40 protein-coding genes, 2 tRNA genes and 6 pseudogenes (2 of these 48 running past the window's edge) are annotated in these 57,671 nt (G+C 72.7%); 17 read left to right on the top strand and 31 right to left on the bottom strand.

Annotated features, from left to right (window positions below):
* From UK82_RS32635 to UK82_RS09595, 4 genes are all read right to left on the bottom strand, one after another.
* Positions 1-147: the start of a hypothetical protein gene (locus UK82_RS32635; RefSeq protein ID WP_128423347.1), read on the bottom strand. Its footprint begins 315 nt before the window's first position; the window shows 147 of its 462 coding nt (coding positions 1-147); the start codon lies at positions 145-147; the stop codon falls past the left edge of the window.
* Positions 148-707: 560 nt separating this feature from the next.
* Positions 708-1,220, bottom strand: a complete 513-nt coding sequence (locus UK82_RS09605; protein ID WP_236705718.1) for a 2'-5' RNA ligase family protein — start codon at positions 1,218-1,220, stop codon at positions 708-710.
* Positions 1,221-1,394: 174 nt separating this feature from the next.
* The gene (locus UK82_RS36830) at positions 1,395-1,859 is read right to left on the bottom strand and encodes a helix-turn-helix transcriptional regulator (protein WP_236705717.1); all 465 of its coding nucleotides are present in this window, start codon (positions 1,857-1,859) and stop codon (positions 1,395-1,397) included.
* 274 nt (positions 1,860-2,133) lie between these two features.
* Positions 2,134-2,206, bottom strand: a tRNA-Lys gene (locus UK82_RS09595).
* Positions 2,207-2,812: 606 nt separating this feature from the next.
* Between UK82_RS09595 and UK82_RS09585 the strand changes: the two genes are divergently transcribed.
* Together UK82_RS09585 and UK82_RS09580 are read left to right on the top strand one after the other, a co-directional pair.
* Positions 2,813-6,823, top strand: a complete 4,011-nt coding sequence (locus UK82_RS09585; RefSeq protein WP_277912957.1) for an ABC transporter ATP-binding protein — start codon at positions 2,813-2,815, stop codon at positions 6,821-6,823.
* A 115-nt stretch (positions 6,824-6,938) separates the two neighbouring features.
* A complete protein-coding gene (locus tag UK82_RS09580) occupies positions 6,939-7,256 on the top strand; it encodes a hypothetical protein (protein ID WP_044886733.1) in 318 nt (105 codons plus the stop codon).
* 431 nt (positions 7,257-7,687) lie between these two features.
* Here UK82_RS09580 and UK82_RS09575 read toward each other — a convergent pair whose 3' ends face one another.
* From UK82_RS09575 to UK82_RS09565, 4 genes and pseudogenes are all read right to left on the bottom strand, one after another.
* Positions 7,688-8,506: a hypothetical protein gene (locus UK82_RS09575; RefSeq protein ID WP_082122087.1), complete on the bottom strand. Its 819-nt coding sequence runs from the start codon at positions 8,504-8,506 to the stop codon at positions 7,688-7,690.
* Between the two features lie 311 nt (positions 8,507-8,817).
* Positions 8,818-10,713 carry a phospholipase D family protein gene (locus UK82_RS09570; RefSeq protein WP_396230505.1) on the bottom strand — a complete coding sequence of 632 codons (1,896 nt, stop codon included), beginning with the start codon at positions 10,711-10,713 and terminating at the stop codon, positions 8,818-8,820.
* Positions 10,714-10,834: 121 nt separating this feature from the next.
* A pseudogene (locus UK82_RS36820) lies at positions 10,835-10,970 on the bottom strand (HNH endonuclease); the annotation flags it as partial.
* Position 10,971: 1 nt separating this feature from the next.
* On the bottom strand, positions 10,972-12,730 hold a 1,759-nt coding region (locus UK82_RS09565; RefSeq protein WP_236705715.1), incomplete at its 3' end, for a TerD family protein.
* Between the two features lie 177 nt (positions 12,731-12,907).
* Here UK82_RS09565 and UK82_RS09560 point away from each other — a divergent pair.
* Positions 12,908-13,600: pseudogene (locus UK82_RS09560) on the top strand (polysaccharide deacetylase family protein); the annotation flags it as partial.
* 104 nt (positions 13,601-13,704) lie between these two features.
* Here the strand turns inward: UK82_RS09560 and UK82_RS09555 are convergent.
* Both UK82_RS09555 and UK82_RS09550 read right to left on the bottom strand, forming a co-directional pair.
* The gene (locus UK82_RS09555; RefSeq protein ID WP_044886730.1) at positions 13,705-14,511 is read right to left on the bottom strand and encodes an isocitrate lyase/phosphoenolpyruvate mutase family protein; all 807 of its coding nucleotides are present in this window, start codon (positions 14,509-14,511) and stop codon (positions 13,705-13,707) included.
* A 152-nt stretch (positions 14,512-14,663) separates the two neighbouring features.
* Positions 14,664-16,235 carry an aldehyde dehydrogenase family protein gene (locus tag UK82_RS09550; RefSeq protein WP_055406933.1) on the bottom strand — a complete coding sequence of 524 codons (1,572 nt, stop codon included), beginning with the start codon at positions 16,233-16,235 and terminating at the stop codon, positions 14,664-14,666.
* Between the two features lie 469 nt (positions 16,236-16,704).
* Between UK82_RS09550 and UK82_RS36815 the strand changes: the two are divergent.
* Positions 16,705-17,057, top strand: a pseudogene (locus UK82_RS36815) (response regulator transcription factor); the annotation flags it as partial.
* Between the two features lies 1 nt (position 17,058).
* Positions 17,059-17,414, top strand: a 356-nt coding sequence (locus tag UK82_RS36810) for a response regulator transcription factor (RefSeq protein ID WP_236705714.1), incomplete at its 5' end; no start/stop codon positions are given.
* 60 nt (positions 17,415-17,474) lie between these two features.
* On the opposite strand, the gene UK82_RS09540 is transcribed toward UK82_RS36810, so the two are convergent.
* From UK82_RS09540 to lon, 5 genes and pseudogenes are all read right to left on the bottom strand, one after another.
* Positions 17,475-17,550, bottom strand: a tRNA-His gene (locus UK82_RS09540).
* 158 nt (positions 17,551-17,708) lie between these two features.
* A pseudogene (gene orn / locus UK82_RS09535) lies at positions 17,709-18,380 on the bottom strand (oligoribonuclease); the annotation flags it as partial.
* Position 18,381: 1 nt separating this feature from the next.
* Positions 18,382-18,461: pseudogene (locus UK82_RS36805) on the bottom strand (oligoribonuclease); the annotation flags it as partial.
* A 43-nt stretch (positions 18,462-18,504) separates the two neighbouring features.
* Positions 18,505-18,972, bottom strand: coding sequence for a hypothetical protein (locus tag UK82_RS09530; protein WP_044886728.1), 468 nt, complete (start codon positions 18,970-18,972; stop codon positions 18,505-18,507).
* Positions 18,973-19,462: 490 nt separating this feature from the next.
* Complete coding sequence (gene lon / locus UK82_RS09525) at positions 19,463-22,072, bottom strand: endopeptidase La (protein WP_044886727.1); 2,610 nt, start codon at positions 22,070-22,072, stop codon at positions 19,463-19,465.
* A 226-nt stretch (positions 22,073-22,298) separates the two neighbouring features.
* Here lon and UK82_RS09520 point away from each other — a divergent pair, with 226 nt between their 5' ends.
* The 5 genes from UK82_RS09520 to UK82_RS09500 all read left to right on the top strand — a co-directional run bounded on the left by UK82_RS09520 (position 22,299) and on the right by UK82_RS09500 (position 26,547).
* The gene (locus tag UK82_RS09520; RefSeq protein WP_044886726.1) at positions 22,299-23,267 is read left to right on the top strand and encodes a pirin family protein; all 969 of its coding nucleotides are present in this window, start codon (positions 22,299-22,301) and stop codon (positions 23,265-23,267) included.
* Positions 23,268-23,598: 331 nt separating this feature from the next.
* Complete coding sequence (locus UK82_RS09515) at positions 23,599-24,273, top strand: Crp/Fnr family transcriptional regulator (protein WP_044886725.1); 675 nt, start codon at positions 23,599-23,601, stop codon at positions 24,271-24,273.
* Between the two features lie 71 nt (positions 24,274-24,344).
* The gene (locus UK82_RS09510; RefSeq protein ID WP_044886724.1) at positions 24,345-25,082 is read left to right on the top strand and encodes a hypothetical protein; all 738 of its coding nucleotides are present in this window, start codon (positions 24,345-24,347) and stop codon (positions 25,080-25,082) included.
* Between the two features lie 96 nt (positions 25,083-25,178).
* Positions 25,179-26,111: a HipA family kinase gene (locus UK82_RS09505; RefSeq protein WP_044886723.1), complete on the top strand. Its 933-nt coding sequence runs from the start codon at positions 25,179-25,181 to the stop codon at positions 26,109-26,111.
* Entirely contained in the window at positions 26,104-26,547 is a 444-nt protein-coding gene (locus UK82_RS09500) for a DUF3037 domain-containing protein (RefSeq protein WP_044886722.1), read from the top strand. The genes UK82_RS09505 and UK82_RS09500 overlap by 8 nt, the downstream gene beginning before the upstream one ends.
* A 243-nt stretch (positions 26,548-26,790) precedes the next feature.
* Here UK82_RS09500 and UK82_RS09495 read toward each other — a convergent pair whose 3' ends face one another.
* The 8 genes and pseudogenes from UK82_RS09495 to UK82_RS09465 all read right to left on the bottom strand — a co-directional run bounded on the left by UK82_RS09495 (position 26,791) and on the right by UK82_RS09465 (position 41,581).
* Positions 26,791-28,089, bottom strand: coding sequence for a glycoside hydrolase family 26 protein (locus UK82_RS09495; protein ID WP_236705713.1), 1,299 nt, complete (start codon positions 28,087-28,089; stop codon positions 26,791-26,793).
* Positions 28,090-28,610: 521 nt separating this feature from the next.
* Entirely contained in the window at positions 28,611-29,756 is a 1,146-nt protein-coding gene (locus tag UK82_RS09490; RefSeq protein WP_044886720.1) for a HoxN/HupN/NixA family nickel/cobalt transporter, read from the bottom strand.
* A 166-nt stretch (positions 29,757-29,922) separates the two neighbouring features.
* Entirely contained in the window at positions 29,923-34,773 is a 4,851-nt protein-coding gene (locus UK82_RS09485; RefSeq protein ID WP_055406914.1) for an alpha-(1->3)-arabinofuranosyltransferase family protein, read from the bottom strand.
* A gap of 25 nt (positions 34,774-34,798) precedes the next feature.
* Positions 34,799-36,157 (bottom strand): glycosyltransferase family 4 protein, encoded by a 1,359-nt coding sequence (locus UK82_RS09480; protein ID WP_044886718.1) that lies wholly within the window; start codon positions 36,155-36,157, stop codon positions 34,799-34,801.
* The gene (locus tag UK82_RS09475; protein WP_396230504.1) at positions 36,154-37,899 is read right to left on the bottom strand and encodes a hypothetical protein; all 1,746 of its coding nucleotides are present in this window, start codon (positions 37,897-37,899) and stop codon (positions 36,154-36,156) included. The genes UK82_RS09480 and UK82_RS09475 overlap by 4 nt, the downstream gene beginning before the upstream one ends.
* A gap of 121 nt (positions 37,900-38,020) precedes the next feature.
* A pseudogene (locus UK82_RS36800) lies at positions 38,021-38,246 on the bottom strand (GDP-mannose 4,6-dehydratase); the annotation flags it as partial.
* A gap of 1 nt (position 38,247) precedes the next feature.
* Positions 38,248-39,022, bottom strand: a 775-nt coding sequence (locus UK82_RS09470; RefSeq protein ID WP_236705712.1) for a GDP-mannose 4,6-dehydratase, incomplete at its 3' end; no start/stop codon positions are given.
* A gap of 63 nt (positions 39,023-39,085) precedes the next feature.
* Complete coding sequence (locus UK82_RS09465; RefSeq protein ID WP_236705711.1) at positions 39,086-41,581, bottom strand: acyltransferase family protein; 2,496 nt, start codon at positions 41,579-41,581, stop codon at positions 39,086-39,088.
* Between the two features lie 158 nt (positions 41,582-41,739).
* On the opposite strand from UK82_RS09465, the gene UK82_RS09460 reads away from it, so the two are divergent.
* From UK82_RS09460 to rpsA, 3 genes are all read left to right on the top strand, one after another.
* On the top strand, positions 41,740-43,335 hold the full coding sequence (locus UK82_RS09460) for an ArnT family glycosyltransferase (protein WP_396230502.1): 1,596 nt from the start codon (positions 41,740-41,742) through the stop codon (positions 43,333-43,335).
* 114 nt (positions 43,336-43,449) lie between these two features.
* Entirely contained in the window at positions 43,450-45,222 is a 1,773-nt protein-coding gene (locus UK82_RS09455; protein ID WP_055406913.1) for an acyltransferase, read from the top strand.
* A gap of 645 nt (positions 45,223-45,867) precedes the next feature.
* On the top strand, positions 45,868-47,352 hold the full coding sequence (gene rpsA / locus UK82_RS09450) for a 30S ribosomal protein S1 (RefSeq protein WP_044886834.1): 1,485 nt from the start codon (positions 45,868-45,870) through the stop codon (positions 47,350-47,352).
* Positions 47,353-47,425: 73 nt separating this feature from the next.
* Here rpsA and UK82_RS09445 read toward each other — a convergent pair whose 3' ends face one another.
* Positions 47,426-47,608, bottom strand: a complete 183-nt coding sequence (locus tag UK82_RS09445; protein WP_009739962.1) for a Trm112 family protein — start codon at positions 47,606-47,608, stop codon at positions 47,426-47,428.
* Between the two features lie 209 nt (positions 47,609-47,817).
* Between UK82_RS09445 and UK82_RS09440 the strand changes: the two genes are divergently transcribed.
* Complete coding sequence (locus UK82_RS09440; RefSeq protein ID WP_044886835.1) at positions 47,818-48,354, top strand: glutathione peroxidase; 537 nt, start codon at positions 47,818-47,820, stop codon at positions 48,352-48,354.
* 105 nt (positions 48,355-48,459) lie between these two features.
* On the opposite strand, the gene UK82_RS09435 is transcribed toward UK82_RS09440, so the two are convergent.
* The 4 genes from UK82_RS09435 to UK82_RS09420 all read right to left on the bottom strand — a co-directional run bounded on the left by UK82_RS09435 (position 48,460) and on the right by UK82_RS09420 (position 51,500).
* A complete protein-coding gene (locus UK82_RS09435) occupies positions 48,460-48,705 on the bottom strand; it encodes a hypothetical protein (RefSeq protein WP_044886836.1) in 246 nt (81 codons plus the stop codon).
* Between the two features lie 54 nt (positions 48,706-48,759).
* Positions 48,760-49,647, bottom strand: coding sequence for a transglutaminase family protein (locus UK82_RS09430; protein WP_055406912.1), 888 nt, complete (start codon positions 49,645-49,647; stop codon positions 48,760-48,762).
* Positions 49,648-49,712: 65 nt separating this feature from the next.
* Positions 49,713-50,357: a DUF5994 family protein gene (locus UK82_RS09425; protein WP_063870479.1), complete on the bottom strand. Its 645-nt coding sequence runs from the start codon at positions 50,355-50,357 to the stop codon at positions 49,713-49,715.
* A 141-nt stretch (positions 50,358-50,498) separates the two neighbouring features.
* Complete coding sequence (locus UK82_RS09420; protein WP_055406911.1) at positions 50,499-51,500, bottom strand: NAD-dependent epimerase/dehydratase family protein; 1,002 nt, start codon at positions 51,498-51,500, stop codon at positions 50,499-50,501.
* Between the two features lie 254 nt (positions 51,501-51,754).
* On the opposite strand from UK82_RS09420, the gene UK82_RS09415 reads away from it, so the two are divergent.
* A complete protein-coding gene (locus tag UK82_RS09415; protein ID WP_055406928.1) occupies positions 51,755-52,681 on the top strand; it encodes a GlxA family transcriptional regulator in 927 nt (308 codons plus the stop codon).
* 56 nt (positions 52,682-52,737) lie between these two features.
* On the opposite strand, the gene UK82_RS09410 is transcribed toward UK82_RS09415, so the two are convergent.
* Positions 52,738-53,070: an anthrone oxygenase family protein gene (locus tag UK82_RS09410; RefSeq protein ID WP_313949799.1), complete on the bottom strand. Its 333-nt coding sequence runs from the start codon at positions 53,068-53,070 to the stop codon at positions 52,738-52,740.
* Positions 53,071-53,407: 337 nt separating this feature from the next.
* On the opposite strand from UK82_RS09410, the gene UK82_RS09405 reads away from it, so the two are divergent.
* Together UK82_RS09405 and lysS are read left to right on the top strand one after the other, a co-directional pair.
* Positions 53,408-54,337, top strand: coding sequence for an AraC family transcriptional regulator (locus UK82_RS09405; RefSeq protein WP_055406909.1), 930 nt, complete (start codon positions 53,408-53,410; stop codon positions 54,335-54,337).
* Between the two features lie 100 nt (positions 54,338-54,437).
* A complete protein-coding gene (gene lysS, locus UK82_RS09400; RefSeq protein WP_044886840.1) occupies positions 54,438-56,276 on the top strand; it encodes a lysine--tRNA ligase in 1,839 nt (612 codons plus the stop codon).
* A gap of 178 nt (positions 56,277-56,454) precedes the next feature.
* Here the strand turns inward: lysS and UK82_RS09395 are convergent, their stop codons facing one another.
* Entirely contained in the window at positions 56,455-57,456 is a 1,002-nt protein-coding gene (locus tag UK82_RS09395) for a glycoside hydrolase family 26 protein (RefSeq protein ID WP_044886841.1), read from the bottom strand.
* Positions 57,453-57,671, bottom strand: the 3' end of a protein-coding gene (locus UK82_RS09390) for a hypothetical protein (protein WP_236705710.1). The gene runs 1,089 nt beyond the window's last position; the window shows 219 of its 1,308 coding nt (coding positions 1,090-1,308); the start codon falls outside the window, past its right edge; the stop codon is at positions 57,453-57,455. Before UK82_RS09390 ends, UK82_RS09395 begins: the two co-directional genes overlap by 4 nt.

Below are 57,671 nucleotides of genomic sequence, written 5' to 3'. Positions count from 1 at the left end.
TAATGCGTAAGCATAAGCTAGCATCGCGTCGCGATAATTTCGATCATTGGCGTTCAACTGGACATAGCAGTTACGCCGTTGATCCATATTTCGCCGTTCCTTGGCGGCCTCTTGCTCTGCAAGGCGTTGGCGCTCGTTATGCTCCAACTCTTGAAGTCTGACGCGCTGCGACAACTGCTGGCTAAATATTGAAGATGCCAGAGTGCCGCACACTCCGACAACTGCGACAATGAGGGAAGCGTTCTCACTAGAAATTTTCCACCTCGCATAAGAAATGAGGGGTAATCTTGGTCGTGTTATCGTTTCCTGTCTCCCGTGATCTCGCTTGGTAGGTGTGCGGGTCGATTCGCTCGGAGCATGGCACTGTGATGCGGTCTCCCGGCCAGATGTGCTAGCGCGTACTTCTCGTCCTCAGCCGCTAACCGGATATGTGTGGCGGATGGGCGCGGCGCCCTGCCTCGCTTTCGGCTGCTCTCCCAATCTGTTAGCCAGTAACGCTCTTCGAATATCTCCGGATCGTCTCGGCAGTGCGGGCTGCGACGCGCCCGGCGAGCACGGCCGTCTACGGCCGCGCGCAGGCGGTCGCGCGGCGCGGCCCGCACCGTGTCTTGATCCTAAACAAGGGATTCGGCAGCGTGCGATGGTTTTTCGACATGCTGCCGCCGGGTGTGCATGCCGGTCGGCGTGCTTCTGGCCCTCATCGTGGTTCAGGTGGTGAGGTTGATGTGGTGGCGGATGTCCCAGCGGTAGGCGTGGCCGTCTCGGCGGAGTTCGAGGAGGTCGACGCTGGCTACGGGGAGGCTGATCGGTGGGCGCTGCCGTAGGGAGGTGAGGCGGCCGATGACTTCGGTGGCCGGTGGGGTGGCGTTGCAGTAGGTGACGCTGATGTGGGGCTTGAACCGGGCCGGCTCGTCGGACACCCGGTCCGGGCCGAGCGCGGTGCCGATGGCGGTGCGTAGTCGTTCCCGGAGTTCGGCAACGGGTGCCCAGGGGGCGGCGCGCAGGAACGTCCCGCCGGGATAGGCGGCGATCGGGCCGACAGCCAGGGTGAACGGTTCGATGTCGGCGCACTGCTCGTCCGCGGCCTTCCTGAGGGCGGCGACCTGGTCGGGGGGCATCTCGTCGGCGAACGCGACTCCCTGCACGGTCATGTGCAGGCCGTCGACGGGCACGGGGTCGAGGTAGTCCAGGTCGGCAAGCTCGCGTTGAAACCCGGCCACATGGTCGGTGAGGGCCTGGTCGTGGAAGACGAGATATCAGGTCAGGTAGTGCCGGTCGGGTCGCCATCCGGGGCGCCACCACCAGTGGTCGGCCATCCGCTCGGTGCGGCGGAAGGTTTCCCAATTGTCGGCGTCGGCCTGCTGCTCGGGGGGTGAGTGGCACGGCCCAACAGGCTATGCCGTGGGCATCCGCCACGCCTTGACTGCGTCCGCGACGTTCGCGATCTCCGGCACCGTGCGCCAGGGGGCGGCGGTGGTCAGGAAATTTTTGGCCCGGCGGCCGACGACCTCGGCGCTCGCTTCCAACTGTTCCAAGGAGGCGTCATCGACGTTGGACGCGGCGAAGAGCTGCATCCGCCGGGTGACCTCGTCCAGCTCCTCATCGATCGCCCACGCGGCGACCCCGACCGCGGCGAGGACCGTCCGCCGGTCCGGCCCAGCGTCGGCGGCTACTACCGCGACGGCTGATCCCGGAGCGCCTTCGGCCGGCTGGTCCGCGGGGGATGGGGCGGCGGCGAGGCCGAGGCGCTCGCGGGGGATGTCGAGTCCTTCGGCGAACTTCTCGTAGGTCTCGATGCTGGAGACCTGGCGCTTGCCGTTGAGGATGAGACTGATCGTCGGCTGCGGCACCCCAGTCATGGTCGCGATCTGGGGTTGAGACGCGCCGGTTCACCGCTTGTAGATCGCCAGCACGGTCCGCATGTCGCGGTCGGCGAGGGCGGCGGCCATGTCGGGCCGGTGCCGCAGTCCGTTGGCGCAGTGGGCAGCGGGAAGCGAGGCCGGATGTTGAAAACAGCAGTAACCAGCCGGAAGGCGCCGAGGATGAATGATGCTTGCCCGCGGCTGCCGGGCTGGCTGCTTGGGCCACAACGGCAGACCGGCTGGAGCGGCTGAAATGCCTGGTGGGAGCGGGTGCGCCGTCAGGGACTTGAACCCCGAACCCGCGGATTAAGAGTCCGCTGCTCTGCCAATTGAGCTAACGGCGCGTTGCCTTCGCGTTCCCCTGCGGTTGCCGCGTCGACATGGAGAACTCTACCAGGCGTCGCGGGGGTGTGGTCGGGGGGGGTCGGACCTGCGGGCCGAGGCGCTCGGGCGGAGGGCGGCGACGGCCCCGGTGGGGGCGGGGTGGACGGGCGGATCCGGGGCAGGGTGTGGTCCGGGCCCGGAGCGGTCCGGGCATCAACCGGGTTCCAGGGATGTTTCGCTGATAGACATAGCTGACCGCGACCGGGTGCCGTGCGGCGTACGGTCGGGCAGGGCTGGAGGTTGACGTCGATGCGTTCCGTGGCGTCCCCGTGCCGCCCGCGGCCCGCGCGTCCGATGCTGGCGCCCGCGCCCCGCCCGCGCACGGCCGGATCCGTCGGAACCTGCTGACCTGGAGGTCCACCGCGAGCCCCGAACCATCCTCAGCCGAGACGCCTCGCCTCGCCGGTGGGCCGTCTCGCTCCGCGCATCCCGCTGCCGATCCGCCTCAACCGGGCGGATCGGAGCTTCCGCACCAGGGCCGCCGCCCCGCCGCAACGACGGACCCGCCGCCGACAGCCGAGACCCCGGCGGCGAGCGAGATCGCGCCGGCGAGCGAGAGCCCTGCGGTGAGAGACAGCACGGCGACGAGCCGTGGCCCGGCGGCGGGCGAGAGGCCGGCCCGAGCGGACGCACCGCAGCGTGACCAGCCGGATCGCTGGCTGCGGCGGCTCGGGCGGCAGGTCATGGTCTACCGCCGCAACGTCATCCTCGCGTTCGGCGCGGCGCTGCTCGGCACGCTCGTCACCGCCGCCGTCCCGCTGGTCGAGCGGCAGGTCATCGACAACGTCGTCGTCACCCACCGGCACTCGCTGACGCCGTACCTGGTCGTCCTGCTCGCCGCCGGTGTGGCCATTTTCGCCACCGCGTTCGTGCGGCGGTACGTGGGCGGCCGGCTGTCGCTCGACGTCCAGTACGATCTGCGTGACGAGGTTTTCAGCACCATCGAGCGGCTCGACGGGGCCCGGCAGGACCAGGTCCAGACCGGTCAGGTGGTCAGCCGGGCGATCTCGGACGTCGGCGCCATCCAGGGACTGCTGTCGTACCTGCCGATGGTCGCCGGCAACCTGGTGCTGTTCGTCGCCTCCCTGGTCGCGATGGCGTGGCTGTCGCCGCTGCTGACCCTCATCGCCCTCGCCATGGGGCCGGCGCTGTTCCTGCTCGGCTTCCGGGCGCGCAGGACCGTCTTCCCCGCCACCTGGGCGGCCCAGCAGCAGGCCGGCGAGGTCGCGGGGGCCGTCGAGGAGGCGGTCGCGGGCGTCCGGGTGGTGAAGGGCTTCGGGCAGGAGGACCGGGAGCTCGACCGGCTCGCCGGGCATGCCCGGACGCTGTTCGCGCTGCGGATGCGGGCCGTGAGGATCACCAGCCGGTTCGGTGCGGCGATGCAGGCCGTGCCCGCGCTCGGGCAGGTCGCCGTGCTGGCGCTCGGCGGCTGGCTGGCGCTGACCGACCGGATCACCCTCGGTACCTTCCTCGCCTTCAGCACCTACCTCGGGGCACTCATCGGCCCGACCCGCACGCTGGCCGGCCTGCTCACCGTCGGCCAGCAGGCCAAGGCCAGCACGGTGCGCATCTTCGAGATCATCGACTCCCACCCGGCGATCACCGACGCGCCGGACGCCACCGTCCTCGACACCGCCCGCGGGCTGATCGAGCTGGACGGGGTGACCTTCGGCTACCAGCCGTCGCGGCCGGTGCTGCGCGACATCAGCCTGCGCATCTCCCCGGGCGAGACGGTGGCCCTCGTCGGCACCTCCGGCTCCGGCAAGTCGACGATCTCCCAGCTCCTGCCCCGCTTCTACGACCCGCAGGCCGGCACGGTCCGCCTCGACGGCCACGACGTCCGCACGCTGACGCTGGCCTCGCTGCGCGCCCAGATCGGGGTGGTGTTCGAGGACAGCTTCCTGTTCTCCGACACGGTTCGGTCGAACATCTCCTACGGCCGGCCGGACGCCACCGACGACCAGATCGTCGCCGCGGCGCAGGCGGCGCAGGCCGACGGCTTCATCCGCGACCTGCCGAACGGCTACGACACCGTCGTCGGCGAGCAGGGCCTGACCCTCTCCGGCGGGCAGCGCCAGCGGGTCGCGCTCGCCCGCGCCCTGCTGTCCGACCCGCGGGTGCTGCTGCTCGACGACGCCACCTCCGCGATCGACGCCCGCATCGAGGCCGCGATCCACGCCACGCTGCGCGAGGTCATGCGCGGACGGACCACCCTGCTCATCGCGCATCGCCGCTCCACCCTGCACCTCGCCGACCGGATCGCGGTACTCGACGCCGGCCGGATCGTCGACGTCGGCACCGAGGACGAGCTGGCCGCCCGCAGCCCGCTGTTCCGCCGCCTGCTCGCCGGCCCCGGCGACACCCTCGCCGAGGACGCCGAGGAAGACCAGGAAGAGCAGCTCGTCCAGCCGCCCGGCTTGGTGGTGACGGAAGACACCGGCAGGCCGCCGTCCGGCCGGGCGTTCGGCGCGGCGCCGTCGGGCTCGGGCTTCGGGGCGGCGCCGTCGGGGCGTGGGTTCGGCTCCGTTCCGGGGGGACGCGGGTTCGGCGGGGGACGATCGGGACGGGTGCTCAGCGGGGGCGGGGCGTTCGGGGACGTGCCGGCGACGCCGGAGCTGCTCGCCAGGGTCGACGCCCTGCCGCCGGCCCGCGACGACCCGCGGGTCGACCAGGCCGCCGCCGCGGCGCCCGACCCGGACTTCACGCTGCGCCGGCTGCTGTCCTGGGTGCGCGTCCCGCTCGTGGTGGGGCTGCTGCTGGTCGCCCTCGACGCCGTCGCCGGCCTCACCGTGCCGGCGCTGGTGCGCCACGCGGTCGACGCGGGCGTGAGCGCGCAGGCGCGCGGTGTTCTGTTCGCCACCGCGGGCGTCGCGCTCGCCGTCACCCTCGCCGACTGGCTCGTCCAGATCTGGCAGACCCGGGTCACCGGCCGAATGGGCGAGCGGCTGCTCTACGTGCTGCGGGTCAAGACGTTCGCGCAGTTGCAGCGACTCGGGCTCGACTACTACGAGCGCGAACTGGCCGGGCGGATCATGACCCGGATGACGACCGACGTCGACGCCCTGTCGACGTTCCTGCAGACCGGCCTGGTCACCGCGATCGTCAGCCTGCTGTCCTTCTTCGGCGTGCTGATCGCGCTGCTGCTGCTCGACGCCCAGCTCGCCCTCGTGGTCATCGCCGTGCTGCCGGTGCTGATCGCGGTGACGGTGGTGTTCCGGCGCCGCTCGTCGGCCGCCTACACCGAGTCCCGGGAGCGGGTCAGCGCCGTCAACGCCTCCCTGCAGGAGAACCTGACGGGGCTGCGCGTCGCGCAGGCGTTCGGACGGGAGCGGGTCAACCAGGAGCGGTTCCGCGGGCTCGCCGACTCCTACCGACGTTCGCGGATGCGGGCACAACGGATGATCGCCCTGTACTTCCCCTTCGTGGAGTTCCTCTCCCGGATCGCGGGCGCCCTCGTGCTGGGCATCGGCGCGCATCTCGCCGTGCACGGATCGCTTTCGGCGGGTGCGTTGCTCGCCTTTCTGCTGTACGTCAACCTGTTCTTCTCACCGGTGCAGCAGCTTTCCCAGGTGTTCGACGGCTACCAGCAGGCGATGGTCGGCCTGCGCCGGCTGTCCGACCTGCTGCGCACCCCGACGTCGACGCCGCCGGCCGAGCACCCCCGCCCGGTCGGCCGCCTGTCCGGCGAGGTGGTGCTGGACGACGTCCACTTCGCCTACACCATCGCCGGTGGCGCGGCGGGCACCGGGGGCGCTGGTGGCGCGGCGGGTGCGGCCGGTGCGGCCGGCACGCAGCGCCCGGCGGGGAACGCCGTCGACGGGGTGAGCCTGCGCATCGCCCCCGGCGAGACCGTCGCGTTCGTCGGTGAGACGGGCGCGGGCAAGTCCACCGTGGTCAAGCTCATCGCCCGGTACTACGACGTCACCGGCGGGGCGATCCGGATCGACGGCGTCGACCTGCGTGAGTTCGACCTGTCGGCCTACCGCCGCCGGCTCGGTGTCGTCCCGCAGGAGCCGTTCGTGTTCTCCGGCACGATCCGCGACGCCATCGCCTACGCCCGGCCCGACGCCGCCGACGACGAGGTGCGGGCCGCGGCCCGCGCGGTCGGCGCCGACACTTTCATCGACACCCTGCCCGACGGCTACGACCATCCCGTCGGCGAGCGGGGGCGTGGACTGTCCGCCGGGCAGCGCCAGCTCCTGGCGCTCGCCCGCGCCGAGCTCGCCGACCCCGACATCCTGCTGTTCGACGAGGCGACCGCCGCCCTGGACCTCGCCACCGAGGCGGCGGTCACCGCCGCCGCCGAGGCGGTCACCACCCGGCGGACCACGATCGTCATCGCCCACCGGCTCACCACCGCCGCCCGCGCCGACCGGGTGGTGGTGATGGCCGACGGCCGCGTCGCCGAGCAGGGGACGCACGCCGAGCTCCTCCACGCCGGCGGCCCCTACGCCCGCCTGTGGGCGGCCTTCACCGCCGACGCCGCACCGCCCGACGCCGGGCCGTCGGGGGCTGGCCGCCAGATCGGCGAGGCGCCGACGGAGTCCGGAATGGCGGACCATTCCGTAATGTCATGATTCGATCCCCCGCCGGTGGGGATGTTCTCTGCAGGGATGGACGAATGTCCGCCGGTTACCCTGCCGGTCCCGCCGATGCGGCCGGGACGGCGACGTCCATCGGAGGAGGGGACTCATGACCACGTACGGTCTGGTCGTTGACGTCGCATGGCCGGAGCTGCCCCGCGGGATCGCGGGCCCGGACGAGCTCGCCGATCAGCTCGACGCCAGCCTGGGGGACCGGGCGGGGATCACCTCCGTCGACCAGCATGGTCTCGCCGTGCGGGTCTACCACCCGCAGGAGGTCGAGGCGCTCGCCGCCGACCTGGCCGACAGGCTGTCCGTCATCGGCATGTCCGACCGCACCTACCTGTCGTGGCGCGACGACCTGGGCGTGCACCGACGCTCGGTGACCGGGCGGCGGATGGCCACGACCGGCCGCCGGGTCGCCTGAGCCGCTGGATGCCCTGAGCTGCTGGACGCCCTGAGCCGTCAGCGGTCAGCGGCCAAGGGGGTTGGCTGGCAGGGATCGCCTTGCGGTTCTGCGCCCCTACCGGCCGCCACGCCCTTCGTATCTTTCTGTAATGAGTTGTGCACGGAATCGTGCCGAGGTGTAATGCCGGTTTCTGGCCGAAAAACCGTACCGAAGCCTCGGCACGATCTGGCCGCAATCTGGCCGGGAATCCTGCTGGGGACAGGCGGTAGTGGCTGGAGTCATGGGGTTGCCGGTCAGAGTCGACATTTGACTACTCGGCATCACGAGGCGGGTGGGAATCGCTCGGTGAGGCGTCCTGACCTGGTCGATTCCGTGCCCGCGCGGGGGCGCTGGCCAGCGGCCGCTGACGGACCGGCGTGGCTGACGGACCGGCGTGGCTGACGGACCGGCTAGGACCGCGATGGGTGCCCGCCTGGCGCGCCGGCCACCCGCTGCTCGTCGTCGCCGGTGCCGCTGCTGCCGCTGCCACCGGTGCCGGCGGGCCGGTCGAGGGTCGCACGGGCGATCGCGGTGCCGTAGCGGACCGCGCCGGGGGAGGGCACCGGGCAGGCGGTCATCGGCGGCTGGACCAACGGGCAGAAGTGGGTGCCGTCCGGGCTGCGTACCGTGACCATCCCGCCGGGGCCGCAGGTCTCCCCGGCGATGCACGGCAGCGTCGTGGTGAAGCGTCCGCCGGCGGTGATCGCCCGGCCGGCGGGGGCGACGCGGGTGTGCTGGTGGGTCGCGGCGATCTGCCGCCACACCCGGTCCAGCGGGGTGAGCCCGGCGGCGTCGACCGGCTGGTCGCGCCGGGGCGGGGCGTCGACGAGGACGACCTCGGCGCCCCGGCCGGTCAGCAGCTCGACCGCCCGGGTGACGTCCTCCCGGTAGGCGGTCACCAGGTCACGTCCCTGCATGCACGCCGTGCCCTGGTTACCGGAGAAGGCCAGCGCGGCCACGGTCGGCCGCCAGCGTCGGGCCTGGTCGTGGATGTCGGTCAGCCAGTCGCAGGCGGCGGTGCCACCCCAGGTGCGCACCAGGACCTGGCTGTGACCGTCGGCGCGCACCGTCCGGCTGAACGACGCACCCGCCTCCCAGGCCAACGAGTCGCCCCACATCGCCACCCGCGGGTGGTCGTGCGAGGTGCGGTTGACGGCCACCGCTCCCGTCACGAGCACGACCGCGACCACGAACAACCAGCCGATCGGGCCCAGCCGTCCGATCCGCACGCTGCGCCCTTCCTCGACGCGCCCCACCCGCGGCGCTCTCCCGGCATCGCTCGCCCGCCCGACGCTCGCCCGCCCGACGCCCGCCCGCCCGACGCCCGCCGGCCCGACGTCCGTCCGCCCCGATGCCAACCAGCCCCGGGCGGCAGGCGCACAACCCATGCCGGGCGGGCATCGACCGGCATCCCTCCATGGTGCCTACCGGTCGGTGCGGTCGAGGTGCTACCCGCACATCTACCGACCCGTTGGGTGTGCTCTGGGTGGCACGTGGGTGGCGTGGGCTGCGGTCGGGCCCCGGGAGGCGCCGGTGGCCGTCACCACTCGCCTGCGGCGCGCAACCGGTGCGGCCGGCCGTCGGGGTCGTAGATCGAGTGGTAGAGCGGAGCTGACCAGGCCCGGCGCAACCGGCTCAGCCGGGCCGGGCGGTGCGGACGGACCCGCCCCGGCGGCCGATCCCCGACCCGCCCGCCGGCATGCCAGGCGGCCAGGTCCTCGGCGCGGGCACGGAACGCCGCGAAGCCGGTCTCCGGGTCGAGCAGCTCGTCGTCCGGGCCCGCCCAGTCGAGGTGCTCGCGCCACAGCCGCAGCCGCAGGTCCCGGGCGAACACCCGGGCGCCGTCGCCCAGACCGGCCGGGTCGCGCGGCTCGCGCGGGTCCAGCGTGTCATCGATCGTCGCGACGGCCAGCTCGCTGTCGTGCGTCCACGACCGGCGGTTGAGGTTGTCCGACCCCACCGAGGCCCACACGTCGTCGACCGTCACCGCCTTGGCATGCACGTACACGGGGGTGCCGGCGTGGTTCTCGACGTCGTACACCCCGACCCGGTCGCCGCCCGCCGCCCGGCACAGCTCCAGCGCCTGCTCCCGGCCGACCAGGTTCGGCGGCAGCGAGAACCGCCCGCCCTGGGTGGGATGGCGCGGCACCACGATGATCAGATGAAGCTCCGGGGAGCGGCGCAGCGCGTCGGCGAACAGCCGGGCGACCTCGGCGGACCACATGTACTGGTCCTCCAGGTAGATCAGCCGGCGGGCGCGGCGGAGCACCTTCTGGTAGGCGCGGGCGATCGAGCGTTCGCCCGCGCGGGCGAACGGGTACGCCGGGCGCAGCTTGCGGGGGTAGGTCCGCAGGATCTGGACGTTGTGCGGGCCGGCCGCCGGCGGATCGGGCTGCTGGGGCGGCAGCTCGTCGGTCCGGGTCGCCACCGGGCGGATCCGGTAGAACAGCCGCCGCAGCGGGTTCGGGTTGTCCAGGCTCGACGGGTCGTCCCACCGCTCGCGGAAGGTGTGCTCCAGATCGCCGACGGCCGGGCCGCGCACCTCCACCTGGATGTCGTGCCAGGGCGGGGCGTCGCCGTACGGGGCGGCCATCGGCTGGCTCTGCGGGTCGCCCGCGTGGGCCGCGTCGTCGCGCCGGTTGTAGCACAGGTCGATCCCGCCGGCGAAGGCCACACCGGCCGCCGGATCGCCGGCGGGACGCGCGACGACCAGCTTCTGGTGGTGGGAGCCGCCGCGGCGCACCCGCTGATCCAGCACGACCCGAGCCCCGGAGCTGGTGAGCTGCTCAGCGAGCAGCCGGTTCGGTTTCGAGCTGAACGACAGCAGCTCCAGGTGGGACCGCCACATCAGGCCGCGGACCGCCACCCCGCGCCGGGCCGCCCGGCCCAGCACCTCGCCGACCTCGGAGCCGGCGCCGTCCAGGCGCTGGTCGAGGTCCCCGCGCCAGTCGGTGAACAGCAGCAGGTCGCCGTCGCCGAGTCCCTCGACGGTCTCCAGCAGGCGGGTGAAGTAGTCCCGGCCGTGCACGAGCGGCACGACGAGGTTGCCGGTGGTCCACGGCCGGCCGTCGGGATGGCGCCGGTCGAGGTCGGTGCTCGGATTCCCGCGCTCCTCGGTGGTCAGGAACCAGACGGCGAGCACCGCCGTGCCGTCCGACCCGACGGCGGCCGTCCCACCGTCCGGCTCGGGGGCCGGCGGGGCAGCCGGCGTCGGCTGCGACGGCAGGGTCCGCGGCGCCGGCGGGGCAGCCGAAACCGGTAACACGCCCGGTGCCGTGGCCCTCCCATCACTTTCCGCTGTCACGTCGCTCGCCACCGCGTCGCTCGCCACCGCGTCGCTCGCCACCGCGTCGTTCGTCACCACGTCGTTCGTCACCACGTCGTTCGTCACCACGTCGTTCGCCCCCACCGTGGACGCATCTCCCGCCTGTGCCATGGATCCGTTCACCGATCCTTCCCTCGGGATGCAACCGCCATTCCCGGCGAGTCGCCCGATTCCTCGTCAGCCGTCAGCTGGGTGCGGCCGTCCGCCGCGTCCTGCTCGCCGCCGTCCGCCGTCAGATCCGCGCGCCCTTGGAACGGTTACACCGCCGACACAGCAGCTGCAGGTTGTTGACGCTGGACGCGCCGCCGCGGCTGAACGGGATCACGTGGTCGAACTCCAGGTGTTCGCCGCCCCCGCACTCGACGCACNCCCCGCCGTCGCGCCGCCACACCTCCGCCTTCACCGCCTGCGGGATCGCCCGGCTCGCCCGGCTGCCCGGCGCGATGACCTGCCGTCGGGCGACCCGCAGGATCCCGGCCAGCACCGCGGCGACGTACTGCGGGTCGTCCACGAGGTAGCTGCCCGAGCCACGGGTGGTGGTAGCGGCGATGTCGACGCACCCGCCCCGCGCCTCCACCTCGACGATCTTCGACAGGCCGAGTTCGGCGCCCCGCCCGGTCTCACCGAGGAAGCGCAGCTTGCGGTTGGTGGCGAGCAGCCGACCCGGGGCGTGGCGGGGGCCGGCCGCGGCCTGCTGGACCAGGGTGGCCGGCGCGTCGAGGTGCACGATCTCGTCGAGGTCGAGGTGCAGGGAACCCGCGGGCAGCCGGGGCAGCTCGCCGGCGCCGATCCGGGTCAGCTCCAGGCCTCGGGCGAGGCGTTGGCGCAGGGCGTCGAGCTCTGGGCCGGCCAGGTGCAGGCGCGTGGCGGCCGCCTCGATGCGGTCGACCTCGTCCGGCTCGATCACCCCGTCGGTGAACGCGAACGCCGTCAGCCGTTCCAGGTGTGCCTGCCCGACCGCCTGGACGATCTCCCAGCCCGCCGACTCCGGAATCCGCTGGTAGCGCAGGTCGGCCCACAGCGGTTCGAGGTCGGCGCCGGTCGGGTCGTCCCGCGTCAGCGACGACACCACGCGGGCCCGCCAGTCCCACAGGTACGCCCGGATCGCCTGCGCACACTCCTCGCAGGCCGGCGGGCCGCCGAGCAGCCGCCACCGCTTGCGGGCGCCGCACCGTCCGCAGCTCGTGTCCGACTCCGTGAGGATCGGCGTGGGCGGACCCTGCCAGCGGTCCCCGTCCCACCAGCGCATGTGGTCCGGGCGCACCGGATCGGGATACCAGTCCGCCCGGATCCGCCGCGCCGGACGCGGCGAGCGGCTTCGCGGCACCTCGGCCTGCGCCGCGGCCTCTTCGTCGGTGCGGGCCTCGCGTTCCTCCCCGGCAGTGACAGCGTCCTCGGCGCCGACCCCGGCCTCGCTGGCTGAGCGGGTATCCGCGTCGACCTCGGGCAGCACCCGGGTGGGCTCCACACCGGTCGGCTCGTGACCGGTCGGCTCGTGACCGGCCGCATCGTCACCGGCCGGACCGCTGCTGGTGACGTCGGCGCTGGTCGGGTGGGCGCTGGTCGGGTGAGTGCTGGTCGGGGCGTCGCCGTCGGGGTCGTCGGTGGGGATGTCGGCGCGGACGTTGATGCCGAAGCCGCGGGCCAGGCCGGCGAGGCCGCTGTCCCAGCCCTGGGCGACGGCGCGGAACCGCCAGCCACCCGCCCGGCGGTAGAGCTCCCCGAATACCAGCGCGGTGACCGGCCCGTCGGGTTCCGCGACGAACCGGGCCACCGGCCGGCCCGCCCGGTCGGTCAGCTCGACGGCGAGGTCGGCGAGGTCGGCGAAGGTCCCCGAGTCGAGGGATCCGGCGATCACGATCCGGCTCACCGCCGGCTCCACCCGGGGCAGCGTCACCACCAGGCCGGCCGTCCCGGGGCCCGCGGCCGTCAGGGTGACCGCGCCCGAGGGGTGACTCGGCGCGTTGAAGAACACGAAGTCGGCGTCGGAGCGAACCCGCTCCCGCTCGGTGACGAGGACGGCGCAGACGTCCACCATCCGGCCCGGCGCCCAGCCGACCGCGACGCGTAGCACCCCGGCGGGAACGGGTGCGTTGGCGCCCTTCTGCAGGGTCGGGGCCAGGGTCATGGGGCCTTTCGCGGGTCGGGGCGGCGACGACCGCCCGCCACCGGCGGGTGGCCGTCGACACGTCTGCGTGGAAGGAATGTATGCCGATCGGCCCGCACGGCGGTCGGTCCTGACATATCGGGCCGCCGGCCGGGGCGCGCTGGGGGCGCGGCGGCACGTGTGGCAGAGTTTGGCGTCATGACGCGGTCCGTCACGACGCGCGGGTCCATCGTGGGACGCCGCGCCGCCCGCACGGCGGTGGCGCTGAGTGCCACGGCGGGCCTCACCTACGGCCTGCCCTCGCTGGCGACCCTGCGCCGACTGCGGCTGCGGGTCACCCCGACGCTCGCCGGGGTCGGCGCCGACGACCACGTCGCGCTCACCTTCGACGACGGGCCCGACCCCGCCTCGACCCCGCAGTTCCTCGACGTGCTCGCCGAACTCGACGTCCGCTCGACGTTCTTCGTCCTCGGCAGCCTGCTGGAGCGCTCGCCGAGTCTGGCCCGGGAGATGGTCGCCGCCGGTCACGAGCTCGCCGTGCACGGCTGGGACCACCGCCCGATGCTGCTGCGCGGCCCGCGGTCGACCCGTGACCAGCTCGTGCGCACCCGCGACCTGGTCGCCGAGGTCACCGGGCGCACCCCGCGCTTCGTCCGGCCGCCGCACGGCATCCTCTCCGCCGGACTGCTCGTCGCCGCCCGCGACCTGGAACTGACGCCGGTGCTGTGGTCGGCGTGGGGTCGGGACTGGACGGCGCAGGCGACCCCGCGCAGCGTCCTGGACACCCTCGCGCCCGACCTGCGCGGCGGGGCCACCGTGCTGCTGCACGACTGCGACTGCACGTCGGCGCCCGGTGCCTGGCGCAGCGCGCTCGGCGCCCTGCCGGAGATCNCCGCCCGGTGCGAGGACGCCGGCCTGCGCCTCGGCCCCCTCGCCGAGCACGGCCTGCGGGGCCGCTGACCGGCCTTCGCTGACCAGCCTTCGCTGACCGGCCTCTACCAGGCGCGGACGAGCTCGCGTCCCGCCCCGGCGTCCGGCCAGAACGACGGGGCCGCCCCGTCGAGCAGCTCACGGACCGACCGGCCGAGCGCGCCCAACGCGGCGAAGGCGAGCGCGCCACCGGTCGAGATCCGCGCGGCGCCGAGCTCGGCGAGCTCCGCCACGCCCGGCCCGCCCGGCATCAGCAGGACGTTGACCGGCCGGTCCAGCTCCGCCAGCAGGCTGCGGATGTCCGCCGCGCGACGCAGCCCCGGGGCGTAGAGGACGTCCGCGCCGGCCTGCTGGTAGCGCTGCAACCGGTCGATCGTGTCGGCGAGGTCGTCCCGGCCGTGCAGATGGTTCTCGGCGCGGGCGGTGAGCACGAGCCGCCCGGCCGCCGCCTCGACCGCGGCGGCGATCCGCTCGGTGGCCAGACCAACCTCGTGGATCGAGCCCTGCGGGTCGCCGGTGAAGTCCTCGATCGAGCATCCGGCGAGCCCCGCGTCCACCGCCGCCCGCACCGTCGCCGCGACGTCGGCCGGCTCGGCGCCGTAGCCGTTCTCCAGATCGGCGGAGACCGGCACCTCCACGGCGGCCGCGAGCGCGGCGGCGTGCCCGAGCGCCTCGTCGCGGGTCACCGACCGGTCGGGCCGGCCGAGCGTGCCGGCGAACCCGCTGCTCGTCGTCCCCACCGCCAGGCAGCCGACCGCGGCGAGCACCCGCGCCGTCCCCGCGTCCCAGGCATTCGGCATGATCAGCGGCGCCCCGGGGTGGTGCAGCCCGCGGAACCGCTCGGTCCGCGCGGCGGTGGTCGAGGCCGTCACGGCGCCGCCACCGCTCGCACCGTGGCCCGCCCTCGGGCGGACCGGACGGCGAGGAATCCCTGCCCGGTAAAGCTCATCACAGGGTGCAGCGTAGGACACCGAGACTCGTGCGGAGGACCGTCCGCCCCAGAGGGCCGCTTCGACGCTGCCCCTCAGACCTCGGGGTAGAGGGAGTAGCTGGGGAAGTTGCCGACGAGGCGCTCGTCGGGGTCGGGTCCGACGGTGACGGCCCGGGCGAGGTGGGCGCCGCCGACGAATGCGCCCTTCCAGGACGCGCCACGCCCGCCGAACGGCTCGTCGCGGTCGCCGCGCGAACGCGGCTTGTTGACGCCGACCTTGAACGCCTGCAGCTCCCCGGCGAGCCGGCGGGCGTAGGACTCGTCGTCGCAGGCCAGGGAGGCGACCAGCGCGCCGTTGGAGGCGTTCATGGCCGCCAGCAGCTCGGCCTCGGAGTCGACGACGACGATCGTGTCGACCGGCCCGAACGGCTCGGCGTGGCGCAGCGCGCTGGAGGCGGGCGGGTGCAGGATCGCCACCGGCGGGACGTAGGCGGAGGTGTCCTGCCCGGAGATGAACCGGCCGTCGGCGATGTCGCCGCGGTAGAGCGGCACGCCGCCCTTCGTGATCGCCTCGTCGATCTTCGCGGCGAGTTCCGTGGCCTTGTCGGCGGTGATGACCGGACCGTAGTCCAGCTCGGGCAGCGGGTCGGCGTCGTCGGCGACGGCCAGCGGATGGCCGAACCGGACCCCCGAGACCACCGGCAGGTACATCGCGAGGAAGCGGTCGAACAACTGGCGCTGGACGACGTAGCGCGGGTAGGCGGTGCAGCGCTGCTTGCCGTACTCGAAGCCCTTGCGCAGGTGGGCGGCGAGGGTGTCCCACTGGGAGAAGTCCCAGATGCCCCAGGCGTTGAGGCCCTCCTGCTCGAGGAAGTGGCGCTTTCCGGTGTCGACGAGGGCGGCGGCGACCTGCCCGCCGGCGGAGCGGCCGCCGACGAACGCCAGGCAGCCGATCTCCGGGGCACGCACCAGCGCCGAGGACAGCCGCGAACCCGATCCCGAGACCAGCGAGACCGGCAGGCCCTCCCGGCGGGCCAGGGCGCTGGCCAGCGTCAGGCAGGCGGCCCCGCCGTCGGTGGGGGTCTTCGCGATCGTGCCGTTGCCGGCGAGCATCTGGACCAGCATGGCGTGCATGAGCACGCTCATCGGGTAGTTCCAGCTCGCGATGTTGCTGACCGGGCCCGGCAGCGGGCTGCGGCCGGCGATCATGCCGTCGATCTCGTCGAGGTACCAGCGGACGCCGTCGAGGGCGCGGTCGACGTCGGTGAGGGCAAGGCGCCAGGGCTTGCCGATCTCCCAGACGAGCAGCAGCGCGAGCAGCTCGCGGTGGGCGTCCATCGCGTCGACCGCGGCGCGCACGCGGGCCTTGCGCTCGGCCAGCGCCACGTCGCGCCACTCCTTGTGGTCGTCGAGGGCGGCCCTGATCGCCTCCTGCGCCTCGTCCTGGCCCAGCATGGGCGGCCCGGCGATCGGCGAGCCGTCGACGGGGGAGTGGCTGTGCAGGGGATCGCCGGTGCGGCGCCACTCGCCGCCCCACAGGTTGCGCAGGCGGTCGGCGTCGAACGCCTCCGGGGCGAGCTCGTGGCATCGGGCGAACGCGTCGGACCAGGTCGTGCCCGGCTTGATGTGGAGTCGCGGCTGGGGAGTGCTGGTGGTCGCGGCCATACACATGAGATTGACGGTCAACGGCCAGATGCGCCACCAGTCGAGTGCCATATATCGCACATCCGATAATTCGATCGACCACAGATATCGGGGCCGACCGATTGACGGACGGTCAATTGACGAGACAAGCACTCATTAGGCGACCGGACGCGGATCGTCCGATTTGGCGCGACCTGGGCCCGTGTCCGGCAGTGGCGCCCGGTCGGGCGCCAACCCCCTGACCGGCCGAAACCGCTGCCGTTCCGGTGCCGAAGCCGGCGATCCGGGTGGGCGGAGACCGTCCACCGCGTACTATTTCCGGCATGTCGGATGCGTTAATGGGGGGAGACGCGGGCGTCACTCGGGCGCTGTCACGACCTCTGGTGTGTACTTCATCACGTAGAGTGGAAGGGTGTCCGAACCATCTTTCGTTCGCGTCCGCGTCGTCGCCCGGACGATTCGATCCTGATTCCCGGATGTGTGATGACGNCCAGTGTCATGCCGCCGTCGGCCGCTGAAGCCGACTCCGTCGAGGGCTCCGCACCGATCCGGGTCCTCGTTGTAGACGATCATGAGCTTTTTCTGCAGGGCCTGCAGACGGTCCTGGAGATCGAGGAGGACATCAGCGTCGTCGGCCGCGCCGGCGACGGACTGGAGGCGCTGACCCTGGCCTCCGGCACGTCGCCGGACATCGTGCTCATGGACGTCCGCATGCCCGGCCGGGACGGGATCGCCGCGGCCGGGGCGATCAAGCGGGCGGTGCCACGCACCCGGATCGTGATGCTCACCGTGTCGGACGAGGAGTCCGATCTGTTCGAGGCGATCAAGGCGGGTGCCGTCGGGNACCTGCTCAAGTCGATCCCGCCGCACGAGGTGGCCGACGCCGTTCGCGCCGTGCACAACGGGCAGAGCCTGATCAGCCCGTCGATGGCGTCGAAGCTGATGGTCGAGTTCGCCACGATGGCCCGCGGCACCGAGGACCGTCCCCGCGTGAACGCCCCGCACCTGACCGCCCGCGAACTCGAGGTGCTCAAGCTCGTCGCGGAGGGCCGCGCGAACCGGGAGATCGCCCGCAAGCTGTTCATCAGCGAGAACACGGTCAAGAACCACGTGCGCAACATCCTGGACAAGCTTCAGCTGCACTCGCGGATGGAGGCCGTCATGTACGCGGTGCGCCAGGGCCTGTTCGACATCGAGTGACCGCCCGGCCCCGGGAGCGGCACATGTCGATCCGAAAAAAGATCAACATGTGCTCTGACCTGGGGTGGGTGACGGGACTTGAACCCGCGACCACCGGGACCACAACCCGGTGCTCTACCAGCTGAGCTACACCCACCATGATCAATGACTACGCCTGGCGCGACCGATCGGGGCGCGCCGGCAATCCCTTGCCGGTACGGATCCCGAGTGTGCCGCCTGGGCGTCTCACCGAGCGAAGCCATCGTACCGGTCGAGGTCGCCTCGTGGGCAGGGGGGTCGCCGGTGACGTGGACATCACGTTGCGTTCGCGCGGTCCGGGGCGGTCGACGGGGTGTCCTCCACCGTGGCGCCGCCGGGCGGCGACGTCGGGGCGAGGGTGCCGGCGGGGAGCGCGGCGAGGATGGCGTTGGTCTGGGCGCGGACCTCGGCCGCGATCGTCCGTGCCTGCTCGGTGCCGGGGCCGGGCGGCGGCACGAACAGCGCCTGCCGGTAGTAGCGCAGCTCCTCGATGCTCTCCTGGATGTCGGCCAGCGCCCGGTGGCCGCCCCGCTTGACGGGCGCCGCGTAGTACGTCCGCACGTACCAACGCCGAGCCAGTTCCTTGATCGACGAGACGTCGATCATGCGGTAGTGGAGGTGGGCGTCCAGCGACGGCATGTGGCGGGCGAGGAAGGTGCGGTCGGTGGCGATCGAGTTGCCGCACAGCGGCGCCTTGCGTACCTCCGGCACGCGGGCGCGGACGTAGTCGAGGACCTGCGCCTGCGCGTCCGCCAGGGTCAGCGTGGAGGCGCGGACGGCGGCGGTCAGGCCGGAGCTCTGGTGCATCTCGCGCACGACGGGCACCATCGCCTCGAGCGCCTCGTCCGGCGCCGAGATGACCAGGTCGATGCCCTCGTCGAGGATGTTTAGCTCACTGTCCGTAACCAGGCAGGCCACTTCCAGCAGCAGATCCGACGCGGCATCCAGNCCCGTCATCTCGCAGTCGATCCACACCAGTCGATCCATCCCGTTGACACTAGGGTCTGCGGCTCGCAACGTCACGCGCACCCCCGGGAGGCGGACGGTGTGGTCGGGCGAACGGCGGCGGATGTCAGCCGGTCGCACCCGTCCCGTTACCCACGGTAAACGTTATGGAGATGTGATCGTTGGCCACCTGGGTCGGGATGGCGGTCAGGGTGTACTCCCCGTCCGGTACCTCGGTGGTCTTCCAGCCCCCGACGTGGGGGTTGAAAATGTAGGGCGGCTGGCTCAGATCCAGCCGGAACGGGGCGATGGGCCCGTTGAGCACGAATTCCAGCGGGCCGCTGTAACGGGTCGACACCACCCGGATGGCCCGGAAGCCGAAGATCCGCTCACCCGGGCGGATGCCGGCGAAGGCGAGCGGCGTGGTCGCCGGCTGCGAGGGGGCCACGGTGACGAGACGATCGGTGGCGGTGACGGCGACCGCCGAGTGCCGCGGTGGCTGGTTCTTGTCGTACCCGAAGACCAGGATCGGCATGAGTATCAGCGCCGCGAAGAACAGCGCCAAGCCGATCCAGCCTCGTCTGAGGGCGTCCACGTCGTCCGGGTCCCTCCGCCACGCCGCCCATGGGGGATCCGGTCACTCTAATGGGCCGGTTCGCGGTGCTGACCGGCGCCCTCGTCTCGGACCGGCGCCCTCGTCTCGGACGGGCGGGGGCGGGCGCGGTCAGCGGGTGCGCCGCCGGCGGCCGGGTGGCCTGCTTGGCGGGCGGGCCGGGCCGCGGTTGTCGCGCGGTCGTTGGCGTACCCCTTGTCGACTGAGCCCCAGGATGCGCTGCTGTGCGATGCGCTCCTGCCGAAGACAGCGGCCACTATCCACGCCCCGACCGTAGCCGTGTTCGGGGTCCTGCGCGCCCGGCGTCACATGGTGTTTACCTCGCCCACGGCGTGTCGCTTGCAAGCCGTATGCGGTCTTGTCCGGCCATGCCGGTCTCGCCTGTGCGATCCGCCCAGCTCACGGCGGCCGCCCGCCGTCCGGCCGGTGTTCGGGGACACCGACCGGACCGCGGGAGAGCGCAGGAGCGTGATCAGGCGGCCAGGGCCGTGGGAGAGTGCCCGGCGCGCCCCGGCGACCGGCCGCCGTGGTCGGCGTCGAACGCGGGCTCCAGCGCCAGGTCCAGCACCTCCCGGACGTCGGTCACCAGGTGAACGGTGAGCGCATCACGCACCGGGGCGGGCACGTCGTCGAGGTCCGGCCCGTTGCGCTGGGGCAGCAGCACGGTGGTCAGGCCGGCCCGGTGCGCGGCGAGCAGCTTCTGCTTCACCCCGCCGATCGGCAGCACCCGCCCGGTCAGCGACACCTCGCCGGTCATGGCCACGTCCGCCCGGACCGGCCGGCCGGACAGCAGCGACGCGAGCGCCGTCGTCATCGTCACCCCGGCGCTGGGCCCGTCCTTCGGCACGGCGCCCGCGGGGACGTGCACGTGGACGCCGCGGTCGGCGAGGTCGCCGACGGGCAGCTCCAGCTCCACCCCGTGCGAGCGCAGGTAGGACAGCGCGATCTGCGCCGACTCCTTCATCACGTCGCCGAGCTGACCGGTCAGCGTGATGCCGGCGCCGCCGGTCTCCGCGTCGGCCAGGGAGGCCTCGACGAACAGCACGTCGCCGCCGGCGCCGGTGACCGCCAGGCCCGTCGCCACCCCGGGCAGGGCCGTGCGCTCAGCCGACTCCGGGGTGTGCCGAGGCCGGCCGAGGTAGCCGGTCAGATCCCCGGCGTCGATCGCGACCGGCAGGGCGGCCTCGCCGAGCGCCACCCGGGCGACGACCTTGCGCAGCAGCCGGGCGATCGAGCGCTCCAGGTCGCGCACCCCGGCCTCGCGGGTGTACTCCCCGGCCAGCGCGTGCAGGGCGCCGTCGCCGACGGTCACGTCACCCTCGGCGAGCCCCGCCCGGTCGAGCTGGCGGCGCAGCAGGTGGTCGCGGGCGATGACGACCTTCTCGTCCTCGGTGTAGCCGTCGAGGCGGATGATCTCCATCCGGTCCAGCAGCGGCGCCGGGATGGCCTCCAGCACGTTCGCCGTGGCCAGGAACAGCACGTCGGACAGGTCCAGCTCCACCTCGAGGTAGTGGTCGCGGAAGGTGTGGTTCTGCTCGGGGTCGAGCACCTCCAGCAGCGCCGCGGTCGGGTCGCCCCGGTAGTCCGCGCCGAGCTTGTCGACCTCGTCCAGCAGCACCACCGGGTTCATCGAGCCGGCCTCCCGGATCGCCCGCACGATGCGGCCGGGCAGCGCCCCGACGTAGGTGCGCCGGTGGCCGCGGATCTCGGCCTCGTCGCGCACGCCGCCCAGCGCCACCCGGACGAACGAGCGGCCCATGGCCCGCGCGATCGACTCGCCGAGCGACGTCTTGCCGACCCCGGGCGGGCCGGCCAGCGCCAGCACCGCGCCGCCGCGCCGGCCGCCGACGATCCCGAGACCGGCGTCCGCGCGCCGCCGGCGCACCGCGAGATGCTCGATGATGCGATCCTTGACGTCGTCGAGACCGGAGTGGTCGGCGTCGAGCACGGCACGGGCCGCGGTGATGTCGTAGGAGTCCTCGGCGCGGACGTTCCAGGGCAGGTCGAGGACGGTGTCGAGCCAGGTGCGGATCCAGCCGCCCTCGGGCGAGGACTCGGCCGTGCGCTCCAGCTTGTCGACCTCCTTGACCGCCGCCGCCCGCACCTTCTCGGGCAGGTCCGCGGCCTCGACCCGGGCCCGGTAGGCGGCCGGCTCCGAGCCGTTCGCTCCGTCGGTGCCACCGTCCGGGCCGTCCAGCTCGGCCAGCTCCTTGCGGACGGCCTCGAGCTGGCGGCGCAGCAGGAACTCGCGCTGCTGGCGATCCATGCCCTCCTGGACGTCGCGGCGGATCGTCTCGGCGACGTCGAGCTCGGCCAGGTGCTCCTTCGTCCAGGTCAGCAGCCGCTCCAGGCGGGTGCCGACCGCCGGCGTGCCGAGCAGCTCGATCTTCTGCGCGGTGGTCAGGTAGGCGGCGTAGCCGGCCGTGTCGGCGAGCGTGGCGGGATCGGTGATCGCCGACACGGAATCGATGACCTGCCAGGCGCCGCGCTGGCGCAACAGGTCCGTGACCAGCGCGCGGTACTCCTTGGCAAGCTTCTCCACGCGGGCGGCCTCGTCGGCCGGGGAACCGGCGCGGGTGCCGGCCGGGTCGTCGAGCGCGCCGAAGGGAGCGGCCGCGTCGTCGTCGACGACGACCGCGTCCACCCACCGCACGCCCGCGCCGCTCCCGGCGCCGGCATCATCGCCGGCCGTGGCAGCGGATGTGGCAACGCCGGTGCCGCGGCCGGCCGGGGCCGGCCGCTCGCCGCCGACGTGGGCTCGCGCCGTGCCGCGCACGACCGCCGCGGAGCCGCCGCGCGGCAGCCGGCCGACCTGCTCGATCACCCCGACCGCGCCGACCTCGGCGAGTTCGCCGTCGACACGGGGCACGAGCAGCACCTCGGCGGGCCGGCCGGCGGCGCGGCTGGAGATCCCCGGCGCGCGGGCGTCGGGGGAGCCACCGGAGCCACCGGAGCCGTCGGCACGGGCGGCGTCCACGGCGGCTCGGGTCTGCTCGTCGGACATGTCGAGGGACACGACCATGCCGGGGAGAACAACGGCGTCGTCGAGCGGCAGGACGGGCAACACCCGGATCTGTGGCATGTGGTCCACCCTCACGTGAGGAAGTTGAGTCACCTGGACTGAAGTCCCATTAGCCTACCGTTGTTCCCGAGGTTGCTCGCCCAGAGCGAACATCCGTGGCGGGAAGGATTGCGGCGGGGGTGTGGTTGTGTCGGCCAGGTAGTTGCATATACAACTGTCTAGGACGCCGGGACGGGCCCGCTCGGGCCGGCCCGCCGGCGGCCGCAAGCACAGCCAGGAGGACGACATGCCCGCCGTCACCGCCGACACCGTCCGGCTGCCCCGGCTGGCCGAGCCCGCGCTCGGTGCCGTCGACCGCCCGGTGCGCACGATCACGACCGCGCCCAGCGGCTTCGAGGGCGAGGGGTTCCCGGTCCGTCGCGCCTTCGCGGGCGTCCGGCTCACCGACCTTGACCCGTTCATCCACATGGACGAGATGGGCGCGGTCGACTACGGCCCCGGCGAGCCCAAGGGCACCCCGTGGCACCCGCACCGCGGCTTCGAGACCGTCACCTACATGATCGACGGCACCTTCCAGCACCAGGACTCCCACGGCGGCGGCGGGCTCATCACGGACGGCGCGACGCAGTGGATGACCGCCGGCGCAGGCATCCTGCACATCGAGACCCCGCCGGAGGAACTGGTCGTGCGCGGGGGCCTGTTCCACGGCATCCAGCTCTGGGTGAACCTGCCGGCCCGGGACAAGTTCACCCCGCCGCGCTACCAGAACCTCGAGGCCGGGCAGGTAGAACTGGTCGCCTCGCCGGACGGCGGCGCGCTGCTGCGCGTCATCGCGGGCGCGGTGGGCGAGCACCGGGGTCCGGGCTCGACGCACACGCCGATCTCCGTCGTCCATGCGACGGTGAGCCCCGGGGCGCGGGTGCATGTCCCCTGGAACCCGGAGTTCAACGCGCTCGCCTACGTCCTCGGCGGCCGCGGCACGGTCGGCCCGGCTGGTCGGCCGATCGAGGCCGGGCAGCTCGCCGTCCTCGGTGCCGGGGATCTGGTGACGGTGGCGGCCGACGCCCGGCAGGACGCGACGACGCCGGCACTGGAGGTCCTGCTCCTGGGCGGGCGTCCGATTCGCGAGCACGTCGAGGCGTACGGGCCGTTCGTCATGAACACCCGGGCGGAACTGATCCAGGCCGTCGAGGACTTCCAGGCCGGCAAGCTCGGCGTCATCCCGGCCGGCGCGCTCATGCCGCACCGCGGCTGAGATCGCTCGCGGTCCGGCCGGTGGCGTGATCCTGCCCGGACCGTATTTGCGCAATTCGGACGATCTGCACCCTTGCGTTCCCGGAATGGCTCGTTCGGATAATTGTCTCGGTATGCTGGATCAGCATCCGGATGACGGGACCGGGGGTCCGGTGACGACTCTCCCGCGAACGGTCGCCGGGGCGTGATGCCGGCGGTGCGCGCGCATACGCGGTGTGCGTGGGGTCCGTGCCGTCGCTGACCGGCCGTGCTGGCATGGGCGAGGGGGCGTCGTGTGGCAGGAGCCTGAACCGACGGGAGGCGGGTCCGACCGGGATCCGCGGCCGCGCCGGATGGAATGGCCGGCGGCAAGCGTCCTCGGTCGGATGGCGGCGGAAAGTCGCGCGGAGATTCTGCGGCTCGGTTCGTATCGTGAATACGCGAGCGAAGAGGTCGTCATGCACGAGGGCGACCGCACGAACTTCGTCGTTCTGCTGCTCAACGGCTGGGTGAAGGTCACCGCCGCCACCGAGAACGGCGGGTTCGCCCTGCTCGCGATCCGGCACGGGGGTGACCTCGTCGGTGAGCTCGCCGGGCTCGATTCCGAACCGCGGGTCGCGACTGTGACCGCGGCCGGCGCCGTGCTGGCGAAGGTCGTTCGGGCGGACGCCTTCGTCGCGTTCCTGCGCCGCCAGCCCGACGTGCACCAGGTACTGAGCAGCACGATCGCGGCGAAACTGCGCTCGGCAACCCGGCGGCGGGTCGAGTTCGGCGGCTGCTCGGTCGCGGTGCGGGTGGCGCGGGTGATCCTGGAGCTGGAGCGGGCCTACGGCGGCTCGTCGCCGGATGGGCGCCGTTCCGTCGGGGTCTCGCTCACCCAGCCGGAGCTCGCCGCCCTCGTGGGTGCCGCTGAGCCGACGGTCCACAAGGTGCTCCGGGACCTGCGCCAGCGAGGCGTCCTCGCCACCGGCTACCGGGCCGTGGTGATCCAGGATCTCGACGCGCTGCGGCTCGCCGCAAACCCGTGAGAATACGGGGCGGCCGTCCTCGTTCCTGGTGACACTGAAACTCCCCCGGCTCCGACCCGTGGAGGTTCAGCGTGAGTGAAAGGCCACCGGGTATCCGGCGGTTGTGCATCGCGATGGAGATCGACGGGGACGCCGGCGAGATACCCGGCGTGCTGCGGCCGCCGCGATGGCGGCGGGATCTCGGCGCCGTCATCGAGGAACTCGGTCGCGTCGCCGCTCTGGACCGGGCGCACTGGAACCCGCCCGCCGTGGGCGGCGGGGAAATCGCCTTCCTGCCGCCCGGAATCGACGAGGGGCGGTTCGTCGCAGCATTCGTCGACACATTGCGTTCCGCCATCGCCCGGCTGAACGACGGCGTGCCGCGGACGGAACGGGTTCGCCTGCGGGTGGCGCTGCACCAGGGAATCACCTTCCTTGACGAATCGGGCTTTTCCGGGCGGGCGGTGGTGAAGGTCGCCGCGCTGCGCGACTGTGCCGCCTTACGAGCCGAGCTGCGGCGCCATCCCAGTGTCGATCTCGCCCTGGCGGTGTCCGGCGAGCTCTTTGACGATGTGGTCGAGCACGACTATCCGGGGTTACGCGGCCGGGACTTCCGTCCGGAGCAGGTGGAGCTGGAGTCGGGGCCCGGCGTCGACGCCTGGTTGCTCATGCCCGGCCTCACCAGGGCGACGGCCCGGCTCGCCGCTGCGGCAGCCACCCGGGACGCGGCAGCCGACCGGCGCCCGGAACCCGCCCGGCGGGCGGCGAGATCCCCACTGTTCGCCATCGTCTCGACGCCGGCCGGCTCCTGGCCGGTCCACGTCCGCTGACCCCGCTGCCCGCCGCCGACCCCGCTGCCGCCAGCCAGGCGGGCGGCCCAGGGCAGTGTTGGCTCGGGGCAGTGACGGCTCGGGCAGACTGGCGGGATGTTGCGACACGTCACGGCGGTGCGGTATGCGACGCCGCTGCGGGAGGGCGGGAGCCTGCCCGGCCTGATGGAGGGCGACGATCTCGGCACCTGGGTCGTCAAGTTCAGTGGCGCCGGGCAGGGGCCGAAGGCGCTGGTCGCCGAGGTGATCGTCGGCGAGCTCGCCCGCGAGCTCGGGCTCGCGGTGCCCGAGCTCGTCGGAATCGACGTCGACCCCGAGCTCGGCCGCACCGAGCCGGACCAGGAGGTCCAGGATCTGCTGCGGGCCAGCGCCGGGCTCAACCTCGGCATGGACTACCTGCCCGGGTCCATCACCTACGATCCACTGGCCTTCGACGTCACGCCCGAGATCGCCGCCCGGGTGCTCTGGCTCGACGCCCTGACGCTCAACGTCGACAGATCCTGGCGCAACCCGAACCTGCTGGTCTGGGGCGGTCGGCTGTGGTTGATCGACCACGGCGCCGCCCTGTACCCCCACCACGACTGGGCGAGCGCGGCCGCGGCGGTCGGCCGGGTCCTGCCCGGCATCGCCGACCATGTGCTCCTGCCGGTCGTGGCCGCGCAACCCACGACGTTCGCCGCCGCCGACACCGCACTGGCCCCGCGGATCGACGCGGAGCTGCTGACCGCGGTTCTCGCCCGCGTGCCCGACGCCTGGCTGGACGTCCCGCGCGCCGACTACGTCCACTGGCTGCTGGCGCGGGTCGCGGCCCGGGCGCCCACGCGGGACGCGGTCACCGCGGCGCTCGCGCAGGCGCATCCGGCCGCCGAGATGGCGCCGGGCGCCCGGGTGGCGGCCGCCGCGCTCGCGAGCCGCCGGCGCGGTGCCAGCCCGGCCGACTCGGCCAAGGCGGGCCGGCCGGACTGGCTGCGCGCGGGGGACTGGCTGCGGACCGGCGGGGCGGCGGCCGTGGAGAACCGCGATGCGTGAGCTGTTCGAGTACGCGATGATCCGGATCGTCCCGCGAGTGGAACGGGGCGAGTTCGTCAACGTCGGCGTGATGCTGTACTGCCAGCGCTCCCGCTACCTGGACCTGCGCTGCCGGCTCGACGAGGGGCGCCTGGGCGTCCTCGATCCCTACCTCGACCCGGCCGTCGTCGTCGCCCATCTCGCGGCGTTTCGCGCCGTCTGCTGCGGCGGCGAGCAGGCGGGGCCGGCCGGGCGGCTCACCGCCGGAGAGCGGTTCCGCTGGCTGACCGCGCCGCGCAGCACCGTCGTGCAGACCTCGCCCGTCCACACCGGCCTGACCGGCGACCCGGCGGCCGAGCTGGATCGCCTCGTCGCCCTGTTGGTCGACCCGCCGGGACCCCCGGTCCCCTCGCTCGACCTCGACCTCGATCCCGACCCCGATCCCGCGACTCCCTGACCCGGCGCGGCCACCCACGCCACCGGGAACCGCGCCGCACCTCACGGGCCCTTCCGCGAGGGCAAATCGGACGCGAAGGGCTGTGGAAGGGCAAGGAACACGAGCTCGGCCACGAGGAAGGGCGGGGCGGCGGGCGGGAATCCCGCCGCCCCGCCCCGGTTCCGGCACCCAGTCGTCGTCAGCGACCGTCACCAGAGGGACCGTCGCCGGGGGGCGACGGGACGGCCCGGGCAGCCGCACGCGTTACCACAGGTCCCTGTAGCGGGCCGCGGACTGGTTGTTCTGGAACAGGCAGTGCTCGGTGTCCAACGGGCGATAGAGGTTCGAGCCGACGTTGGGGGGCTCGCAGGTGTTGAAGTAGTTCTCGTAGTACAGCCCCTTGCCGGCCCGTTCCCGCAGCCAGTCCCACATGAACTGGATGTAGTTCGGGTTGTCGCCGGCGCCGTCGTCGTCGCGACCGCTCACCACGCCCCATTCCCCGACACCGAAGAGCTTCCCGTGCTGGCGGGCGAAGTTGTACAGCCAGGTGATGCCGCCGGTCTCGTTCGCCTGCTTGGTGAACTCCGCGAGCGTGCGCGACGGCGGGTAGTGGTCGTAGGCATCGATGCCGATCACATCGACCCACTGGTCACCCGGGTAGAGGTCCAGCGGGTTGTGGCTCGGCGGGTTCTGGGAGTAGTGGGCGTTGATGGACCAGTCGAGCAGCGGATCAGGATTCGCCGTCGACCGGATGGCGTCGGCGACCTTACGCCAGCAGTTGACGTACGCGGTCGGATTCTGCCCGGACCACTGGTACCAGTCGCCGTTGCCCTCCCAGGCGATCCGGATGATGGAGTTCTGCCGGCCGGTCGAGTTCAGGGTGTTGCCGAACTGCCGCCAGTAGGTGTCGTACGCCCCCGTCGCGCACGTCTCCAGGGAGGCCCCGATGTTCTCCGGGAACGGCGGCACGGAGAGGACCAGTCGGCCCGGCCAACCGGTGAAGTTCTGTTCCGCCCAGGACGGGGCGACCATGTTCTGCCAGCTGTTGCGGCTCACGAAGACGTGGGAGAGGTCGCAGGGGCTGCCCCGGTTGGCGCAGAAACCGTCGACATCGGCCGGCACCATGATCGGATCCCCGTTGACGCCCGACAGCCACGGCAGTCCGGAGCGGTTCGGCTCCGTCGGCGGCGTGGTCGGCGGCGTGGTCGGCGGAGTGACCTCGCGGAACGTATCAGCCTTGTCGAAACCGACCCAGGTGCCCGTCGATCCGCCCGCGGATCGGCCGAGGTTGACGACGAAGGCGGTGTGCGGCCCGTCGCTGAGTACCGACGAGCGGTAGAACAGTGCCCTGGTGGGCAGCGGAGCGAAGGTGTTGACGGTGTGAGGCGCCTGCCCGTCGATGCTCACCGTGATGATCCCGCCCTGCGGCGACCGGATGCCGTAGATGTCGATCTGGGCGCCGGTGAACCGGATCCCGACCGTCGCTCCCGCGGCGACCGAGTAGCGGTAGCTGCTGTTGTCCGTGGGCGGCGCGCATCCGCCGCAGGTGGTCCATACGTTCACGTAGTTGATCTGACGGCTGTCGTCCTCAATGGACCCCGTCTGCTCGAAGACCGCGAGCGCCGGGCTTATGCGTCCTCCCAGAAGAAAGATCGGGGCGATGCAGAGAACGGCGAGAAGAAGCCATCGACGGATTCCTCGCCGACGAGTCCTCCGAAATTCTCTTGCCGTTGTCTCTGTCGCCGGGGCCCTGCTCGGACCCGATGTCCGGGTTTCCCGCCGGTGGCGTCCCATGGGCGGCCTTGCCTGCTCTGTTCGAGTCATTCCCCCGCCTGATGCAATCGGTCCTCGGAATCGACGAGTGTCGGTCCTGGCCAGTCGCTAGCAGGGGGATACTAGGCAGCAAGTAAGATCGTAATTACTCTCCGTGTCGATGCGGCTGGGCTCCGCGTGTCGAGCGGGTCCGCGATTTCCCCACAAAAGATGTTCGAACGGGCGGCCTCACCCGTGCAGGCGGGACACGCTGGTAACCGTGTGTATGTGGGATCGGGGCCGGCCTGGGCGGGTTCGCCGCGGTGACCCGCTCAGGCCGTCGGCTCGGGCTGGCCGCGCTCGGGTCCCGCCGCCGCCCACCGCTCCTCGATGCGGCCGACCTTCCACACCAGCAGGCTCACCGCCCAGGTGACGACGAACAGGCCGACGATGAAATAGCCGACGACGTTCAGGTCGAGTCCCGAGACCCAGTCCCAGAAACCACCCGACAGGTGCGCCTTCTCGGCGAGGATGCCGAGCAGTTCGACGGTGCCGATGAGGAAGGCGACCGCGACCGACAGACCCGTGATGGTGATGTTGTAGTACGCCTTGCGGACCGGCTTGGAAAAAGCCCAGCCGTAGGCGAAGTTCATGAACGACCCGTCGATCGTGTCCAGCAGGCTCATGCCGGCGGCGAAGAGGACCGGCAGCACGAGGATGGCGTACCAGGGCAGCCCACTGCCGGCGGCACCCGCGGCGAGGAACAGCAGCGCGACCTCTGTCGCGGTGTCGAAACCCAGACCGAACAGCAGCCCGAGCGGATACATCTGCCACGGCCGGGTGATCGCTCGCGTGACGCGGCCGAGGAGGCGGTTCGCGAAACCGCGGGAGTTCAGCCGCTCCTCCAGCGCCGCCTCGTCCACGAGGCCGCGGCGCATGTCGCGGAACACCGCCACGATGCCGACGAGCACGGCGAGGTTGATGCCGGCGATGAGGTAGAGGAATCCGCCGGAGACGGTGGTGCCTATCCAGCCGGTGACGTCGTGCAGGGTCGACCCGTCGTCGGAGACCTGGCCGGCCAGCGAGCGCACCCCGACGCCGAACAGGACGGCCAGCGCGAACACGATCGTCGAGTGGCCGAGGGAGAAGAAGAACCCGACGGACAGCGGCCGCCGGCCGTCCGTCATGAGCTTGCGGGTGGTGTTGTCGATCGCGGCGATGTGGTCGGCGTCGAACGCGTGCCGAAGGCCGAGGGTGTAGGCGGTGACCCCGAGGCCGACGCCGAACACCTGGCCGTCGGCGCCGAACCGGTAGTGGTGCGGCGCGATGACCGCGGTCAGCAGGAGCCAGCCGACCACATGCAGGCCGACGATGACGGCGGCCATGGCGCCGAGGGTCGTCCACTCCCGTCGGTCGAGCGCGCCGCTCACCCGCGCCCGCAGGTTCCGTCCTGGTCCGGTGGCGACGGGCGTGGTCATGGCATCTCCCTCGTGGCGCCCCGTCACCGGTCGCGGGTGGTGTCCCCTGCCGGCCGGGCAGGCATGACCATAACCATGCCCAATGTGCTCCTGCAACACTGTTGCAGGAGCACCGCGACGACAGGTGGCGGGACCACCATGTCGGGACGTGCCGTCGTCAACCGTCTCAGTGGCTGTCCGCGGCCGGCTCCGTCCCGCTCGGCCCGGCGAGGGGCCGCCCGGACGGCCCAGGCAGCCCGGACGCGGCCCGTCGACCGCCCTGGAGCACCGCGACGAGCTGATCCGTGGCCAGCAGCAGCACCGTGAGCCACGAAATCGTCGCGACCCGTCCGAACGCCTCCACCCAGTCACCGTTCGTCGGCAGCGAATGGCGGGCCTGCACCTCCAGCACGTACAGGGCACTGACCGCCAGGCAGACCGCGGGGCCGACCCGGGTCAACCACCTGCCCCGCGGGGCGAGCAGCGCGATCACGGTGGCGAGGGCGACGACGATCCCGGCGGCCACCGAGACGAGGACCGTGGCGAGCAGCCCGGCCCCCACCGCGGCGTATGCCGCCGTCCGCCAGTCGATCCGTACCGGACGGATCGACCAGGGGTCGACCGTCGGCAGGTCCGGTCCCGGCTCGACCGCACCCGCCGCCCGCCGGCGTGCGCGGCGGGTGGTGAACAGCAGCAGGGCCAGGAAGAACACGACCGTCACCGCGGACAGCACCAGCGAGTAGCGGACGATCTGCTGCGGCGCCCAGGTCAGGGTCACGGTGAACGCCGCGGCCGTCGGGTTGATCCGCCAGCCGTTGGCGTAGCCGTCGACCAGCCGCGGCTGGCCCGCGTCGGCGCCGTTCACCGTCGCCTTCCACCCCCGCGACAGGCTCTCGCCGAGCACCAGCCAGAAGGGCGTCCCCGGCTGGGCTCCCGTGACCTGCGCGGTGAACGACGTCGCGTCCGAGGACTGGACGATGATCCGCGGCGACAACCCGGCCGCGCCGGCCGTCCTGGCGGTAGGGGTGCCGGTCGGCGTCGCCGCGCCGGTGGCGGGTGTGCCGGTGGCGGGTGTGCCGGCGTCGCCGGCGCCCAGCCAGGGGCCGCCGCCGGCGTCCGAGGCGAGCAGGAGGCGGTCGATGTCCACGCCCAGCTCGGCGCCGTCCCCGGTCTTGATCACATGCTCGCCGGGGCCGAGGGTGAGCGCTCCGCCGCAGGTGGACACCCGCAGGCCGAGGCGGTTCACCGCGTCGGAGGTGGATCCGTCGATACGCACGCCGACCGGGTGGCCGTCGATGCTCAGCAGGTCGTCCCGGCAGGTCCCCGGGAGCTGCGCCGGGAGCAGGGCCGAGGCGGCCCCCGCGCTCTGGGTGGCGGTGGTGCTCTGGCCCGCGCCCGGGGCCTCGGTGACTCCGCTGGCCAGGCCCGGCAGCCCGATCTCGGCGATGCCCACCGGCATCGACAACGGCGACCGGCTGATCGGGTCGATGCTCTTGACCGTCCGCACGTCGTCGACGACGAACCGCCAGGTGCTGCCGGTGACGGCCGGGAAGGTCAGGGTCACCTGGCGGGTACCACCACGCTGGGCGGTGTCGGTGACCGGTGGCACCGGCACCGAGCCGACGACCCGGCCGTCGACCACCAGCCCGATCCGGGTCGGCACCGAGTGCCGGCCGTCGGCGACGATGGACATCGTCACCGAGGAGGTGGTGATCGGGGCCGGCGAGGCGACCTGGAGCCAGCCGCCCTCGGGGTCGCCGATGCCGGGGCTCCACGCGGTGGTGACGTCGCCGTCGAAGGCGCTTGACGACCGGGCCGCGAGCGAACCGGGCAGGCGGCCGGACGAGGACACGACCGGCAGGTTCGACGGCCGCCCGAGCAGGCGGTCGATGTGGTCGTCGGCGGCGTACGCGGAGATTCGCGCCGTGCCGGTCAGCGCGAACGTCCGCGCCGTCGGCAGCGCGAACGACCGGCTGATGATCTCCTCGGTGTCCTGCTTGAACGGCTCGGCCGGGTTGGCCCGGTCCCGCGACATCTGCAGGGCCAGGCGGTGGCCGAGGGAGGAGGCGCCGGCGGCGTCGAGGCTGTCGCTCGGCATCCGCAGCACCTCGTCGGCGGTCAGCGCCTTACCGTCCGTGCCGGGGATCTCGACCTCGGCGAAGCCGACGGCGGAGACGTTGTCGTAGGTGCGCTGGCGGCCGTAGTTCGTCGCGTCGACCCGGATGTGCAGCGTGCGGAACGTGCGGGTCGGGAAGCTGACGACCTGGCCGACCTGGGTGCGCGACGACGGGGTGAGGTCGACGGTGACGGGGGAGCCGCCGTCGAACGTCAGCGTCGCCCGGGTGATGTACCGGTTGCGGGGCCCGGACAGCGGCTGGGTGAGCCGGACGTGGTCGGTCGTGGTCGGCGCGGCCAGCGTCGTCTGCCACGCCTCACCGGTCGGGTCGGTGAAGGCGCCGACCCGCCAGGCGGTGTTGATGTCGCCGTCGATGCCGCGCACCGGCCGGTCCCAGGGGCCGTAGGCGAAGGAGTTGCCGTAGGCCGACGCCGTCACCGCGGCGATCTTCGCCGGAGTGCCGGGGGCGTGCAGGGCCGCCGTCGTCTCGTTGGCGGTCGTCTCGTCACCGAACAGCGGCAACCGGTTGTCGTTCGGGTCCTTCACCAGGGGGGCGACGCCGGGCTGCTCGACGTAGCCGAAGTTCTCCCGGACCCCCGTCCAGCGCTCGGCCCGCAGCCGGTTGGTGTCGCTGACGAGCAGGTCGGCGCCGTCGTCGAGGGCCTGGGCGAGCTCGCCCGGCTTGCTGGCCAGCTCGGGGGCGTAGAGGATCGCCCGCCCGGACGCGACGGGCTCGGCGAGCAGCCCGGAGGCGGCCGCGTCGACCAGCGCCTCCCCGTTGCCGCTGACCAGCAACGGCCGGGCGGTGGTGGCGGTGCGCACGATCGGCTGGGTGTTCGACACGGGGAAGACGGCCAGCGCCGGGGGATCGGGCACCGAGGTCTTCGTGCCGAGCGTGATCTCGTCGGTGAAGGGGATCCCCGGATCCTCGGCCACCGGCGGTCCGTAGGTCTGCGGCGCGCCGAGGCCGGCCGGCCGGGTGGAGGTGAACAGGTCCCACGTCGAGCGGGGCCGCGGGGTGCGGTAACGCTCGTAGGCGAGGTTGCTGCGCAGCATCACGTCGCCGACGCCCATCAGCCGGGCCAGGTCCGGCACGGCGGACGTCTCCAGCACGCCCTCCTGCATCCGCCGGTCCAGCGAGCGGACCAGGTCGACGGTGCCGGCCTCGCCGTACGGGATCAGCTCGCGCAGGACCAGCGGCCGGTCCATCAGCCCCTCGGTGACCGGGTCGAGGGTGCTGCCCCAGCGGTAGTGCGAGAAGTCGGCGCCAGGCAGCTCCAGCACCCGAGAGCCGTCGTCGCCGGCGTCGAGCGCCTTGGCGACCTGCGTCTCGTAGGCGGGGACCTGCTCGGGACGCTTCAGCAGGGGCTCGACGAACTCGCCGCGGAACAGCGGCGACATGTTCGCGGCGATGAGTACCAGCACCAGTCCCATCGCGAGCTGGGGAACCCCAGGCCGCCAGCCTCGCGCGGCACCGCCGCCGCCGACGGAGCCCGCGCGACGCCCGCCGCCGCCCGGGCCGGACCCGGCCGCCGCGCGCAGCGCGTACCGCTCCTCCAGGGCGGCCAGGCCGCCCGCGAGCAGCACCGACAGGCCGAGGGCGACCATCGGGACCGCGCGCGGCAGCGAGCGCAGCGCGAGCCCGGCCGTCGACCCCTCCGCGAAGTCCTTGAACAGCCGACCCCAGGGGGAGGGGTCGTCGTAGGGGTAGACGCCGACGGCGATCGTGGTGCCCAGCAGGATGAGCGCGACGAAGTAGCCGCGGTGCCCCCAGCGGATCGCCGAGGCCGCTGCGAGCGCGAGGATCGGCAGCGCGAAGCTGACGACGATCAGCCACAGGTCGTGCGTGTAGTGGGTCGCCGGCCCGATCCAGGGGCCGAGCGCGTCCTGGCCGTAGAAGAACCAGTTGCCCAGGCCTCGCAGCACCTCGGACGCCTGCGAGCTGCTGGCGACCGTCTCGATCGTCTCGGTGAAGGCGAGCACGTTCAGCCCGTAGCCGGCCTGCGTGTACAGCCCGGCGATCCACCACGCCGAGGTGACGAGGACGGCCAGCACGGCCCGGGTGCACATGCCCGCGGCGGCGCCGAGGCGGACCTCCCGGGTGCCCCACACGGCGAACGGCACCCACAGCAGCGGCGCGAACAGGATGAAGATGAGGCTGGAGGCGTTGATGCTGCCGATCGTGGTGACGACCAGGGCGAACGCGGCGGGGAAGCGCCAGCCCGCGGGGCGCCAGCCGGCGCGCCCCGGCTCGGCCTCCCGCAGGCCACGCACGGTGATGCCGATCAGCCAGCCCAGCCCGGCGTAGGGCAGCAGGATCGCCGAGATCCGCGCCTCGTACTCCAGGATGTAGGGCGAGAGCATGTAGCCGGCGGCGGCCACGAACGCGAACCGGTCCGGCCAGCGGAACGAGCGCAGCAGGAACAGCACACCGGCGCCCGCGCCGAACAGGATCGAGCCGGTCCACAGCCGCTGCGCCACCCAGTCGGGCAGGCCCGCGATGTCCAGCAGCCAGTAGAACAGCCCCTGCGGGTACAGATAGCCGATGTTCTGGTGGGTGACGGTGCCCATGCCGATCGCGGGGTCCCACATGGAGACCGCCCGGCGCAGCATCCGGCCCGGATCGAGGTAGAGGTACGCCTTCGTGTCCGCGCCGATCTTGCCGGGCGCGGTGGCCAGCAGCGGCAGGTAGGCCACGGCGGCCAGCACCAGCGTGGGCCAGGTCGGCAGCAGCCGGCGGCCCCGTGACACCGCCGCACCGGCCCGACCAGCCGGGTCCGGCCGGCCGCCGGTCCGCGGGTCCGGGCGTCGCCCGGCCGGGGTCGCCGGGTCCGCGGCGCGCGGGGACGGGGCCTGGGCGGCGCCGTCCGGCGCCGGCGGGCGACCCCCGTCGGCACCGGACGGTGACGTGGTCAGGGTCACCGGATCACCGGGGTGGTCGCCAGGGTCACCGGCGCTGGCCGATCACGTCCGCGGCGCGGGCCGCGGGGGAGGCGGACCCGCGCTGGCGGGCCGCCTCCCGCACGAGCGCGGCGAACGTGGCGCGGGCCGTCTCCGCCCAGGTGAACGTCGCGGCGTGGGCGAGGGCACCGGCGGACAGCCGGGCTCGCAGGTCGTCGTCGGAGAGCACGCCGGCCAGTGTCTTGCCCAGATCGGTCGGGTCCTCCACCAACACGCCGGTCTCACCGTCGACGACCGCGTCGGTGTGCCCGGCGATGCGGGTGGCCACCGACGGCGTGCCGCACGCCGCCGCCTCCGTGATCGTCATTCCCCAGCCCTCCCGGGCGGACGCCGAGGTGAGCACCCAGGCGCGCCGGTAGAGCGAGAGCAGCTCGTCGTCGTCGACGCGCCCGACGAGGCGCAGCCACGCGCCCGCCCCGGCGGCCCGGATCTTCTTCTCCAGCTCCGGCCGCTCGTAGCCGTCGCCGACGATCACCGCCTCCATCGTCGGGTGCTCGTCGTGCGCCCGCAGCAGGCCGTCGATGAGGATGTCGAAGCGCTTGACCGGCACCAGCCGGCCGACGGCGAGGACGAGAGGATGCGGGGACCGCTCGCCGGCGGGGGTGAACGCCGGGTCGATCCCCGGCGGCACGACCGAGATGTTGCGCGGTGGCAGGCCGAGCAGCTCGATGATCTCGTGTCGGGACGACTGGGACAGCGTCAGGATCCGCGTGCGCCGGTACAGCGGCGGGGCGACCTTGAACTCCACCGTCTCGCCGACCTTCGCCAGCTTCGGGGAGAGCACCATCCGCCACATCTCGGCGTGCACATGGTGCAGGAACACCACCCGCGGGCAGCGGGCCCAGACGGGGGAGAAGAACGGCATGCCGTTCCAGATCTCCACCAGGCCGTCCCACGGACCGGTGCGGCCCAGCGCGCCGGACAGGGCGGTGCGCGGGAAGACCGAGTAGCGCCCCGCCTTACGCACCACCGAGTAACCGTGGCGGCGGACCGACTCGGGATGGCCGGGGGCGAACGCGGTGCGCAGGCTCACGTCGATGCCCGCCTGCGCCCAGCGCTCGGCGACCTTGTCGGCGTGCAGCTCCGAGCCGCCGGACTCGGGGTCGTCGAGGTCGCGCCAGGCGAGCACGTGCACGCGGCGCAGCCCGGAGGTCTCGACGAGCTCGGCGAGCGAGGGGCGCCGGGGGACGTCCTCGATGCCCGGCGCACCGAGCTGCGGGGCCAGGATTCCCGGCGGCACCGCGGCGCCGGCGCCGACCTGGGGCAGGATCAGACCCTTCGGGGTCGGCGGGATCGTCGCGCCGGGACCGGGACCGGGGCTGCGGCCGTTGCTCGGCGCGGTCATGCCCGAGCCGTCCGGCGGGCCGCGGCGAGCACCGACAGGCCGGTGACGACGGCCAACGCGGCCTGGCAGGCGAGATCGGCCCGAGCGGTCGCCGTCGGCGAACCATCCGCCCACACCAGCAGGGGGATGGTCGCCGCGGCGGCGAGGCCCAGGGCCAGCAGGACGCCTCGCTCTCCGAGAGCGAGCAGGTAATGGGTGAACAGCACGGTAGCTCCGAGACAGGTCATCGCTGCGGCCAGGGGAAGGAGCGCGCCGGAGGCGTCGGTGAAACGGGGGCCGAAGGCCAGGGAAAGCAGTTTCTCCGGTGCGATGAGAGCGGCGAAGAGCAACCCCATCGCCGGTACGAGGAGTATCGCGATCGTCGCACCGAGTTGATGCAGAGCGTGCTGCCCGAGATGCCGGCGGTCCGCCGCCTCCGGGAGCAGGAACCCGGCCAGCACCACCGCAGCCAGCACGATCACCTTGCTGGCGACGGAGACGGCCGCGTAGGAGCCCGAGCGGTCCGGGGCGAGCCGGCCCTGCAGCAGCACGTCGACGTTCTGCAGCAGCCCGAGCAGCGCGAGCGCGACCAACGCGGCGCCGACCTCCACCGCCAGCCGGGTCGGCGCCTGGGTGGGCGTCAAGGTGGGTGCCGCGGGGGGCGGCTGCCCGGGCGGCGGGGCGGCCCGGTCGCGGCCCGGCGCCTCCAGGCCGCGGCCCATCGTTTCCGGGCTGCGGCCCATCGTTTCCGGGCTGCGGCCCATCGTTTCCGGGCTGCGATACAGAGTCCACCGCACGTGGGCGAGGGCCGCGAGCACACCGAGCAGGACGCCGATCGCCGCGCCGGACTCGTCGAGGCCGACGAGCACCAGGCCGATCGTGAACACGGTCTTCACCACGGCGTCGACGAGCAGGTTCGTGGCCAGCGCCGGGTACTGGCGGGCGCACTGGAGCAACCCCCGGTCGACGCACAGCAGGCACCACGCGGCCCCCGCCGTGATGATCTCGGCGACGCCGCCGGGGCCGGGCAGCGACAGCTCGCGCGCCACGTATCCCCGCCCGATGATCGCGAGCACCGCGACCACGAGCACGGTCGCGACGCCCACCCGGCGGACCCGGTTCACCCAGGCGGCCATGAGGTGCAGCCGGCCGCTGTGCTGCCAGGTGGTGACCCGCCGGACCACCCCGACGAGCAGCGCGCTGCCCGGCATCGACACGACGAAGAAGATCGCGATGAGCTGGGCCACCGCGCCGTAGGACCTGGTGCTCATCGCCCGGGCGATGATCAGGGTGACGCCCATGTTCGCGGCGTTGGCAAGCAGGCCGGCGAGGGCCAGGGGGACGGCGCCGCGCAGCGCACCGCGCAGCCGAGTGCCGCGGGTCTGCCGTAGCCGCTTGCGCAGCGTCCAGCCGTCCCCGGCCTCGGCGGGGACGGCCCGCTCCGCCGGCCCGGCGCCGGCGGGAACCGGTCCGGCCACCATCGCCCCCGGGGCCAGCGGGCCCGTCGACAGCGGGCCCGTCGACAGCGGGCCCGTCGACAGCGGGCTCACCGCGGTGGGTCCGGTGGTGCTCGAGTTGATGGTGGCGGACCCGGAGCCGCGGGGGAGCGGCCCGGTGGTCGGCGGGCGGTTCATCTCCGGCCGTACCACCATCGGGCCGGTCGAGGCGGGATCCGGGGCGGTCGGACCGGATCTCGTCCGGTGCGCCGCCGCGCGCCGGACGGTGGGCGAGAGGTCCCCCGGCGGGACGGCGTTGCGGTTCATCAGCGTCCTCCCCGACGACACACGCAGGCGTCCTCCCCGGCGCGCGCCGGGGAATACCCGCGCGTGGCCGGTTCACCCGCGGCGGGGTGGCCGGCCGCGCGTTTCGTCCGGGGAAGGGCGTTCACCTGATCGTCAACGCCTTACCTGTTGATTCCACCTCAAGAGCCAGGTCGGCGTCGACCATCATCGCGATCAACTCCTCGAACCCGACCCGCGGCGTCCACCCCAACACCTCGCGCGCCTTCGACGGATCACCCACCAGCACATCCACCTCCGCCGGCCGGAAAAACCGCGGATCCTGCTGCACCAACCCCGACCAGTCCGAAATCCCCACCCGCCCGAACGCCNCATCCAACAACTCCCGAATACTATGCGTCACCCCCGTCGCCACCACATAGTCATCCGGAGTGTCCTGCTGCAACATCCGCCACATCGCCTCCACATAATCCCCCGCAAAACCCCAGTCCCGCCGCGACTCCAGATTCCCCAACGTCAACGAGTCCTGCAACCCCAACGAAATCCGCGCCACCGCCCGCGTGATCTTCCGCGTCACAAACTCGATCCCCCGCCGCGGCGACTCGTGATTAAACAACAACCCCGAACACGCAAACGCCCCGTACGACTCCCGATAATTCACCGTCAAATAATGCCCGAACGTCTTCGCCACCCCATACGGCGACCGCGGATGAAACGGCGTCGTCTCCCGCTGCGGCGTCTCCCGCACCTTTCCGAACATCTCCGACGACGACGCCTGATAGAACCGCACACCCGACATGTCGTTACCACCCGCGATCCGCAACGCCTCCAACACCCGCAACACCCCCATCCCCGTCGTCTCCCCCGTCAACTCCGCCTGCTTCCACGACAGTCCGACGAACGAGATCGCCCCCAGGTTGTACACCTCGTCCGGCTGCGAGATCTCCACCGCACCGATCAACGACGAAAGATCCGTCAGATCACCCTCCAACAACACCACCCCCGGCACCACCCGCTCCACCACCGCCACCTTCGGGTTGGACTGCCCCCGAACCAACCCGAACACCTCATAACCCTTCGCGGTCAACAACTCACCCAGATACAACCCGTCCTGACCGGTAATCCCGGTAATCAGCGCACGCGGCACGTCGATCCTCCTGTAGACCACCCGGTACTGGGCGGAAGGTTAGCGTCAGGTAAACCGGGCCGGTCAGCCGGGTCCCGCTCCCACGGTCTGCGGGGCCGCGGCGTCGGCCGCCGACCCCCGGGCGATCCGAAGAAGCTGAGGAATGATCGCGGTCCCGATGCGTCGGGCGCCGTCATTCGAGATGTGCACCCCGTCGTCGTCGCGCAGCCGGACGCCGTCCAGCTCGTCGACGTACTTGTTGCCCGGTGTGAGAACGGAGGTAATGTCGATCACGCTCGTGCCGGGGTGGCGGGCCGCGGCCTCGCGTAGGAGCACGTTGAAGCGCTCGACCCGCGTGGCCTTCGTCTCCGGGTAGATGCTGCCGTCCGGGGCCTCGGTCGGCTTGAAGATCGGGGTGGTAAGAAGTACCACTTTCGCGCCTTTGGCGCCGAGCGTGGTGATCGCAAGATCCAGCTCGCGGCCGAGGTAGGCGTCGAACGCCGGGTCGCCGATGTGCGTCCAACGGCCGTCGCGCAACTGGTCGGTGACCTCCCAGCGGCCGACGAGCAGCAGCGCGAGCGCCGGATTGACCTCGTCGACGCGCTGCGCGAAGCGCTGCGGCCACTGGTCGCAGCCGGCGGTGGTCGGTCCGGCCTCGCCGAGGATGCGCCGCTGCATGCCGCGGGCGACCCCGCAGCCGAGCTTGGAGAAGTCGTGGATCTCGATGCCCTGGGCGGCCGCCATCTTGGAGAAATCGCTGAAGCCCAGCGTGAGCGCCACCGAGTCGCCGCCGAGCAGCACCTTGATCGGCGCGCCGCTGCCGGGGTGCACGGTGACGGTCGGCTGCGGGGAGGCGGCCGCCCGCTTGGCCAGCGCCTCCAGCTCGGCGGGGGTGCGCACCGACGCCGAGGTGCCCGCCGTGGCGACCAGGATCACCGCGAGGACCCCGCCGAACGCGGCGGGCACGGTCAGCCGCGGGTTCGGCAGCCGGATCCGGCGGCGGCGGATCGGGTCCTCCACGAGGTGGAACGACGCGAGCGTGATCGCCAGCGTGACGCCGAGCCGCAGCAGCAGCAGGACCACGCCGTCGGTGCCGGTCCGGGTGGCCGTCAGGGTGAGGAACACCGGCCAGTGCCACAGGTACAGGCCGTAGGAGATCCGCCCGATGAACGTCAGCGGGGCCAGGGCGAGCACCTTCGACACCGGCCCCTCGGGTGCCTCCACGAGCGAGGCGACGAGCAGCATCACGACGACGGCGACGCCGAGGAACCCGCCGGCGTAGAGCGCGCGGTTCTCCCCGCTCACCGTGGTCCAAATGACGATCATCGTCACGCCCGCCAGGCAGCCGACGACTGACATGACCGACCGGGCCCGGGCCGAGATCGGCCGCGTCCGCTGCCCCCGCCACACCGCCAGCGCGGCGCCGACCAGCAGCGCCTGGGCGCGGCTGTCGGTGCCATAGTAGATCCGGGACGGATCAGTGCCGAGCAGCAGCAGGGCCAGGCCGACCAGCGCGGACGCCTCCGCGCCGAGCACGGCCACCGTCAGCGCGAGGGACTGGGCCTTCTGGCGCTGGCGGCGCCAGCGGTCCACCGTGCGGGCGCTGTGCCGCATGAGCAGGAACACGACCAGCGGCCACAGGACGTAGAACTGCTCCTCGACCGACAGCGACCAGGTGTGCAGCAGCGGCGAGGGCGCCGAGAAGTGGTTGAAGTAGCTCTGGTCGGACAGGGCGAAGCGCCAGTTCGCCACGTACAGCAGCGTCGACAGGGCGTCCAGGCGCAGCGTTCCGACGTCGCCGGGGGAGGCGATCCACCGGGCGTACGCCGCCACCCCGATCAGCAGGACCAGCAGCGCCGGCATCAGCCGGCGGGACCGGCGGACCCAGAAGCTGCGCAGGTCGATGCGCCGGGTGTTGCGGTACTCGGTGATGAGCAACCCGGTGATCAGGAAGCCCGAGAGGACGAAGAAGGTGTCCACGCCGAGCAGGCCGCCGGGCATCCACGAGACGCCGGCGTGGTAGGCGATGACGGCCATGACGGCGAACGCGCGTAGCCCGTCCAGGGCGGGCAGGTGCCCCAGCGGGGCGAGCACGGGGCCGGTGGCGTCGAGGTCGTCCTCGGGCCGGGTCGGTGGCCGCGCCGGCCCGCGGCCGGTCGCCGGACGCTGGGGTGTCGCGAGGTGGGCGCGGGCCCCGTCGCGGCGGACGCGGGGCTCGGGTCGCTGGGCTGGGGCCTCGGGCCGGCGCTCGGCCGCGGCCCGCTCGTGGCGGCGAGGAGGCTGATCCCGGCGCCTGCGGTCGGCACCGTGCCGACCGTCACCAAAGTGCCCCTCACGCTCCGCTGTCGAGCGTCGGGGCTGCGGGCCCCCGCCCGGGCTATGCGGCCCGCCCGCGCGGGTGCTGATCGGGGTCGTGTCGGCCTGCTGCTCGGCGGACGACCGCCGCTGTCGATCCCCGGACGCCAGCGGGACGGTGTCGGCGTCGTTGCTGGTCAGCCTGGTCCCTCCTCGTCGTCGCCGGGGCGCCATCGGGCCGTGGAACCGGGCGGCGGCCGCGGTGCGGGCTCGGCGGCTCCGCATCGGGTCCGCCACCGCGGCTCGCCGACCCCGATCGCATCAGGACGTCCGAGCGGCAAGGCTAATCGCAACAGCGTCACGCCGTGCACGCGCGGTATGTTTGTGGCCTTGATGCCGGACGCGTTGTCTGCCCGAAACCAGCATGTTGGTACTTTCCGCGCGTGTCTGAGACCACGGCGGGGCAGCCACGGACGGTGGGGGCGGCGCCGGTACCGCCGGGCGTCCCCGAACCGGCTCCCGCGCCTGCCGGGGCCCCCGCGTCCGCTGGGGAGTCCGCGTCCGCTGGGGAGTCCGCGTCGGCGGTGGAGTCCGGGTCGGCGGTGGAGTCCGGGTCGGCGGTGGAGTCCGGGTCGGCGGTGGAGTCCGCGTCGGCGGTGGAGTCCGCGTCGGCGGTGGAGCCTGAGCCCGCCGGGGAGCCGGCGCGCGCCCGGCTCGGGCGACCGCGACGCTGGTACGCCGGGCTGGCGGCGATCTGCCTGATCGGCCTGGGGATCCGGCTGTTCTACCTGTTCCACTGGCTGCACCCGGTGGCGGTCCAGGGTGATCCGTTCTACTACCACGAGGCGGCGAACCTGTTCGCCGACGGCCGCGGCTGGCCCGACCCGTACGAGCTGCGCCTGGCCGGGCGCTACGTCGCCGACGCCCAGCACCCGCCGCTGACCAGCCTTCTGCTGGCCGTCCCGTCGTTGCTGGGCTTCACCAGCTTCCTGTCCCACCAGCTTTTCTCCTGCCTGCTGGGGGTCGGCGCGATCGTGCTGGTCGCCCTCGCCGGGCGCCGGGTCGCCGGTCCGGCCACCGGGCTGGTGGCCGGCGGGATCGCGGCCGTCTACCCCGGCATGTGGCTCAACGACCCGCTGGTGATGTCCGAGACGACGGGCATTCTGACCTGCGCCTGGATCATCCTCGCCGCCTGCCGTTTCGCCGACCGTCGAGGGTTCGCCGAGGCAGCCTGGCTCGGGCTGGCGCTGGCGGCGGTGATGCTCGCGCGCGCCGAACTGGCCCTACTGGCCCTCGTGCTCGTCGTGCCGCTCGTCGCGATGGCCCGCGGCGTGGCCTGGCGGCGTCGCGCCGCACTGCTGGCCGTGGCGGCCACGACGAGCGTGGCCGCCATCGCCCCGTGGACCGCCTACAACCTGTCGCGGTTCCACGAGCCGGAGTACCTGTCCACCGGCCTCGGCTCCACCCTGGCCGTCACCCACTGCCCGGCGACGTACTCCGGGCGCGATCTGGGCTGGTGGTCGTTCGACTGCGTGCTGGCGCTCCCGCCGCCGCCCGAGGAACGCTCCGAGCGCGATGTCTTCTACCGACATGCCGCGTACGACTACATCCGTGGCCATTCCGACCGGCTGCCCACGGTGGCCGCCGCCCGCCTCGGCCGCACCTGGGGCGTCTACCACCCGTGGCAGCAGGCCCGCCTCGACACGATCGAGCTGCGGCCGCTGAGCCTGAGCCGGGTCGGGATGGTGACGCTGTGGGTGCTGGAAGTGGCCGCGCTCGGCGGCGTGGTCGTGCTGCGCCGCCGCCGGACCCCGCTGCTGCCCCTGCTCGCGGTGCCCATCACGCTGAGTCTGGCGACGGTGGTGGTCTACGGCACCACCCGCTTCCGGGCCGCCGCCGAGCCTGCGGTGGTACTGCTCGCCGCGGTCGCGATCACGGCCGCCGCCGGCCGGCTCGCCGGCCCGGTGCGTTCCCGGGCCAAGCGGATCCCGGGTGGGCAACCGGTGCGATCCGAATCCGACCAGGGTTACCCGACCTGACTACGCCAGTGGGTGGAAAAAGCCGTTATGTGCGGGGTGTGCTAGCTCCATAATCCGCCGTGCTGGTACGTTTTTCACCGTGCCGGACATTGCGTATCTCGAGGCAAACTCGCGGTGACCGGCCCTGTCCGCCCCCGTTCGGATGCCGTCGTCACCGACGCGCCCACCGATTCCGCCTCGATCCCCGATCCGCGCCGTCCCCTCGGCACCCGCCCGCCCAAGGTCGTCTTTCCGGGCTTCGACGGTCTGCGCGCGATCGCGGCGCTGCTCGTCGTCGTGGTGCACACGTCGTTCCCGGCGGGGTTCACCACCAGCAGCGGGTTCGGTCCCTACACCGCGCGCGGTGAGGCCGGGGTTGCGGTGTTCTTCCTGATCTCGGGATTTCTGCTCTACCGCCCGTTCGTCGCGGCCCGGCTCGCGGGCGTTCCCGCCGCCGCCGCACCGGGTTACCTGGTGCGGCGGTTCATGCGGATCGTCCCCCTCTACTGGGTGGCGCTCGCCGTCACCCTCAACGTGGTCAGCGACGACCGGGTCGGCGTGCACGGGCTCGCCGGGATCTTCCAGACCGCGTTCTTCCTGCAGGGCTACCAGGATCACTGGGCCATCCAGGGCCTCACCCAGGCCTGGACGCTCGATATCGAGGTCGCGTTCTACCTCGCCGTGCCCGTCTACGCCTGGCTGCTCGGCCGGCGCCGCCGCTCGCCCGAGGCCCAGGTCCGGGTGGAGCTGGCCGCGTTGGCGGTGACCTTCCTGGCCGCGAAGGTCATCCACTTCCTGGTCATCCCGAGCAGGCAGGCCTGGATGTCCGGCTGGAACGCCTGGCTGCCCGTCTGGTGGGACCTGTTCGCCATGGGGATGGCGCTCGCCGTGGTCTCCGCCCGGTACGCCCAGCTCGGCCGCCAGCCCCGCTGGGCGGGCCTGCCCGGCTCGGGAACGGCCTGCTGGGCCGTGGCGGCGTTGATCTACTGGGTGGCGAGCAGGCACGCCGGTCTGCCGCTGGTGCCGATCTTCGATCCCGACCGGGCTCAGGACATGAACCGGCACCTGCTGTACGGGCTGTTCGGGTTCTTCCTGCTGCTGCCAGCGGTCTTCGGGCGCCAGGACCGTGGTGCGGTGCGGCCGTTGCTGGCCAGCCGGCCGCTGGCGTTCCTCGGCGCGATCTCGTACGGCATCTACCTGTGGCACTCCACCGTCATCGACCTCGTGCTGGAGCACAGCGGCTGGCGGCTGTGGAAGATCCCCTATGCGCCGTTCCTGGCGATCGTCGTCGTGCTGACGGTGGCCGTCGCCACCGCGACGCACCACCTCATCGAGCGGCCCTGCATCCGCCTTTCCCACGGCTGGGCCCGGCGCGCGGACGCCTGGGTGGCACGCCGCCGCGGGCGGGTGGGGCCGGGCGCGGGCACCGCGCCCGGCGGCGGAGGTGCGCAGCCGCAGGGCCCGATCGGCGTGTTCCCGGGGGTGGTGCCGGGGGCCCGGGCGGCGGTCGCGGTCGCCGGCGTGCCCGGGGATAGCCCGACGGTGCCACTGCTGACCGGGTCGGCCGCCCGGCCGGGCGGCCGGCAGCGGCCGGCGGGGGCGGGCGCGACGGAGGCCGACGCGCGGAAGGCCGCGGAGGGCTGGGTGCCGCGGGCCTGGCGTGGACAGCCCGGCGTCGCGTCCGGCGCGGACCGGCCGGCCCGGCCTGACCCGGCCCGGCCTGACCCGGCCCGGCCTGACCCGGCCCGGCCCAGTCCCGACCGGCCGCCTCGGCCCGATCCTGACCGGCCGTCACGGCCCAGTACCGACAGCCCGTCGGGGCCCGGCCTCGACGGGCTGGAGTGGATCGGCCCGGGCGGGCGCCCGGAGTCGGGTGGCGCCGAGCGCGGGCCGGCCGGCCGAGCCTGATCAGTCGCCCGACCTGGCACCCGCCTTCCTGACGCGCCGCCGATCGTGGCCGCCGGCCGCCGATCGTGGCCGCCGGCCGCCGCCGATCGCGGCTGCCCTCTGCCCGGCGCGGGCGCCCCGCCTACCAGGCTGTGGTGGTCCTCCGTCCCGGCACCTCGCGTCCGGGAGGGTACCCGCGCACTTTCCGCCTCCGCACGACCTTCCCGACCGATCGCCCAATATGTCGGTTTGATGATGATTTTTCCTTTGATCTCACCGTGCTGTGTGCGCCCGTCCGGGGGGAGCGGGGGCGGCGGAGATCGGCTCGCCGCGCGGACGGCGGACGGGCTGGCCGTGGCCAGCGTCGCGCGAGCGTGGCGGGGCGGCAGCACATAGCTACATATGGACGGCTTCTGTCTGCGTAGCGTGACCGCAGTGCCAGCTCGGAAGCGTCCGTACGCCGGCTCCCGTTGACCACTCCGGACACCCATCCCTAGACTTGGGTCTGTGCACGAGGGTCCGTGGGTCTCAGACCGAGCGGATCCACTCGAGCGTCGCTATCGGTTCTGACAGTTTCTTCGTTTTCTGGCGTTGTCTCTGTCCCTCGGTCCCGGCGGTTCGATCCGGCCCTCGCGCGGACGACCACCCCTAGTCGGAGCCGACCCCTTGACGAGCACCACCGACGTACGACCCGTGGAGACCGTGACCACCGCGCAGAGCCCGACCACACCACAGGTAGCGGTCAACGACATCGGCTCGGCCGAAGACTTCCTCGCGGCAGTCGACAAGACGATCAAGTTCTTCAACGATGGGGACATCGTCGACGGCATCATCGTCAAGGTCGATCGCGACGAGGTTCTGCTCGACATCGGGTACAAGACCGAGGGCGTGATCCCGTCCCGAGAGCTGTCGATCAAGCACGATGTCGACCCGCACGAGGTCGTGAGTGTCGGCGACCACGTCGAGGCCCTTGTCCTCCAGAAGGAGGACAAAGAAGGCCGTCTGATCCTGTCCAAGAAGCGCGCCCAGTACGAGCGCGCCTGGGGCACGATCGAGAAGCTCAAGGACGAGGACGGCGTCGTCACCGGCACCGTCATCGAGGTTGTCAAGGGTGGTCTCATCCTCGACATCGGCCTCCGTGGCTTCCTGCCGGCTTCCCTCGTGGAGATGCGCCGAGTCCGCGACCTGCAGCCCTACGTGGGGCGTGAGCTCGAAGCTAAGATCATCGAGCTCGACAAGAACCGTAACAACGTTGTGCTCTCGCGGCGGGCATGGCTGGAGCAGACCCAGAGTGAGGTCCGCTCCGAGTTCCTCGCCCAACTGGCCAAGGGTCAGATCCGTAAGGGCGTCGTCAGCTCGATCGTCAACTTCGGTGCCTTCGTGGACCTCGGTGGCGTCGACGGGCTGGTGCACGTCTCGGAGCTGTCCTGGAAGCACATCGATCACCCGTCCGAGGTGGTCGAGGTCGGCCAGGAGGTCACCGTCGAGGTTCTCGACGTCGACCTGGACCGCGAGCGGGTCTCGCTGTCGCTGAAGGCGACGCAGGAAGACCCGTGGCGTCAGTTCGCCCGCACCCACGCGATCGGCCAGGTCGTTCCCGGCCGGGTCACGAAGCTGGTGCCGTTCGGCGCGTTCGTCCGGGTGGACGAGGGCATCGAGGGTCTGGTCCACATCTCCGAGCTCGCCGAGCGGCACGTGGAGATTCCGGAGCAGGTCGTCAACGTCGGTGACGAGATCCTGGTCAAGGTGATCGACATCGACCTCGACCGGCGCCGGATCAGCCTGTCGCTCAAGCAGGCGAACGAGGCGTCGGGGCTGGCCGTCGACGGCGAGGCGTTCGACCCGAGCCAGTACGGCATGGAAGCCAAGTACGACGAGCAGGGCAATTACGTCTACCCCGAGGGCTTCGACCCGGAGACCGGGGAGTGGCTGGAAGGCTACGAGGAGCAGCAGGCGGAATGGGAGCGGCAGTACGCCGAGGCCCAGTCCCGCTTCGAGGCGCACCAGGTCCAGATCCGGGCCGCGCAGGAGGCGGACGCCGCGGCGGCCGCTCCCTCCTCCTACACCGCCTCCTCCCAGTCCGACCAGCCTGCGTCCGCCATCGACGAGGAAGCACTGCGTCGCCTGCGGGAGCAGTTCGGTCGGGAGTAAGCGACCCTGCCGCGTACGTGACAGCGGGGCCCGAGGAATCTTCCTCGGGCCCCGCTGTTGTGTCTGGTGCGGGTCAGCGCTGGGCGCGGGCCACCGCGGGGTCGACGTGGTCCGGCCGTAGCAGGATCGGGACCTCGTCGCGGATCTCGTAGCGGTGGCCGAGCCGCGGGTTGACCAGCCAGCCGTCGACCAGTTCCAGCGGCCCCTTGTCGACCGGGCAGGCAAGGATCTTCAGCAGGTCGGGTTCGATGCTCATGTCGGGCGTTCCTGTTCGTTCGTCGCCATCGGTCGCTGCCGTCGGACCACCCGAGCATCCCAGACGGCCGCTCCCCTCCGAATCGGCGCACGATTATGCACCCGACATGGTGACATAAAGGCATGGGGCGGAGTAGCGTCAGGATTGTTCAGCGGCCGAACCATCGGCCGTGAGGATCGGGATCACCCGTCACGAGAGTCAGGTTGATCATGACTGTCCACGATTTCACCGTCGACACCCCCGACGGCAGCAGCCGCTCGCTGGGCGACTACGCCGGCCAGACGCTCCTGATCGTCAATGTTGCCAGCAAGTGCGGCCTGACGCCGCAGTACGAGGGGCTCGAGTCGCTCTACCAGGAGCTGCACGGCCGCGGCCTGGAGATCCTTGGCTTCCCGTGCAACCAGTTCGGTGGCCAGGAGCCGGGCACCGACGAGGAGATCCAGAACTTCTGCTCGACCAACTACAACGTCACCTTCCCGGTGCTGAGCAAGGTCGAGGTGAACGGCGACGGCGCCGCGCCGCTGTTCAAGTACCTGCGCACCGAGGCGCCCGGGGACTTCGGGCCCGAGTCCGGCTTCCTCTACGAGCACGTCTCGAAGACCCGGCCCGAGGCGATCGGCACCGACGAGGTCAAGTGGAACTTCACCAAGTTCCTCGTCGACGGCGAGGGCAACGTCGTGCGCCGCTACGAGCCGACGGTCACCCCCGAGGAGATCCGCAAGGACCTCGACGCCACCCTGGCGTAGCACCGCGTGGGCCCCGCTCACCGGCGTCCGGCCGGTGAGCGGTCGTTCTGCGCCGCCCCGGCGCGGGCAACGCGTCGCCGGGGCGGCCCAGCCGGTCGGGCCCGATCAGGTTCGATCGAGCTGGGCGGCAAGGTACACGATGTCCTCGGCGTTGCCGCTGGCGAGGACCGCGTGCACGTCGCGGTAGGCCGCACGGAACTCGGCGAGGACCGCGCTGACGCCTGCCGCGTCCACCGGTTCGCCGATCTCGACGGCGGCGTTGGCGAGGCGGCGGATGCCACGGCTGGCCCGCTGCGCGGTGAGCAGATGGAATGCGATCTCGTCCAGGCGGGCGGGGTCGGTGTCACTCATGGCGGCCTTCCATTCCTTCGGGTCGTGCACAGGTCGGGCCGCGGGCCGCGGGGATCAGGCGAGGACGGCCTCGGCCCGGTGGTCGTCGGCCGGCAGGAGTCCGGTCACCGTGGCGGTGACCTCGACCGACCGCAGGGTGGCGATGCCGCCCAGGACCGCGGCGAACGCGGTGTCGGCGGCGTCCCGGCCGGTCGCGATCCGGACCAGCCCGTCACGCGGAACCCGCCGGGTCGGGTCGTGGACGTGCCAGGTGCCGTCGGTCCAGGCCTCGAAGACGGCGTGAAAGTCCATCGGAGTCAGCCCGGGTGCATAGACCGCGGTGAACCTGGCGGGTATCCCCAGCGCTCGACAGAGGGTGACGCCCAGGTGGGCGAAGTCGCGGCACACTCCCTGCCCGGTCAGCAGGGTGTCCTCGGCGGTGTCGTGGACCGTGCTGGCGCCGGCGACATAGCCGATCCGGTGGTGGATCCAGTCCACGACGGCGTCGACCCGGGGCCGGCCCTGGGGCAGGGCGCCGAACTCGGCCACGGCGAGCCCGACGACATGGTCCGACGGGCAGTAGCGGCTCGGGCGCAGGTAGGTCAGCCGTTGCAGGTCGAGGGGCTCGTCGCCCGCCACTCCGGTTGGGTGCGGGCCGGGACGGGGGCGCGGACTGTCGAGGTCCGCCCGGTAGGACGCCGCGAACAGTCCGCGGGGCACTCGTAGCAGGTGGATGCGCCCGCCGTGCGGCGCGGCCAGCTCGACCGGCGGGGCGAGGGGGGCTCCGTCGATCGCCAGCTCCAGGCGTTCGGCGTGCATGCGGCCGCCGCGCTCGGCGGGGGCGATCTGCACCGCGATGTCGGCGGGCTCCTGGACGTCGAAGGCCAGGTCGCAGGTGACGACCCGGCCCCGATCGTCGCCGCCAGCCGGCCTGGGCCACTCACGGCCGGCAAGGACGCCCATGTCGCCTGTCTCGCTCGTCCTGGCCGTCCCGCCCGTCCTGGCCGTCCTGGCCGTCCCGCCCATGGTCAGGGCGACACCGAGGGCGCCGGAGACAACTCCGGCACCGCGGCGCTGATCGGCCCGCCGTGCTCTGTCGAGGCCTCGGCGCCGGCCTGCCGCAGGATCTCGCCGGGCGAACCGGTCAACGCGCCGGCCGCGACCGCGCGCAGCAGCACCCGGGCCGGCCCGGCTGCGGTCTCGGGCGGGATCACGAGCAGTCGCAGCCTGGGCCTGCCCCCGTCGCTGCCCGCGGTGACCACCCGCCGATCGAGGGTTCGAAACCAGTCCACCCGGACCAGGGGCAGCCCGGACCCACCGGCCAGGCTGGGAATCGCCGTCCAGGCGTCGCCGTTCACGCAGACCCGGCGGACGCTTTCGTCGGCGCCCGCCAGCGCGGTGAGAAGGCCGGGCAGCTCGTCGGTGAGCCGCATCGTCCGCGGCCACCAGCCGCCGTCAAAGGAACCCTCGCCGCGGTCCGGGGACAACGTCAGGCGGGCCGCGGCCGCGGCCGCACCATCCCCGACGTCTGCGCCGCCCGGCTTGGCGGGCGATGCCGCGGCCGGAGGCGTCGCGGGATGCGAGGTCGTGAACCGGGACGGAGCGCCACCGTCGTCATCGAACCGAGCGATGTCGGCGCGGTCGGTGAGAGGGACATGCGGGCTCGTCGTCATGACGGCCGCCTCACTCCGATGACGATGACCATCGGATGGCTGCGACCGGTGGCTGGGTCGGCCTGCTGGTCGACGCTCGCGGTACACCCGGTCAACGACCATGCTACGCCCGGCGGCCGTACCGCCCGCGCGGAACCCTGGTCACCGGACCGTCCGCCCTTCGCCGCGGAGGCCGGCGCGACCGTTGCCGGGGTCCGCGGCGGCGGTTTCGGCCAGCGCGACGTCGAGGCTGCCCGGGGGCAGCGCGAACGTCTGTTCGGTACTGGTCGAGTCGAGTACGCAGGGCCGCTCGTACAGGTAGAGCATCTCCACCACCTCGGCGGTCACGGGGTCGGCGGCGCCGGCTGCGGCGAGTTCCGCCGCGGTCAGCCGGACCAGCTCCGGCTCCCGCGCCTCGGCGGTGTCGGCGGTGTCGGCGGTATCGGCGGTGTCGGGGGCGCTGGCGGCCACGAGCCGCCGGGACAGCTCACGCACCGAGAGCGGCACGCTCGGCGCGTGCCAGCTCCGGCCCCAGGCGCGGTCATCCCGGCTGATCGCGACGAGGGCGCGGGCGACCTCGCCGACGTAGGCCCAGCTGTGGGCGGCGTCGAGGTCCCCCGGGAAGGCGGCGGGCGCGCCAGCGAGGATCTTCGGCGCGACCAGCAGGTTGTAGAGCGAGTAGGCGCCTGCGCCGAGGAAGTCCGCCGCGCGCACCTCGGTCGCCCGGACCCGGCCGGCGTGGTGGGCGGCCAGAGCGTCGTGCCACATCGCGGCCCGCACCCGCCCCTTGACCGTGATCGGGGCCAGCGGCCGGTCCTCGGTGATCGGCCCGTCGACCGGGCCGTAGCCGTAGGTGTTGCCGAGCATGACGTAGCCGGCGCCGGTGCGCTCGGCGGCTGCCAGCAGCGCGGCGGCCAGCGGCGGGAACAGCGCCGGCCACCGGTCGTAGGCGGGTGCGGCGCAGCCGAACAGGGTTCGCGCGCCGGTGGTCAGCTCGGTCAGCCGGTCGGCGTCGGTGGCGTCGGCCGCCACCAGCTCGATCCCCGGACGGCGGGGGCCGCGGCCACTGCGGGTGACCAGCCTGACCTGATCCCCGGCGTCGGCGAGGAGGTGGGCGGTGGCGATGCCGGTCGCGCCGGCCCCGACGATCACGTGCAGGCTCATTACTTGCTCCTCGTGGGTGGGCGTCCCGGTGCGGACCGGGCTCGTCCNGATCACCCTCGTCGGGCCCGCGCACCCGCGGCAGCCCTTCGGACGCCAGATGTCCGGAGGTTTCCGCCATGATCGGATCGGGCCGCGCTGCCGCGGTGATGATGGGAACCATGCCCGCGGCGATCACCNCCCCCGGTNCCCCCGGCTCGTCTGGCCCGTCCGGCCCGCCGCACCGGGTCGCGGTGATCGCCGTGCCGCCGGTGACGATGTTCGACCTGTCCATCCCCCAGCTCGTCCTCGGCGCCACGTTCGTCGCCGACCGGCCCGGCTACGAGGTGGTCGTCTGCGCGGCCGACCCCGGGCCGGTCGCCGTCGAAGGGGACGGCGGCGGGATGGGCCTCACCGTCAGCCGGGGGCTCGACGCCGTCGCCTGCGCGGACACTGTCATCGTCACCGGCACCGGTGCCCGGGTCGACGCCGATGCGCGGGTGCTGGCCGCGCTGCGGGCGGCGGCGGCCGCCGGCCGCCGGATCGCCTCGATCTGCACCGGCGCGTTCGTCCTGGCCCAGGCCGGCCTGCTCGACGGCCGGCAGGCGACCACGTACTGGGTGCAGGCCGGGGCGTTGAGCAGCCGCTTCCCCGCCGTCGACGTCCGCGCGGACGTGCTGTTCGTCGAGGACGGCCAGATCGTGACCTCGGCCGGGCTCGCCGCGGGCATCGACCTGTGCCTGCACCTGGTGCGCAGCGACTACGGCAGCGCGGTCGCGAACGCGGCGGCCCGCCTCGCGGTGGCGGCCCCCGCGCGCGCCGGCGACCAGAACCAGCGCCTCCCGACGCCGCTGCCCGGCCCGGACGGCAGCGGCCTGGTCCGCACCCGGGACTGGGCGCTGGCGCGCCTCGACGAGCCGCTCACCCTCGCCGACCTCGCCGCGCACGCGCACGTCAGTGAGCGGACGCTCGGGCGGCGCTTCCGGGCCCAGACGGGCCTCAGCCCGCTGCAGTGGCTGCTGCACCAGCGCATCGAGCGGGCCCGCGAGCTGCTGGAGACCACCGACCTGACGATGGATCATGTCGCCCGGCGCAGCGGGCTGGGCTCGGCGGACTCGCTGCGTCAGCACCTGCTGCGCCGCACCGGGCTCACCCCGACCGCCTACCGCACCGCCTTCGCCCGCCCCCACGGCGGCGCCGTCTGACAGGCGGGATGGCGCTGCCTCCCGTGGGGCCGGTTCCGCCGCGCCGGCCTCGTTGCTCATCCGGTCGGAGCCGGGAGCGCCGCCGCGGCCCGGTCGCCTACTCGCACCGCGGCGACGAGGACGACCGCGCCGGCGACCGAGAGCAGCGTCCGGACGTGGTTCCAGGCCGTCCAGTCGCCCGCGTAGCGCAGCCAGGAGTCGGCCGCGCCGGCGGTGGTCGGGTCCACCCGGGCGAGGGCGTCGTTGTGGGGCACGTGGTAGGCGATCGTGAGCAGCACCCCGAGCAGGTAGAGCGCGGCCCCGGCCAGGCGGTACCAGGCCCCCGGCTCGTGCGGATCACGCACCGACGCGACGCCGAGCACGACGCAGGTGGCGGCGGTACCGAACATGACCAGCATGAAGGCGGCCGTCGGGGCCTCGCGGTTGACGCTCTGCATCGCGGCGAGCCCCTGGTCGGGNGGCAGCCGGCGCAGCGCGGTCATCACGAAGGCGGAGAAGGCGAAGAGCACCCCGCCCACGACCGCCGCCCCGACGGCGGTGATCAGCGTGAGCGTGGGCAGAACCCTGGAGGTCATGTGCGCCGTCCTGTCTGGCCGGGCCGGAAGCTGTCGTGATCCAGTGAAATGCGCGCGATCGGGACGAGCCATGGCCCGGACGCTCGTCTGCATACGCGAGCGTCCATCCATCCGGTGTGGTGAGGGCTGGGCCGCCGTTACGATCTCCCGCATGGACGCGATCGCCGGGTTACTGGACGGCCCCCGGGCGCACGGTGCCTTCCTGCTGCGCCTGACCATGAGCCCGCCCTGGTCGCTACGCATCCAGGACGAGGCCCCGCTGGCCATCGTCGCGATCGTGCGCGGGCACGCGTGGGTGGTCCCCGACGACCGGCCCGCCGTGCGCCTGACCGCCGGGGACGTCATCGTCATCCGCGGGCCCGAGCCGTATCGAGTGGCCGACGACCCGGCGACCCCGGCCCAGATCGTCATCCATCCCGGCCAGGTCTGCACCACCCCGTCCGGGGAGAGCCTCGACCTGTCGATGAAACTCGGGCTGCGCGCCTGGGGTAACAGCCGCGACGGCGCGGCCGAGCTGGTGGCCGGCGTTTACCAGTTGCGCACCGAGGTCAGCCGTCGGCTGCTCACCGCGCTGCCGGCGCTCGCCGTGGTCCGGGCCGGCGACTGGGACTCCCCGCTCGTGGATCTGCTCGCCCGCGAGGTCGGCCGGGACGATCCCGGTCAGGAGATCGTGCTGGACCGGCTGCTGGATCTGCTCGTCGTCGCGGTCGTGCGCACCTGGTTCGCCCGGGCCGAGGCGGCTGCCCCCGCGTGGTGGCGGGCGAACGACGACCCGGTCGTGGGCCCGGCGCTGCGCCTGGTGCACCACACGCCCCAACACCCGTGGACGGTCGCGGAGCTTGCCGCCGCCTGCGGAGCCTCCCGGGCCGCCTTCGCCCGCCGGTTCACCGATCTCGTCGGCGAGCCCCCGATCGCCTACCTCACCGGCTGGCGCCTGGCACTGGCCGCCGACCTGCTACGCGAACCGGACGCCTCCGTCGGATCGGTGGCCCGCCGGGTCGGCTACGGCAGCCCCTTCGCCCTGAGCACCGCCTTCCGCCGCCACTACGGCGTCAGCCCCCGCGAACACCGCGCACGGTGAGCAGGCCGCCGGGGCGGGGGCTCGGCGCGAGACCGTTAGGGTTGTTGTCAAGGGTTCGACGTCGGGATGTGGTGGGACTGTGGTTGATCGCCGGGACTGGATGACCAGGGCCGCGGACGAAGCGATCGAGCGGGCGCAGCGGCGCCCGGGGGGCGGGAAGGTCGTCTGCGCGTCGGGGATCAGCCCGTCGGGGCCCATTCACCTCGGCAACCTGCGGGAGATCCTCGTCCCGCATCTCGTCGCCGAGGAGATTCGTGCTCGCGGAGTGCCCTGTGAGCACATCCTGTCCTGGGACGACTACGACCGGCTCCGCAAGGTGCCCGCCGGGGTGCCCGCCGACTTCGCCGAACACGTCGGCCGGCCGCTGACGGCCGTCCCCGATCCGTGGGGCGAGTTTCCGAGCTGGGCGGAGCGGTTCAAGGCGCCGTTCCGGGACGCGTTGTGTCGCCTCGGCATCGAGGTGCGCGAGATCAGCCAGACCGAGATGTACCGCTCGGGTGCCTACGCGGACGGCATCGCCCGGGCGATCGCCGCCGCCCCCACCATCGACGGCATCCTCGGCCGCTACCGCACGCTGCAACCATCGCCCACCGCGGCACCCGCCGGCTCCGGGCCGGATGGTTCCGGGGCGGGTGGTTCCGGTTCCGGCGGTTCCGGTCCCGGCGGCCGGGCCGGGCGCGGCGGGCGGCGGGGAGCGGCGGCGCCGGGCGGGGCCGACGACGTCCCCCCGGCGGACGTCGACGTCGCCGCCGACGAGGGGGCTGCCGACGACGAGGGCTCGGCGTCGGCGTCGGCCTACTTCCCGTTCCGGCCCTACTGCGAGGTCTGCGGTCGCGACACGACGGTGGTGGCGTTCTTCGATCCGGTGGCCGGCCAGGGCGACTATTCCTGCTCCGCCTGCGGCAACCACGGCCGGTTCGACGTGCGGGGGCCGGCGAACGGCAAGCTGGTGTGGAAGGTCGACTGGCCGATGCGCTGGGCCTTCGAGAACGTCGCCTTCGAGGCCGGCGGGGTGGACCACTCCTCGCCCGGGTCGAGCTTCACCGTCGGCGGCAGCATCGTCCGCGAGGTGTTCGGCGGCGAGCCGCCGGTGTACCTGCCGTACTCCTTCGTCGGGGTCCGCGGGCGGGCCAAGCTCTCCGGATCGGCGGGTGGGGCCCCCACCCCCGCGGACGCCCTGCACATCCTGGAGCCGGCGATCGTGCGCTGGATCTATGCCCGGCGCCGACCGAACCAGGCCATCACCGTCGACTTCGGGGCGGAGGTGCTGCGCGTCTACGACGAGTGGGACGCGCTGAACCGCCGCGTCGGCGACGGCACGGCCGAACCCGCGGAGGACACCGTGGTGGCGCGCTCGCGGGGGACCGTCGAGGGCGGCCCGGTCGACGCGCCGCGCACCGTGTTCCCCTTCCGGCTGCTGTCGTCGATCTGCGACATCACCGCCGACGACCCGACCCAGATCCTGCGGATCCTGCGCCAGGCCCGCGGCAGCGACGCGCCCGGCGAGAGCGGCGCCGACGGCACGGGGCAGGCACCGTTCACGCTCGACGACCTCCAGCCGCGGCTGGGCTGTGCCCGGGCCTGGACCGGCGAGCACGTGCCCGCCGAGCAGCGCACCATCGTGCGGACCGAGCCGGACCGGGCGGCGCTGGCGGGCTTGAGCGCCGACGAGACCAAGGCCCTCGCCATCCTCGTCGACGGCCTCGAGGAGGACTGGTCGCTGGACGGGCTCACCACACTGACCTACGCCGTGCCCAAGCTGCTGCGCGGGCTGCCCGCCGACGCACCGGCCACCGCCGAGCTCAAGCAGGCCCAGCGCGCGTTCTTCGTCCTGATCTACCGGCTGCTGGTCGGCCGCGACACCGGCCCGCGCCTGCCCACCCTGCTGCTGGCGGTCGGCCCCGAGCGCATCCGAGCCCTGCTCACCGCCGCCGAGTAAGGCGTGCAGGTCCGGGCGGACCGGCGATCGGCTGTGCCCGCCGGCTCGGACAGCCTGCTCGTCCGCGGGGACGACGACCGGTTCTCCTTCGTCCCCGCCTCGGTGCAGGAGTACCTGGTGGTGGCCCGGGTCGCCGAGGACCTCGGCCGCACCGGGGGCAGTGCGGCGAGCTGCGTGGTCAGCCGGTGCCGGGCGAGGCGGGGCCAAACAGCTTCAGATAGCGTTTCGACGACGTGGGGTTCAGATCCGGCTGGTAGAGCGACGAACGGACGTTCTTCGCCTCGGAGTTGTTGTAGTACGCCTCGTAGGCCAGATTTGCGGCATTGGCGGCGAACGTCTCATACATCTTCTGGACGTAGAAGGGGTTGTCGCCGCCGCCGCCCTCCGACCGGACCACCCCCCACTCTGGGACGGCGAACTTCTTGCCGTGATCATGGGCGAACTTGATCACCGTGCACAGTCCGGACCGCTGGTGGCACTGGCGGTTCCAGCTCTTCTCGCTGACCGACGTGGGGAAGAAATCGTAGGAGTCGATGCTGACGACGTCGACGTACTGGTCGCCGGGATAGGCGTCCCACACGTCCCGCCCGCTCCCGGGCAGCTTGTCGGTGTGGGCGTTCATGTTCCAGTCGATCTTCACGGCCGGCGCGGTCGAGCGCAGCGCGGTCACGGTCCGACGAAAGCACGCCTTCCAGGTCTCGACATTGCGCACGTGCCAGTACATGTAATCGCCGTTGAACTCCCAGCCGAGCCGGATGTAGGCGTCCGCGCGGCCGAACTTCGTCAGCGTCGCGCCGAACGTTCGCCAGTAGTTGTCGTAGGCGCCGCTCGCACAGGTCCCCTCGTTGCCGTCGCGGGGGAACGGCGGCTGCGCGATCGACAGCTCACCCGGGAACTTGTCCCGGGTGAAGGCCGCTGTCGGCCAGTCCGCCGAGACCATGTTGTACCAGTCCTTGCGCTCGGTGAAGACGATCGCGAGCCCGACCTGGCGGCCGGTGAACGCTCCCCAGGCGTTGACGTCGGCGGGATAGTTGCCGTTGGCGCCGGACACCCAGTGCACCCCGACGGGGCCGGGTGCGGGTTTCGACGAACCGGAGCACGCCGCGAGCCCGGCGGTCAGCAGTACGGAGACCAGCAGCAGCGACAGCGAGACCAATCGCGACCGGCGTCGCACTCTCACGCTACGGAGGGCCTGCGGAGGACCGGCGCCGCGGTGGGCGAGGTCACGCCGGCGCCCGGTGCGGACGACTGATCGGCCGCCGCCAGCGGCGACAGCCCGGCGGTCGGCGACGCGGACGTGGCCGCGCCGCCCATGGGAACGGACCGCGGGGCGGTGCCGGACACCAGGACGCCCGGCGCGGTCGTGCCCGCGGCCGGCCCACCCGCTGTGGCGGT

It is taken from the genome of Frankia sp. ACN1ag (assembly GCF_001414035.1).
Taxonomy (GTDB): Bacteria; Actinomycetota; Actinomycetes; order Frankiales; family Frankiaceae; genus Frankia; species Frankia torreyi.
This window is presented reverse-complemented; position numbering and strand designations above follow the sequence as displayed.

Bases quoted from the DNA above. Each gene is read 5' to 3' on its own strand.
- lon (WP_044886727.1), bottom strand. From the start codon at position 22,072: ATGCCACAGATCCGGGTGTTGCCCGTCCTGCCGCTCGACGACGCCGTT.
- UK82_RS09570 (WP_396230505.1), bottom strand. From the start codon at position 10,713: ATGGCACAGGCGGGAGATGCGTCCACGGTGGGGGCGAACGACGTGGTG.
- UK82_RS09475 (WP_396230504.1), bottom strand. From the start codon at position 37,899: ATGAACCGCAACGCCGTCCCGCCGGGGGACCTCTCGCCCACCGTCCGG.
- UK82_RS09440 (WP_044886835.1), top strand. From the start codon at position 47,818: ATGACTGTCCACGATTTCACCGTCGACACCCCCGACGGCAGCAGCCGC.
- UK82_RS09435 (WP_044886836.1), bottom strand. From the start codon at position 48,705: ATGAGTGACACCGACCCCGCCCGCCTGGACGAGATCGCATTCCATCTG.
- UK82_RS09490 (WP_044886720.1), bottom strand. From the start codon at position 29,756: ATGACCACGCCCGTCGCCACCGGACCAGGACGGAACCTGCGGGCGCGG.
- UK82_RS09515 (WP_044886725.1), top strand. From the start codon at position 23,599: ATGGAATGGCCGGCGGCAAGCGTCCTCGGTCGGATGGCGGCGGAAAGT.
- UK82_RS09425 (WP_063870479.1), bottom strand. From the start codon at position 50,357: ATGACGACGAGCCCGCATGTCCCTCTCACCGACCGCGCCGACATCGCT.
- UK82_RS09505 (WP_044886723.1), top strand. From the start codon at position 25,179: ATGTTGCGACACGTCACGGCGGTGCGGTATGCGACGCCGCTGCGGGAG.
- UK82_RS09465 (WP_236705711.1), bottom strand. From the start codon at position 41,581: ATGCGGAGCCGCCGAGCCCGCACCGCGGCCGCCGCCCGGTTCCACGGC.
- UK82_RS09430 (WP_055406912.1), bottom strand. From the start codon at position 49,647: ATGGGCGTCCTTGCCGGCCGTGAGTGGCCCAGGCCGGCTGGCGGCGAC.
- UK82_RS09445 (WP_009739962.1), bottom strand. From the start codon at position 47,608: ATGAGCATCGAACCCGACCTGCTGAAGATCCTTGCCTGCCCGGTCGAC.
- UK82_RS09410 (WP_313949799.1), bottom strand. From the start codon at position 53,070: ATGTTCGGTACCGCCGCCACCTGCGTCGTGCTCGGCGTCGCGTCGGTG.
- UK82_RS09415 (WP_055406928.1), top strand. From the start codon at position 51,755: ATGTTCGACCTGTCCATCCCCCAGCTCGTCCTCGGCGCCACGTTCGTC.
- UK82_RS09405 (WP_055406909.1), top strand. From the start codon at position 53,408: ATGGACGCGATCGCCGGGTTACTGGACGGCCCCCGGGCGCACGGTGCC.
- UK82_RS09580 (WP_044886733.1), top strand. From the start codon at position 6,939: ATGACCACGTACGGTCTGGTCGTTGACGTCGCATGGCCGGAGCTGCCC.
- UK82_RS09550 (WP_055406933.1), bottom strand. From the start codon at position 16,235: ATGGCCGCGACCACCAGCACTCCCCAGCCGCGACTCCACATCAAGCCG.
- UK82_RS36830 (WP_236705717.1), bottom strand. From the start codon at position 1,859: ATGACTGGGGTGCCGCAGCCGACGATCAGTCTCATCCTCAACGGCAAG.
- UK82_RS09520 (WP_044886726.1), top strand. From the start codon at position 22,299: ATGCCCGCCGTCACCGCCGACACCGTCCGGCTGCCCCGGCTGGCCGAG.
- lysS (WP_044886840.1), top strand. From the start codon at position 54,438: ATGACCAGGGCCGCGGACGAAGCGATCGAGCGGGCGCAGCGGCGCCCG.
- UK82_RS09500 (WP_044886722.1), top strand. From the start codon at position 26,104: ATGCGTGAGCTGTTCGAGTACGCGATGATCCGGATCGTCCCGCGAGTG.
- UK82_RS09480 (WP_044886718.1), bottom strand. From the start codon at position 36,157: ATGACCGCGCCGAGCAACGGCCGCAGCCCCGGTCCCGGTCCCGGCGCG.
- UK82_RS09420 (WP_055406911.1), bottom strand. From the start codon at position 51,500: ATGAGCCTGCACGTGATCGTCGGGGCCGGCGCGACCGGCATCGCCACC.